Here is a 56,348-nt window from a genome sequence, read left to right on the forward strand (position 1 = left end):
GGCCCGATCCGACCCCGTCCGTCCGGGCCGCCGGGGCCGAGGAAGAAGCCGGCCGGCAACCGGAACTCGCCCTGCCGGTGCGACAGGGCGTACGCCTGCCAGCGCTGCCCGTCGGGGGTCACGTCCAGGGTCAACGGGATCGGGGTGAGCACCCCGCCCGGTGAGACGTACTCCCGCCAGGTGCCGGCGGTGACGAACTCCGGCACCGGCGGGCGGACGCTGGTCAGCAGCGGGGTCGGCAACAGCGGCAGCAGCGCCGCCGCGAAACCCACCAGCCACGCCCAGGCCGCCGTGCGGCCCGGCGGCGTCGTCCGCAACCGGTCGATCGTGTACGCCAGCAGCACCCCGATCACCGGGGCCACCACCAGGGCCAACCGGGACGGCAGGGCGGCGTTGACCACCGGCAGGTTGTCCAGCACCCCGAAGGGCAGCAGTTGACCGGTGCGTCGGCCGTTCCACTTCGCCAGCGGTCCCCAGGAGAGCACCGCGAAGACCACGGCGGTCACCCCGAGGGCGGTCAGCGTGGCCCGCCGGCCGGGGCTGGCCCGTCGCCACAGCCACCCGAAGCAGGCCACGGTGAGCAGCAACAGCGGTAGCCCGAAGAAGCTGTTCTCCTCGGTCGGATTGGGCGCCAGCGAGGTGTCCCAGCCCAGCGCGCCGGCCACCGACCGGCTCGGGTACGCCCCGAACGCGGCGATGTCCTCGGCGTGGATGACCGGGTCGAATCCGGTGCCGTGGAACCGCTGCGGCCCGGCGAAGTGCAACCACAGCGGGTACGCCAGCAGCACCCCGGCGACCAGCGCGGTCACCCCCAGCCCGCGCAGGAAGTCCGGCAGCGCGGCGCGGGCCTCGGCTCGTCGGGCCGGGTGCAACGCCCAGACGGCGAGGAAGACGGCGACCGCCAGCGCGGTGAAGAACAACCCCTCGGCGGCGATCGAGAAGGCCACCGCGACCAACACGCCGAGCACCAGCCCGCCCCGCCACCAGCGCCCCGGCCGACGCAACGCGAACACCGCCGACACCAGCAGCGGCACCAACCAGCCGGCGGTCCAGTTCAGGTGGGCGTTGGCGTGCGCGACCATGCCGGGGGAGAAGGCGATGAACAACGCCCCGACGCCCGCCGCGAGCCGACTGGCGATCAGGTGCCGGGAGAACAGCCAGTACCAGGCCAGCGCGGTGGCGACGAGGTTGAGGGTGAGGACGACCAGGAACGTCGCCGGTGGTCCGATCAGGTACGTCAGCGGCGCGAAGACCACCGCGTACACGGTGATCGAGGTGTTGACGGCGAGGTTCACCCCGTCCGGCACGTTGAGCAGATGGGTGAAGAGCGGATTCTCCCCGTGCGTGACCGCGTGCCCGCCGAAGGCGAGCAGCCACTCGAAGAGCGCCTGGTCGCTGGAGTTCACGGTGATCGCCCGCTGGTTCGGGTCGCGCCACAGCCCACTGGTCACCCAGACCGCCAACGCCACCGCGACGACCAGCACGATCAGGTCGGCCCGCCGACCCCGGGCGGCATCCGGTGCGGCGGTGGGCGGCTGGTCGGCGGCCAGGGTCGGGGAAGTCGGCACGGAGCGGACGTTACCAACCCGAACTGGACCGACCGGTCGGACCCGGGACCCCGACCGCCCCCGGTTGCGCCGGGCGACCGGCCACCGGGCCGACCTACCCGTAGCACCGGCCCGGCCGGTAGCCGGTCGGCGGCCGTCCGGGTCAGTCGTGCAGGGCGGCGTGCAGCGCGGCGGGCAGCTCGGGGTGGGTCCAGGGGAAACCGGCCCGGGTGAGCACGGCGGGCAGGACCCGGGTGCTGGTCAGCGCCTCCTGGGCGAAGCCGCCCAGGGCGACCTTCAGGGCGACCGCCGGGATCGGCACGATCGCCGGCCGGTGCAGTTGGCGGGCGAACTCCCGGGTGAACTCGGCGTTGGTGACCGGGTTCGGGCCGACCACGTTGACCGCGCCGGCGACCTCCCCGGCGGTCAGCAGGAACACCGTCGCGTCCAGCCAGTCCCGCAGCGAGATCCACGGCAGCCACTGCCGCCCGCTGCCGAGCCGGCCGGCGATGCCCAGCTTGAACGGCAGCAACTGCGGCTTGAGCAGCCCGCCGTCGCGGTGCAGCGGCAGACCGGTCCGTAGCCGCACCACCCGGACCCCGGCGTCCTCGGCCGGCCGGGTCGCCGCCTCCCAGACCCGGCACACGTCGGCGAGGAACCCGTCACCCGCCGGGGCGTCCTCCTCGACCACCCGGTCGCCGGTGTTGCCGTACCAGCCGACCGCCGAGGAGTTGAGCAGCACCCGGGGCCGGTCGGCCGCCGGCAACCCGGCGATCGTGACGGCGAGCGTGGTGGTGGTGTCGACCCGGCTGGACCGGATCACCCGGCGGTAGTCGTCGGTCCACCGCTTGTCGCCGACCCCGGCGCCGGCCAGGTTGACCACCGCGTCGACCCCGGCCACCACGGCCGGGTCGAGCTGCCCGGCGGTCGGGTCCCACCGCTGCTCGTCGGCGGTCCGCGGCGACCGCCGGACCAGCCGGGTGACCTGGTGCCCGTCGTCGGTGAGGCGTTCGACCAGCCGGGTGCCGAGGAAGCCGGACACGCCGGCCATCAGGATCCGCATACCCCCATCTTCGGGCACGAACCCCCGACCAGATGCGCCGACCACCCACCCCCCAACCCCACCCCCCGACCGCCCCGCCCCGGTGATCAAGAGGTTTGCGTCAAGGTTGATCTTCAACTTGCCCTAAACCTCTTGATCAACTGACCTAAAGCTCTTGATCACCGTGGGCGGGGCGGCGGTCGAACCGGGCGGGGTGGAGAGTCGGGGCGGGGGTGGGCGGGTAGGCGGGAGGACCGGGGCCGGGGAGGCGGCGGGGGCAGCGGACCCGTGGTGGGGGGAGTTACCGCAGGGCCGTGTCGCGGGCCGGGGCCGGGCGTAGGTCGGCCAGGAGACGCTCCACCTCGGCGAACGCGTCGGTCGGGAGCGGGCCGAGGGCGAGGGTGGCGAAGTTCTCCCGGGCCTGTGCCACCGTCCGGCAGCCGGGGATCGGCAGCGTACGGGGGCTGCGGGCCAGCAGCCAGCCCAGCGCGCCCTGGCTGAGGGTACGGCCGTCCGCGGTCAACGCCGCCCGGATCGCCGCCACCCGGGACGCCCACTCGGGCGTGGGCCGGCCGTCGCGGAACCAGACCAGCCACTCCGGCGCCCGGCCCCGGACGTCGTCCGCGCCCGGCGTGCGGGTGGCCCCGGTGAGCAGGCCCATCGCCAGTGGTCCCCGGTTGAGGCTGGCCAGGTCGAAGGCGTCGCAGACGGCGAGCATTTCCGGATTGTCGCTCAGCACCGACTCATCGTGTTCGACGGCGATGCAGTGCGGCCCCGCCCCGGCGAACACCCGTGCCGACTCCGGGTTGTCGGTGCTCCAGCCGTACCCCCGGATCTTGCCCTGGGTGACCAGGCCCTCCAGGGTGTCGACCAGGTCGAGCGCGGCGGACGCCGGCAGGTCGTTGAGGTGCAGCAGGTAGAGGTCGACGTGGTCGGTGCCGAGCCGGCGCAGCGACCCCTCCAGGCTGGCCACCGCGTACGTCGGACTGGCGTCCACGCCCAGCGCCCGCCGGGTCGCCTCGTCGGATCGGTTGCCGAACTTGGTGACGATCACCGCCTTGTCCCGCCGGCCGGCGAGCGCCCGGCCGAGCACCCGCTCGCTGTGCCCGGCCCCGTAGTTGCTGGCCGTGTCGAAGAGGTTGACGCCCAGGTCGAGGGCCTGGTGGATGGTGGCGACCGACTCGTCGTCGTCCACCTCACCCCAGCCGTACGGCTGGCCGTCGTCGCCCCACAGCGGGCCACCGATCGCCCAGCACCCCATGCCGATCGCGCCAACCTCGATTCCACTGCGGCCCAGAGTCCGTGTCGTCGTCATGCCGACCAGTTTTCAACCTGGAGTGCGCTCCAGGTCAAGCGGTAACATCCGGCCCATGTACCCGCCCTCGGAGGCCGCCCGGCGCAGCGGGTTCAGCCTCGACACCCTCCGCTACTACGAGAAGATCGGCCTGCTCAGCGGCGTCGGCCGCACCTCGGGTGGCCGTCGGGTCTTCACCGACGACGACCTGAGCTGGCTGGTGATCTTCCGCTGTCTGCGCGACACCGGCATGCCGATCGCCGAGATGTGCCGCTACGCCGAGCTGTCCCGCGAAGGCGAGCACACCGTCGCCGCCCGGCAGGAGCTGCTGGAACAGCACGCCGCCCGGGTCGAGGAACAGTTGACCCTGCTCCAGCGCCAGTACGCCCATCTGCGCGAGAAGATCCGCTTCTACCAGGGCCTCACCGGGGCGACCCCCGCCCCCTGAACGCCGGGCCACGCCGGTCACGCTCGGCTGGGTGCCGACCCGGCCGGGGCGAGGTCAGCCGGGCGCACCTGGTGGCCCGTCCGGTCGGCGTCCTCGCCGTCAGTGTCGGCGCAGTCCCGCCATGAGCAGGTCGAGCAGGCGACCGGCGAGGTCCCGTTGCTCCGGCCCCTGCGCCGCCAGTGACATCCCGCTCAGTCCGGCCAGCACGTCGCCCGGGTCGACGTCCGGGCGGATCGTGCCGGCGGTGACGCCGGCCGCCAGCAGCCGGGTCAGTGCCGCGACCAGCAGGTCCCGGCTCTGCGCGTACGGGTTGGTGCCGGCGGCGATCACCAGGCGCAGGGCGTCGGCCATGCCCCGTTTGGTGGCCAGGTAGTCGACGAAGCGGTCCATCCAGGCCCGGGTCGCCTCGGCGGGTGGCAGTCGGGTCAGCAGGTCGTCGGCGGCGGCGCAGAGCTTGGCCAGTTCGCTGCGGTAGGCGGCCTCGACCAGTGCCTCCCGGGTGGGGAAGTTCCGGTAGAGGGTGCCGATGCCGACCCCGGCGTCCCGGGCGATCGACTCCAGGGTCACCTCCGGCCCCTGTCGGGAGAACGCCCGCACGGCGGTGTCGAGCAGCCGCTGCCGGTTGCGCAGCGCGTCGGCGCGCAACGGCCGGGAACCACGCTCCGGCGCGTCGCCTCCTGAGCGGTTCTGCGACACGTCGCCTCCTGGTCTGGTGCAGTGGTGCCGACGGGTGGTGTCGGCGGCGGTCGGTCCGTTCGCGGGTCGGGTCCGTTCGCGGGTCGGGTGGCAAACGGAGGAACCTCCGGTTAAGCTCGGAGCCGTAGCGGAGGGCCCTCCACTTCTCATCGTACCGGTCGGGCCGCCCGGCCCACGCCGCACCGACAAGGACGGATCATGACCACCGACACGCCAGTCCACACCCCCTTCGACGCCCGGACCACCGCCCTGGAGGTGGTCCGCGACGTCGACCTCACCGGCCGCCGGGCCGTGGTGACCGGCGGCACCTCCGGCATCGGCGTGGAGACCGCCCGCGCCCTCGCCGCCGCCGGCGCCGACGTCACCCTGGCCGTACGGGACCTCGACGCCGGTCAGCGGGCGGCCCGGGACATCACCGCCAGCACCGGCAACGACCGGCTGCTGGTCGCCCCGCTCGACCTCGCCGACCAGGCGTCGGTGGCCGCCTTCGTGGCCAGCTGGGACGGGCCGCTGCACATGTTGGTGAACAACGCCGGCATCATGGCCTCGCCCGAGCGACGCACCCCCGAGGGTTGGGAGTTGCAGTTCGCCACCAACCATCTCGGCCACTTCGCCCTCGCCACCGGGCTGCACCGTGCCCTCGCCGCCGCCGAGGGGGCCCGCATCGTCTCGGTCAGCTCCGCCGGGCACCTGCGCTCCCCGGTGGTCTTCGACGACATCCACTTCCGGCAGCGCCCCTACGACCCGTGGGAGGCGTACGGGCAGTCGAAGACCGCGAACGTGCTCTTCGCCGTCGAGGCGACCCGGCGCTGGGCCGACGACGGCATCGTCAGCAACGCGCTGATGCCCGGCGCGATCCGCACCAACCTCCAGCGCTACGTCAGCGCCGAGGAACTGGAGCGGATGCGGGCCGCCAGCGGAGGCGGCGCGGCCAGCTGGAAGACCGTCGAGCAGGGTGCCGCCACCTCGGTGCTGGTCGCCACCTCGCCGCTGCTCGACGGGATCGGCGGCCGGTACTTCGAGGACTGCCAGCAGGCCGCCCCGAACCAGCCCGGCACCCGCACCGGCGTCGCCGCGTACGCCCTCGACCCGGCCGCCGCCGAGCGGCTCTGGACGGTCTCCGAGCAGACCCTGCGCGGCTGACCCGCCCGGTGAACGACGGCGGTGCCCCCGGTCGATCGACCGGGGGCACCGCCGTGGACGGGTGTTACAGGCCCAGCTCGGCCTCGAAGTTGCCGCCCTCCAGCCGCTCCTTGACCGCGACCAGGAAACGGGCCGCGTCGGCGCCGTCGATCAGCCGGTGGTCGTAGGACAGGGCCAGGTAGACCATCGACCGGACCGCGACGACCTCGCCGAGGTCCGGGTCGTTCACCACGACCGGACGCTTCACCACGGCACCGGTACCGAGCATCGCCGACTGCGGCGACGGCACGATCGGGGTGTCGAAGAGCGCCCCCCGGCTGCCGGTGTTGGTCAGCGTGAAGGTCGCTCCGGCGATCTCGTCCGGGCTGATCTTGTTGGTCCGGGTGCGCTCGGCCAGGTCGGCGACGCGCTTGGCGATGCCGCCCAGGTTGAGGTCACCGGCGTTGTGGATGACCGGCGTCAGCAGGCCCCGCTCGGTGTCCACCGCGATGCCGAGGTTCTCGGCGTCCGGGTAGGTGATGGTGCCCGCGTCGAGGTCCATCCGGGCGTTCACGATCGGGTACGTCTGCAGGGCCTCGATGGCGGCCAGCGCGAAGAACGGCAGGAACGACAGCTTCACGCCGTGCCGCTGCTGGAACGAGTCCTTCGCCTGCGCCCGCAGCCTGGCGATCCGGGTGACGTCCACCTCGATCACCGTGGTGAGCTGCGCCATCTCGTGCAGCGACTCCTGCAGGCGGTTGGCGATGGCCTTGCGGATGCGGGTCAGCTTCTCGGTGGTGCCCCGCTTGCCGCTCGGCTGCGGCTTCGCCGCCGGTGCGGCCGGGGTCGCCGCGGCAGCCGGCTGCGCGGCGGGGGCCGGCGTCGCCTTGGCGGCCTTGGCCTTCTCCGCCGCCTCCAGCACGTCCTGCTTGCGGATCCGGCCACCCACGCCGGTGCCGTTGACCGAGGCCAGGTCGACGCCGTGCTCGCCGGCCAGCTTGCGCACCAGCGGGGTCACGTAACCGGGGGTGTCACCGCCACCCTGGGCGGGCGCGGCCGGTGCCGCCGGCGCGGCCGGCTGGGCGGCCCGCTCGGCCTGCACCGGCTGGGCCGCCGACTCGGCCTCGGCGGCCGGCTCGTTGTATCCCGCCCCCTGGGTCGGCTCGGCGGCCTCGGGCTTCGGCTCGGCCTTGGGCTGCTCCGCCTTCGGGGCCGCCGCCTTCGGGGCGGGCTCCGGCTCGGGCTTCGACTCGGCCGGCGCGGCACCCGCCGCACCGATGATCGCCAGGTCCGCGCCGACGGCGGCGGTCTCGTCCTCGGGGACCTTGATCTCCAGGACGGTGCCGGCGACGGGCGACGGGATCTCGGTGTCGACCTTGTCGGTGGAGACCTCCAGCAGCGGCTCGTCGACCTCGACGGTCTCGCCCACCTGCTTGAGCCAGCGGGTGACCGTACCCTCGGTGACGCTCTCGCCCAGGGCCGGCATCTTCACCGGGGTGCCCTCGCCCGACGACGCCGGGGCGGCCTGCGCCGCCGGCTGCTCCTGGGCCGGCTGCTCCTGCTCCGGCTCCGGGCCGGTGCCCTCGGCGGCGGCCGTCGGCTCGGCGGCCGGCTCGGCCTGCTCCGGCTCGGCGGACCCGCCGTCGTCCGGCGATCCGGCCGACTCGCCCTCGCCGGAGATGACGGCCAGCTCGCTGCCCACCTCGGCGGTCTCGTCCTCGCCGACCACGATCCGGCTCAGCACCCCCGCGGCGGGGGAGGGGATCTCGGTGTCGACCTTGTCGGTGGAGACCTCCAGCAGCGGCTCGTCGACCTCGACGGTCTCGCCCTCCTGCTTGAGCCAGCGGGTGACGGTGCCCTCGGTGACGCTCTCGCCGAGCCGAGGCATGGTGACCGATACCGGCATGTTCTGAAACTCCTTCGTGGCCTGGTGCGATCCTCGCCCGCTTGCCGCCGGCGTCGCGGAATGAGTGTGGGTCAGGCGTGCGCGTGCAGCGGCTTGCCGGCCAGGGCCAGGTGCGCCTCGCCCAGCGCCTCGTTCTGGGTCGGGTGGGCGTGCACGAGCTGCGCCACCTCGGCCGGGTAGGCCTCCCAGTTGTAGATGAGCTGCGCCTCGCCGATCAGCTCACCGACCCGGGCACCGACCATGTGGACGCCGACCACCGGGCCGTCCTCGACCCGGACCAGCTTGACGAAACCGGCGGTCTTGAGGATCTGGCTCTTGCCGTTGCCGCCGAGGTTGTAGTTGTAGACCTTGACCTTGTCGCCGTACTGCTCCTTGGCCTTCGCCTCGGTCAGGCCCACCGACGCCAGCTCCGGGTCGGAGTAGGTCACGCGCGGGATGCCGACCTCGTCGATCACGGCCGGGTTGAGGCCGGCGATCTCCTCGGCGACGAAGATGCCCTGGGCGAAACCCCGGTGGGCGAGCTGGAGGCCGGGCACGATGTCGCCGACCGCGTAGACGTTCGGCACGCCGGTGCGCAGCCGCTCGTCGGTCAGCACGTACCCCCGGTCGAGCTTGACGCCCTGCTCGGCGTAGCCGAGATCGGCGGTGTTCGGGCCCCGGCCGACGGCGACCAGCAGCAGCTCGGCCTCGACGGTCTCGCCGCCGGCGATGGTCAGCTTGACGCCGTTCTCGGTCTTCTCGACCTTCTCGAACGGCTTGCCGACCTTGAAGTTGATCTTCCGCTTGCGGAACGCCCGCTCCAGCGCCTTGGACGACTCCTCGTCCTCGGCGGCCACCAGCCGGGGCAGCGCCTCGACGATGGTGACGTCCACCCCGAAGGACTTCCACACGCTGGCGAACTCGACGCCGATCACGCCGCCACCCAGCACGATCGCCGACGCCGGCACCCGGTCCAGGGTCAGCGCGTGGTCGCTGGTGATGATCCGCTCGCCGTCGACCTCCAGGCCGGGCAGGCTCCTCGCGTACGAGCCGGAGGCCAGCACCACGTTGCGGCCGGTGTACCGCTTGCCGTCCACCTCGACGACGTTCGGGCCGACCAGCTTGCCGGCACCCGCCACGAAGGTGATGTTCTTGTTGCCGCCGACCAGCCCCTGCAGGCCCTTGTAGAGGCGGGAGATCACCCCGTCCTTGTACGAGTTGACCCCGGCCATGTCGATGCCGACCAGCTCGGCCTTGACCCCGAACTGCGCCGACTCGCGGGTCTGGTCGGCGATCTCCGCCGCGTGCAGCAGCGCCTTGGTCGGGATGCAGCCGTTGTGCAGGCAGGTGCCGCCGAGCTTGCCCTTCTCGATCAGCGCGACGGAGAGATCAAGCTGGGCGGCACGCAGCGCCGCCGCGTAGCCGCCGCTGCCACCTCCGAGAATGACGATGTCGAAGGTTGCGTCGTTCGGCTCGCTCACGTCCAACTCCCTGGTCGCTTCGCTGCATCGGGGGGTCACGGCGGGGCGGTACGGGCAGACCCCACCTCGGTCATCTTGTCACTTGCCCGTCCGGGGCGCGTACCGAGGTGCCCAACGACACGTCCCCGACACGTACTCTTGTCACCGTCCGCGACGACGGACGGGGGAGAGGAGTAGCCCGGTGGCGCTGTTCCGGCGACGCAAACCGCCGACGCCGGCCAACCGTGACCGGCCGGCCGACCGGGCCGACCTGGATCACCTGGCCAACTTCGCCCGCACCCGCCGGGGGGTCGAGGCGTACCTCGAACCCCGCACCACGATGACCGAGACCACCGTCATCATGATCGCCGACGACGGCGAGTGGACCCGGCGACGCATCGACGGCCCGGACGGCGCCCGCCGCTTCGCGCACGCCCTGGGCATCCCGATCTACGACGTCCGGCTGATGGGCTACCCGCAGCGGATGCGCGACTACAACGAACGCCGCAAACGCCGCCCCGAGCGGTACTGACGGCGACCCCGGAGCCGACGATCCGGAAAACGCGGACGGGACGCCCGAGGGCGTCCCGTCGTGGTGTCGCGAATCCGTCAGCCGTTGGCGGCGACGTCCTCGACCAGGTGCAGCAGGGTACGCACCGGCACCCCGGTGCCACCCTTGGTCCAGTAGCCGGTCGGCTCACCCGAGTGGTAGCTCGGACCGGCGATGTCGATGTGCGCCCAGGCCACCTCGTCGGTGACGAACTCGCGCAGGAACACCCCGCCCTGGAGCATGTGACCGGCCCGGTCCATGCCCGCGTTGACCTGCGAGATGTCCGCCACGTCGGAATCCATGCCCTTGCGGACGTCGTCCGGCAGCGGCATCGGCCAGGCCGGCTCGCCGACCGTGTCACCGGCCACCTTGACCCGCTCGCACAGCTCGGGGGTGCCCATCACCCCGGCGATCCGCTTGCCCAGCGAGATCACCTGACCGCCGGTGAGGGTGGACGTCTCGAACAGGTAGTCGGTGCCGTCGGCGCAGGCGCGGGCCATCGCGTCGCCCAGGACCATCCGGCCCTCGGCGTCGGTGTTGAGCACCTCGACCCGCTTGCCGTTGAACATGGTGACCACGTCACCCGGCCGGTAGCTGGTGCCCGACGGCATGTTCTCCGCCATCGGCAGGTAACCGGTCACCGTCACGGCCGGCTTGAGCGCCGCGATCGCCAGCATCGCCGCCCCGACGGCCGCGGCGCCGGCCATGTCGGACTTCATCTCCCACATGCCCTGCGCCGGCTTGATCGAGATACCGCCGGTGTCGAACGTGATGCCCTTGCCGACCAACGCCACCCGCTTGCCGTTGGTCTCGCCCTGCGGGGTCCAGGTCAGCTTGACCAGCCGCGGCGGGGCCTCCGAGCCCTGCCCGACGGCGGTGATGCCGCCATACCCGCCGGCCCGCAGCTGCTCCTCGTCGAGCACCTCGACGTCGAGCCCGGCGGCACGGGCGGCGGTGGCGACCGCGTCGGCGAAGGCCGGCGGGCGCAACTCGTTCGGCGCGGTGTTGACCCAGTCCCGGCTGGTGCGCACCGCAGCGGCCACGGCGGTGGCCCGGTCGACCTCGGCCCGCGCGGTCGCGTCGGCGGCATCCGGCACGGCGATCAGCACCTCGGCCACCGGCTCCCGCCGGGACGGCTGCGGCTTGGTCTTGTAGCCGGCGAACCGGTAGCCGCCGAGCAGCGCCCCCTCGGCCACCGCGCGCAGCGCGGCCGGCGCGTCGGCGTCGTCGGGCAGCGGCAGGCTCAGCGCCACCCGGGGCGCACCGGCCAGCACCCGGACCGCCGCGCCGGCAGCCCGGCGCAGGGTCTCCGGGGCGGGGGCGGCACCGGTCGGCTCCGGACCCAACCCGACCGCCACGACCAGCGGGGCGGTGACGGTGCCCAGCGTGGCCAGCTTGATCACCTCACCCGGGCCACCGGTCGCGCCGAGCAGGGCCAGCGTCGCGGTCAGCTTGCCGTCGAAAGCGGCGGCGATGCTCTCCGCGCCGTCGGCGAGCAGCAGGGTGCCGGTCGGACCGCTCGTGGCGTCCGGGCCGGTGGTCTGGCTGTGCACGCCGATCACGATCGCGTCGACCGCGAGCTCGGCGGGGTCGGTGTCGACCAGGCTGAGGGTGGTGCTGGACGATGTCACTGAAGCTACTCCGGGCGGGCCGGGCCGGTCGCGTCGTCGCGTACCGGCGGTGATGGTCTCCGGCGGCAACCTACCCGCCGGAGCGCGGGTGCGTCCCGCCGAACTGCCGACGGGTCCCGCCGATGCTAACCAGCGGGACAGCCGGCGGTAAGTTGCCACCCATGACGGACGTGACCTCCGACGCCGCCGTGACCCGGCTGCGCCGTTCCCCGCTGCACGCGCGGCACACCGCGCTCGGTGCCAAGTTCGCCCCCTTCGGGGGCTGGGAGATGCCCCTGGAGTACGCCGGCGGCGGCGTGCTCAGGGAACACACGGCGGTCCGGACGGCGGTCGGGGTCTTCGACGTCTCACACCTGGGCAAGGCGCGGGTCACCGGCCCCGGCGCGGCCCGGTTCGTCAACTCCTGCCTGACCAACGACCTGGACCGGATCGGGGCGGGCAAGGCGCAGTACACGCTGTGCTGCGACGACGCCACCGGCGGGGTGGTCGACGACATCATCGCCTACCGGTACGCCGACGACCACGTCTTCCTCATCCCCAACGCGGCGAACACCGCCGAGGTGGTCCGCCGGCTGCGCGCCGCCGCCCCGGCCGACGTCGAGGTCACCGACGAGCACGACAGGTACGCCGTGCTGGCCGTGCAGGGCCCCCGCTCGGCCGAACTGCTCGACACCCTCGACCTGCCCACCGGCCACGACTACATGAGCTTCTCCCCGGCGACGCTGGCCGGTGCCGAACTGACCGTCTGCCGTACCGGTTACACCGGTGAGCTGGGCTACGAACTGGTGGTGCCGGCCGGGGACGCCGTCGCGGTCTGGGACGCGCTGTTCGCCGCCGGGGCGGCCTTCGACCTGCGGGCCTGTGGGCTGGGCGCCCGGGACACCCTGCGCACCGAGATGGGCTACCCGCTGCACGGACAGGACCTCTCCCTGGACATCACCCCCGTGCAGGCACGCTCCGGCTGGGCCGTGGGCTGGGACAAGCCGGCCTTCTGGGGCCGTGACGTACTGCGCGCCGAGAAGACCGCCGGCCCCCGCCGTACGCTGCGCGGCCTGGAGGCCGTCGACCGGGCCATCCCGCGCGCCGGCATGACCGTGTACGCCGATGACGCCCCGGTCGGCACGGTCACCAGCGGCACCTTCAGCCCCACCCGCAAGCAGGGCATCGCCCTGGCCCTGCTGGACACCGACCCGAAACTCGCCGACGGTGACCTCGTCGAGGTCGACATCCGGGGCCGCCGCGCCCAGATGCGGATCACCCGACCCCCCTTCGTCACCCCGTCCGTCCGCTGACCCCACCCGGCTTCGCCCCGGGCCCGGCTCACCCCGGCTCCGGTTCGCCCCGGCTCCGGTTCGCCCCGGTGATCAAGAGGTTTGCGTCACCCCGCCCCACCCGGTTGGCTTTTTCCTCTTGATCACCGCCTCGGCCACCCCGCCGGCGTCGGTGATCAAGAGGTTTGCGTCATCTCGGAGCGGATTTCTGACGCGAACCTCTTGATCACCGGGGCGAACCGGGGCGAGGGCGAACCGGGGTGGGGAGGGCGAGCCGAGTGCGGGAGCGAGCGCAGGGGAGTGCTGGGGGTGGGAGAGGGGCCGGGTCAGTGGGTGGGGTGGGGGCGTTCACCGGCGTCGAGGACGGCCTGGGTCCAGCCACCCTCGATGACGCCGGTGCCGTCCAGGACCGCCCAGTCGACGACCTCGGTGACCGCCACCTCGACCGGGGAGCCGATCCGCACGGCAGGGTCGGTGTTGGCGTCGCTGGCGCTGGCCCCGACGATCCGCTCCGGGGCGTCCCACGAGCTCACCCCGGCCCACACGTACTCGGGGCCGTCGTCGCCGGGCAGGCCGTACTTGACCACCAGTTGCGCCTCCGGGGGCAGCCCGTCGGCGAGGAACCGGGCCCGGATGTCGTCCAGCCCGGCGCGGGCGGTGGCGACGGCCCGGCTCATCGCGTCGCCGGAGCGGGCGTACCGGACGTCGGGCTCGATACCGGAGAAGAGGGTCGCGCAGGCCGCCGCGTAGTAGCGGCCGTCCGGGCCGGGGTGGCCGGGCGGCGGGCGCAGGCTCAGGAACGAGTCGGCGTCCGGGTCGGTCGCCGGGTCCAGCTCCAGCCGCAGCAGCACCGGGGCCGTCGCGCCGTGCTGCTCCGGATTGCCGTACGCCACCGCGATGTCGTGCCCGGTCACCGTGGCCAGCACCGGTAGCTGCACGAACGCCGGCACCTCCTCGCCGGCCAGCCCGTCGGTCCAGTCCCGCAGCAGCCGGCGGGCGGCACCGGTGAGCACCGCACCCCAGGCCCGGGTGAGATGGTCGGGCACCCCCTGGGTCTGCAACTCCAGCAGCCCGAAACGGCGCAGCCCCTTGGTGGTGAACCACAGCCCCTCGGTGTCCGAGGAGTACGGCACGAGCACCCAGTCGACCAGCCGGATGCGGCCCTGCGCGTCGGGCAGTGACCGCAACGCCGTCGCCGGGTCGAGGAACTGCAACCCGAACACGTCCACCACGTCACCGCCGACGGACTCGGCGACGGCGGCGGCCACCGCACGGGCCGCCCACTCGTGCGCCGGTGGCCAACCCGGCCGGTACTCGGCCTGCACCACCACCAGGTGACTGGCGGCGGCGAGCCGGCCCAACTGGGCCTCGGTGGCGCCGAACGCGGTGAGCAGGTCCGGCGGCAACTGCGGGAACTCGTCGATCGACCGGGTGTCCACCGACATCAGCGGGCTGTCCAGCATCTGCGTGGCCAGGCCGTACACCGGGTCGGCGAGGCGGCCGGCGAGACCCCGTACCGCCGTCTTCGGGCTCACCGGTGGCAACCCCGCCACCGGCACCAGGTAGGTCGCGCTGAGCGACTCCGGGACCGGTACGGGCAGGAAGTCGTCCGTGATGAGCAAGTCGTCCCCCGGAAGGCCGTGCCGGTGCTGTCGGGGCAAACGCTACCCGGCGCGCCGCGTCGTCCTCAGCCGGACAGCACCAAGCCCAGGTAGACCAGCGTGGTCACCACCTCCACGACGGCCCCCAGCACGTCGCCGGTGATGCCGCCGAACCGGCGTACCAGATGGCGCAGCAGACCGGTGGCGACGGCGAGGGCGGCCAGCACGACCAGCGGCCCCTGCCACGGCCGGCCCGGCACGGCCGGCACCGCCACCAGCGCGACAGCGACCGTGCCGACGACCGGCGCGAGCGGCCCGACCGTCCCGGCGACCAGCGCGCCCAGCCCGTCGGGGCGGGCGGCCGGCACCCCCCGGCGGCAGGCCAGGGTCACCCCGAGCCGGCCGGCGGCGGTGCCGGCCAGCGCCGCCGCGAGCGCCGCCGGCCAGGACCGCCCGGCCAACTCGGCCAGCGTCGCCGTCTGGACCAGCAGCACGACCACCAGCGCGACCACGCCGAACGGGCCGACGTCCGGCTTCTTCATGATCTCCAGTGCCGCCGTGCCCCGCCGGTAGGAGCCCAGCGCGTCCACGGTGTCGGCCAGCCCGTCCAGATGCAGCCCCCGGGTGAGCAGGGCCGCCGCCGCGACGGTCACCCCGGCGGCGACCAGGGGCGGGGCGAGCGCGGCCAGGCCGAGCAGCAGCGCGCCCAGCACCGCCCCGAGCAGCAGCCCGACCAGGGGCGCGAGCGCCATCGCGGTGCCCGCCGTCGCCCGGTCGATCCGCCCGGCCCGGACCGGGACGGTGGTGAGGGTGGTCAGCGCCAGCCGGAACCCGTCGCCGCGCCCCGACTCAGCCGGCACGCCGGCCGGACGGGTCGGGCTCCGGCCCGGCGTCGGCGGGGGCGGTGGTGGTCGGCCCCGGACCGGCCGGCGTCGGCTCGGCGAACTCCGGGGTGACGTCGTCCGCCCCGGCCCCGGCGGCGGCCGGCGCGGCATCGGAGTCGGCCGGGAGGTCGGTGCGAGCGAGGCCGGGGGCGGGGGCGGTTGGCGCGGTGGTGGCTGCGACATCGCCATCGGCCGGGGCGGTCGCGGCGTCGCCGGTCGGCGTGGTGTCGGTCGGCGTGGTGTCGGTGGGCTCGTCGTCGGGGCCGCCGTGGTACGGGTGCACGGGCAGCGACCCGGCCAGCGCCAGCACCGAGCGCAGCAGCGGCAGGGCGGCCAGCGCGTTCGCCCCCTCGCCCAGGTCGAGCCGCAGATCCAGCAGCGGGGTCAGGCCGAGCACGTCGGCGGCCAGCCGGACCGCCGGGTGACCGCCGTGGTCGACCAGCAGGCACCAGTGCCGGGCCTGGCCGGCCAGATCCCGGGCGACCATGCCGGCGGCCAGCCCGACCGGGCCGTCGAGCAGCACCGGCACCCGGCGGGCGGTCGCCCCGAGCAGCACCCCGCAGGCCACCGCCACGTCACCGCCGCCCAGCTCGGCCAGGATGTCCTTGGCACCGCGGGGGGAGCGGCGGGTGCGGTGCAGCGCGTCCCGGATGGTCGCGCACCGCACCATCCAGGCCGCGTCGTCGATCTCACCGTCGGCGGTGTGCACCCGGCCGAGCACCGTCGGGGCCTCCGCGCCGGCCGTCGCGACCAGCACCGCCGCGGCGGCGGCCTCCGCGCCCGCGCCGCACGCCCCCAGCACCAGCAGCCGTACGCCCGCCTCGGCGGCCTCCTCGGCCAGCCGCCAGCCGTAGCGCAGCGCCGACTCGACGGTGTCGGCGTCCAGCGCCGGCCCGTGTTCGATCGGCGCGGCCGGCGGGGCGTCCACCACCTGCAGGCCGGCCCCGTTCTCGGCGGCCAGCCGGGCCAGCGTCCCCCGACCGGCGCGGGCCTGCCGGGCCAGCCGGGTCGACTCGCCGACCGGGGCCCCGGCCGCCACGCCCCCGGTGTGGTCGCCGTGCAGCAGCAGCACCCGCACGTCCGTCCACGGCGTCGGGGTGGAGGTGCCCTGGGTGGCGGCGGCGAACTCGACCACCCGTTCCAGCACGCCCAGGCCGGCGCCCGGCAGGTCCAGGGTGCCGAGCCGCTGCACCGCCTGCGGGCCGGCGTACTCGTCGGGCATCGGCAGTTCCATGCCGGGCTGGATGACCAGCCCGGTGGCGATCACCGGCAGCGCCATGGTCGACGTGGTCCAGGTCGTGCCGGTCGCGGTCGGCGGGGCCGGCGGCACGGTGGGGGTGAGCACCTCCGGCAGCGGCCCGTCGGCCGGCAGCGTCGCTGCGGCCGGGGCGACGCCGTCCACCCCGTCGACCGGGACGGCGCGGGCGGGTACGTCGACCGGCGGGACCGGTGCGGACGGCTTCAACCAGACCGGCTGGCCGGCGACCACCAGGGCGACCGCGTCGCAGGCGTCCGCGACGGCCCGGTTGGCGGCGCCCAGCGCGTCGGCGAACGCCCGCCCCAGCGGGGTGGTCGGCACCAGCGACAGCCCCACCTCCGGGCTGACCAGCACGATCCGCGCCTCGCTGGCGCGCACCGCGTCGGCCAGTTCGGTGATGGTGGCGACGTCGTCGGCGGGCTGGTGGGCCGGGTCGAGCAGCACGGTCACCCAACCGCCCAGGTCGTCCACGAGCATCGTCTCGTTCGGCCCGGCCGAGGCGAGCACGTCGGCCAACCGGCGCGGGTCGTCGGCGGTCTCCTCGGTGGTCCAGCTGCCCGGTCGACGGGCCCGGTGGGCGGCCAGCCGGGTGGCCCACTCGGTGTCCTCCGGGTCGGCGGCGGCCGCGGTCGCCACGTAGCGCACCGTCGGCGCGTCGGCCACCAGGGACTCGGCGAACTCCGACTTGCCCGAACGGATACCGCCGAGCACCAGGACCGTGTTCCACCCCTCAACGGACATGCCCGTACCTTAAGGCCGCCCGACCCGGCCCCGCCCGCCGGCCCGGACCCGTCACGCTGCGCGGAACCCGGCAGCCCGGGGGCGTGCGTCGGGTGCGCCGCGGTGCCGGCCGACTACGCTTGCGGGGATCCGTCCCCCGGGGACGGTTGAGCGGCGAGGGGAGACGCGGCATGGCGTGGAGCTGGCGGTACGAGGGCACGGACGGCGCAGCGGTCGACGGGCCGGCCGAGACGTTCAGCAGCCAGGCGGACGCCGAGTCCTGGATCGGCCAGACCTGGCGGGAGCTCGCGTCGTCAGGCGTCACCGCGGTCACGCTCGTCGAGGACGACCGGGTGGACTACCGGATGAGCCTGCTGCCGACGGCGGAGTGATGGCCGGCGACCGCCCGGGGGGCGAGCCGCTGGTGCTCGGCGTGCCCCGGGCGGCGTTCCGGCCCAGTCCGGTCTTCCTGGCCCTGGTCGCGCTCTTCGTCACCAGTGGCGTGCTGACCTGGAACGGGGTCGGCAACGTCCGGTTCGACGTGTTCCTCTTCGTCGTCTCCGGCTGGCTGGTCTCGCTCTGCCTGCACGAGTACGCGCACGCCGTGGTCGCCTACCGGGCCGGCGACCGGGACATCGCCCACCGGGGCTACCTGACGTTGAACCCGCTGAAATACACCCACCCGCTGCTGTCGATCGTGCTGCCGGTGGTGGTGGTGCTGCTCGGCGGCATCGGCCTGCCCGGCGGGGCGGTCTGGGTGGACCGGCACGCCATCCCGGGCCGGCTGCGGCACACCCTGGTCAGCCTCGCCGGCCCGGCCACCAACGTGCTGTTCACCCTGCTGCTGGTGGTGGTGCTGCGGGTGGGCATCGACGCGGGCGGCCCGGTCGAGTTCTGGGCCGGGGTGGCGCTGCTGGGGTTCCTCCAGCTCACCGCGAGCGTGCTGAACCTGCTGCCGGTGCCCGGCCTGGACGGCGGCAACATGATCCAGCCGTGGCTCGGCCCGCAGTACCGCCGGATGTACGACCTCTTCGCGCCGTTCGGGTTCATCCTGCTGTTCGCGCTGCTGTGGAACCCGCGCATCGGCGGCTGGTTCTTCAGCGCCGTGTTCTGGCTCAGCGACCTGCTGGGGCTGCCGCCGTGGCTCTACGGCACCGCGCTGTCCCTGATCCGCTTCTGGCAGAGCTGACCGCACCCCACCCCGGACCGACCGGGGGTGGGGTGCGGCCGGTGCCGGTCAGGGCCGCTTGGCCGGGCTCTCCGTCTTGGCCGGGTCCCGCTCGGTGACCGGGGCGACGATCTCGTCGATGGCCTTGAGCAGGTCGGCCTCCAGGGTCACCCCGGCCGCCTTGACGTTGTCGTGCACCTGGTCGGGGCGGGACGCGCCGATGATCGCCGAGGCGACGTTGCGGTTCTGGAGCACCCAGGCGACGGCGAGCTGTGGCATGGTCAGCCCGGCCTGCTCGGCGAGCGGCTTGAGCTGCTGCACCCGGGTCAGCACCTCGTCGCCCAGCCACTGGGCGATGAAGTTGGCCCCGGACTTCTCGTCGGTGGCCCGGGAACCGGCCGGCGGCGGCTGGCCCGGCAGGTACTTGCCGGACAGCACGCCCTGCGCCATCGGCGACCAGACGATCTGGGAGATGCCCAGCTCCTCGCTGGCGGGCACCACCTCGGCCTCGATGACCCGCCACAGCATCGAGTACTGCGGCTGGTTGGACACCAGCGGGATGCGCAGTTCCCGGGCGAGGGCGTGCGCCTCGCGCAGCTGCGACGCCTTCCACTCCGACACGCCGATGTAGTGCGCCTTGCCGGCGCGTACGACGTCGGCGAACGCCTCCATCGTCTCCTCCAGCGGCGTGCTGTAGTCGTACCGGTGGGCCTGGTAGAGGTCCACGTGGTCGGTCTGGAGGCGACGCAGCGAGCCGTCGATCGACTCCATGATGTGCTTGCGGGACAGCCCCCGGTCGTTGCGGCCGGGACCGGTCGGCCAGTAGACCTTCGTGAAGATCTCCAGCCCCTCCCGGCGCTCCCCGGCCAGCGCCTTGCCGAGCACCGTCTCGGCCCGCGTACCGGCGTAGACGTCGGCGGTGTCGAAGGTGGTGATGCCGGTGTCCAGGGCGGCCCGGACACACGCCAGCGCCGCCTCCTCCTCGACCTGCGAACCGTGGGTGATCCAGTTGCCGTACGAGATCTCACTGACCATGAGGCCCGAGCGGCCAAGGTGTCGGAATTCCATGCTCCGACCCTAGCCCCGTCCGGTGCGCCGCACCCGTCGGCGCAGCCGGTGTCAGAGCACCGGGTGGGTGTCGGCGAGCAGCCGTTCGATCTCCGCCACCACCGTGTCCCAGTCGGGGTGCACCGGCGGGATCAGCGGCTCACCCCGCCGGTCCAACGCCCCCCAGTGGTTCATCCCGTCGCCGACCAGGAACGCCACCGGGTGCACCACCAGCGCCGGGTGCACCGGCCGGACCAGCACGGCGCCGGTGCGGTCGAGCACCCCCCGCCGGCCGGCCAGCTCCACCACGGCCAGCCCCTCGTCGGTGAACCCGTCGAGCCGGCGGCCGTCGGACAGCGTCGTGTCGATCCCGTGGTAGCGCGGCGGGACGACCAGCCGCCCGTGCCGGTCCACCGCCCCCCAGCCGCCCCGGCGTACCGCCGCCACCCCGGCCCGGAACGGCCTGACCTCCTCGAACCCCGCCGGCACCACCACCGTCCCGTCCGGTTCGATGGCCGACCAGTCGGCGTCGCCGCCCTGCGACACCCAGGCCAGGCCGTCGGAGAAGGCCAGCACCCGGGCGTACGCGGGACCGAGCAGGGTGCCGCCGGTCTCGTCGATCAGCTCCCACCCGGTCTGGTCGGGGCGGCGTACCCAGGCCATCCGCTCGTGGAACGGCTGCGCCTCGACGTACCGGTAGTCGACGACGAGGTCGCCGTCGGTGTCGGCGTACCCCCAGCGACCCTGGCCGTCGTGGGTGGGGCGCGGGGACCGGCGGCCGTGCCGCACCTCGTCCCGACTACGCGGGTACGGCCCGAAGCCGCCCCCGGCGGCTGCGCGGGCGTGCACCGCGTCCAGGCACACCGCGATCCGCCCGGTCAGCTCCGGGTCGTCGGCCCGGCGCAGGTCCAGGGCCCGTTCGAAGTGTCCACACGCCTCGATCAACCGACCCTGGTCGTAGCAGGACCGGCCGGCGTGCTCGTGCAGCGCCGAACGCAGCCGGTCCGGCAGCTCGGTCGAGTTGGCCTCGGTGAACAGCCGGTCGGCCTCGGTGAACTCACCCTTCCACCGCAGCGCCTCGGCCAGCCGTGCCCGGGCCAACGCGGTACGCCGCAGCTCCCCTGTCGCCTCGGCGTAGGTCAACGCGAGCCGGCCGTCGGCCACCGCGTCGTCCAGGTCGTCGACCAGCCGGGACAGCACCGCCCGCAGGCTGAGCAGCCGGGCGCGGGCCCGGTTGTCCAGGGCCGAGGCGAGCTTCTCGGTCAACCGGCGGCGGATGATCCGTAGCTCCGCCGGGTCGTCGACCACCTCGCGCAGGGTCTCCGGGTCCAGCCGCCACCGGTAGCCGGCGAGGACCTGCTCCGGGTCGGCCTGCCGGGGCGTCGCGGCGTCCCGGGATTCGGCCGGGGTGCCCGCGGTCGGGCCCGCCGCAGCGGCCCGTTCGGTGGTGTCGGCCCGGTCCTCGGTCGTCGCCGGGTCGGTGCCGGTGGCCCGGTCCGGTGGTTTCGGCCGGTCCTCGGTGGTGACCGGGTTCGCGGAAACGGCCCGGCCCGGCGACGGGGGCGGTCCGGGCGGGTCGCCGACCGTCGTCGTGGCCGTCGGGTCGGTGTCGTGGTGGATCCCGCCGTCGACGGACCCCACCGTGCCGTCGGTCATGACGCCGCCCGCTGCGGTGTCGGTCGGTGCCAGGTCGACCGGATCGGTGTCGACCGGATCGGTGTCGGTCGGGGTGGTGTCGGGCAGGGCGGTGTGGGCGAGGGCCATGTCGACCGGATCGGTGCCGGGCAGGACGGTGCCGGGCAGGACGGTGCCGGGCAGGACGGTGCCGGGCAGGACGGTGCCGGTGCTGCCGGTGACGGGTGCGGGGGGCACCGGGACGGCGTGGTCGGGGACTGCCACCGGGACGGCGTGGTCGCCGGCCGGGTCGGGGCCGGCGGGGGTCACCGGAGCGGCGTGCCGCGTCGGGCCGGCGTCGACGTCCACCGTGCCGGACCGGTCCTGCGGGGTGTCCCCGCCGGGCACGGCCAGCAACGCGGCCGGGTCCGTGGTCGCGGGAGGACCACTCAGGGCGCTCCGGAAGGTGCCGCCTGGGGGATCGGAGGCGTCGGGGCCCGTCGGGCGGGGACGCCCGGCACCGGGTGGCCCGGCAGCGGCTCCGCCCTCGGCCGGGCCGTCCCCGGTGTGCGTCCCGGCGTCGGCGGGGATGGTCGACCGGCCCGGGTCGCCGGTGGCGGCCGGTGGCACCGGGCCCGGGTCGGCGGGCTGCGACGGTGGTGCCGGCGACCGGGGTACGGGCACGTCGGGGCCACCCGTCGAGGCCCCGTCGGACGCGGCCGGACGGCCGACCGTGGACGGGCCCGGCGGGCTGCCGCCCGTAGGGCGGGCGGCAGGCGTCGTACTGTCCGTCGGGGTGGTCGGCGTGGGGGTCGACCGGCCGGGCCGGAACCAGGCCGCCGAGCCGCCCGACGGGGTCGGGGCGGCGTCGACCGGACGGTCGGTGCCGCCGGTCTCCGGTGCCGGCGGAACGTAGCGGCGCGGCCGGTCGGGGGTGATCTCCAGGGCGGGCCGGTCGGCGGTGGGTGTCGCCGGGGGGCGACCGGCGGCACCCGGGTCGGTGGGCCCGTCGGCTCCCAGGCCGGCGACGGGTGCCGTCGGGGGGCGGGCGGCCGGGCCCGGGTCGGTGGGCCCGTCGGGTCCGGTGCCGGTGGCGGGCGGTGCCGGAGGGCGGCCGGCGGGCCGGTCGACCGGTGGCGTGTGCTCCGGTGGCCGGCGGAACTCGATGTTCAACCGGGCGGCCGGCGGCGCGGAGACCGGGGTGGCCTGGTCCGGGGCGGGCAGGGGCGGCGGGCCGGCGGCGTGGCGCTTGCGGATGGGCAGCTCGGTGGGGGCGTCCGGCGGCAGGGTGGTCTGCCGGGCGGCCGTCGGGGCCGGCCTGTCGGGGCCACCTGGCCGGGTGCCGGCCGACGGTGGCGCAGGCCCGGGTCGGGGGCCCCACGGGCCGGTCGCGGGTGGGCCCGCAGTGGTCGTGCCGGGCGGCGACGACACCGGGGCCGGTGACACCGGCAGCCCGGAGACCGGTGCTCCGGACACCGGGTGGCCGGGCGGTGGGTCCAGGGGCGGCGAACCGGCGTCCGGACGTCCCGGGGTCGCCGCACCGGGGCGACGGTCGCCGGGGAACCCCGCAGTGGTCCGGGCCGCCGGACGGTCCCCGTGTCGGGTGGGCGGCTCGGCCGGATGCCGTGGGGGGTACGCCGGCCGGTCGTCGCGGCCGTGGTCCGGTTCCCTCGTCGGGCGGGGGTCGGTGCCGGTACGACCCCACGGCTCGCGGGACGGCTCGTCCTGCGGACGCAGGTCGGGGTACGCCAGGTGGCGGGCCGCCGGCTCGTACGGCTGCGCCGGTCGGCGCTCGTCGTGGCCACGCGGATGCTGCCACCGCTCCTCGGGGATGGCCGACGTCGTCGACCGGCTGTCGTGGCGTGGCGGGCGGCCGGGCGGGGTGTCGTCGAGCGGGCGGGCCGGCGGGGCGTCGTGGGGTGCGCGCTGCCACCGGTCCGGGTGTCCGGGGGCGGCGGGCCGTCGGTCGGGGTCCCGCCGCGGCGGGTCGTCCTCCCGGAACCGGGTCGGCAGGTCCCCGCCGGGTGCGGGCCCGGCCGGGTACGGGTCGTACCGGTCGGCGGCGCGGCGGTGCGGCTCGTCGTCGACCCGGCGGCGGTCGGCGGCGGGGCGTTCGCTGGTGGTGCGCCGCCTCGGCAGGCCCTCGCCGGGTTCGCGCGGCCAGTCCGGTTCGGTGGACCGGTCGGGGCGGGCGTGGGGCGGCTCGTGCCGGGGCGCGGGGGACACGGGCGGGCGGCCGGGGGACACGGGCGCGCTCCGCTCCTGCCGGGGCGGGCTGTCGTACCTGTCGGTGTCGGCCCGGTCGCGGTGCCAACCGGTGGGTGCCGGTTCGGCGTCGCCCCGCCGACGGTCCGACCAGCTGATCCGGTCGGCCTGCCGGTCGTCGTACCGCTCGGGTGCGGGCTGCCGGCGTTCCCGCTGCCAGATCGGCCCGTCCGCCGGCCGCCGGTACGCCTCGTCGGCGGGCCGCCGGTACGCGTCGTCGGCGGGCTCCCGGTAGGTCTGGTCGGCCAGCCGGCGGTACGGGTCGTGGTCGCCGCGCCGCTCGGGATCGTCCCGACGGGGCGGCTCGTCAGCCAGGTCGGACCAGGACCGGCCGAGGTACGTGCCGTCGGAGCGGGTCGGGGCGAGCGGGGGCACCTCGGCGCGGCCGGAGGCGGTGACCCGTCCCCGGGGGTCGGCGTACTGGGAGCCGAGGTCGCCGGGATAACGCTGGCCGGGGAACTGCGGATGCCACTCGCCGGTCGGCTCGATCACCCAGGACGGTTCCTCCGGGGCGTCCCAGCGGTCGGACCAGCCGCCCGTCACCTGGTGGCTCCGGCTCCACGCGTGCGGCGCGGCCCGATGCCCGGCTCGCGTCGCTCGCTCACGGCGGTGTCACCTCGTTGCAAATTGTCGTGCAGGGCGCCCCGGGATGCCGGTAAAGTCCCCCGTCCGGCATGGCGGGGCTGCGGAAGGAGGGTAACGGCGTGGGCTCGGTCACCGCCACTGCGGCACCGTCCACGAGCGCAAACGTTACCCGATGGTTCCGGACATTCGGGGCCATATCCCGGGCCGGTTTCCGGCGCTACTCCACCTACCGGCAGGCGGCCCTGGCCGGGGCCGTGACCAACACCGTGTTCGGCTTCCTGCACTGCGCGGTGCTGCTGGCCGCCGCCGGTGCCGGGAGCGTCGGCGGGTACGACAAGGCCCAGCTCGCCACGTTCGTGTGGGCGGGTCAGGGGCTGATCGCCGTGGTGCTGCTCTGGGGCTGGACCGACCTGGCCGACCGGATCCGTACCGGCGACGTGGCCGCCGACCTGCTCCGCCCGGTGCACCCGGTGACCAGCTATCTCGCCACCGACCTGGGCCGGGCCGGGTACGCCGCACTGGCCCGGCTGCTTCCGCCGGTCCTGGTGGGGCCGCTGTTCTTCGACGTCTACCTGCCGTCGCGGTGGCCGACGGTCGGGCTCTTCGTGGTGTCGGTGGTGACCGCCGTGGTGCTCTGTTTCGGCTGCCGGTTCCTGGTCAACGCCGCCGCCTACTGGTGGCAGGACGCCCGGGGCCCGGTGCTGCTGTGGACCCTCGGTTCGGGGGTGCTGGCCGGGCTCTACTTCCCGCTGCGTTTCCTGCCCGACTGGCTGCAACTGGTGCTGTGGTGCGGCACGCCGTTCCCGAGCCTGCTGCAGACCCCGCTCGACGTGCTGGTGGAGCGGGACCCGCCGGCCGTCCAGGTCGGCCTGGTCGCGCTCCAGGTCGGCTGGGCGGTGCTGGTGCTGGCGGCCTGCCGGCTGGTGCAGCGGCGGGCCGAACGTCGCCTGGTGGTGCAGGGTGGTTGAGTCACGGGCCGGCGGGACGTTCGGGGCGTACCTGGCGTTGGCGGGGGCGCAGGCCCGCGCGCAGACCACCTACCGGGCGTCGTTCCTGCTCGACCTGGTGGGCAACGTCGGGGCCACCGTGTTCGACGTGGTGGCCGTCCTGGTGATCTACGGGGTGACCCGGGAGCTGGGCGGGTTCACGCTGCGCGAGACGCTGGTGATGGTGGGGCTGTCCTCCAGCGCCTTCGCGGTGGCGGACCTGCTGGTCGGCAACATCGAGCGGCTGCCCACCCACGTGCGGACCGGCCTGTTCGACGCGGTGCTGCTGCGCCCGCTCGGCGCGCTGCCCCAGCTGCTGCTGATGAACCTGCCGCTGCGCAAGGTGTCCCGGGGCCTGTTCGGGGTGGGTGTGCTGGTGGTGGCGTTGACCTCGGCCGGGATCGACTGGACGCCGGCCCGGGTGGCGTTGGCGGTGCTCGCCCCGCTGGCCGGGGTGGTGTTCTTCGGGTCGCTCTTCGTGGCCACCGCCACCGTGTCGTTCTGGTGGGTCGACTCCGGCGAGCTGGCCAACTCGGTCACCTACGGCGGGCGGGACTTCACCACGTACCCGGTGACCGTCTTCGACGGGTGGTTCCGGGCCGCCTTCGCGTACGGCCTGGGGTTCGCCTTCGTCAGTTACCAGCCGGCGCTGGCGCTGCTGGGCCGCGCCGACCCGCTGGGCCTGCCGTCGTGGGCCGGCTGGGCGGCGCCGGGGGTGGCGCTGGTCGCCGTCGCGGTCGCGGCGGCGGCCTGGCGCACCGGCATCCGCCACTACCGGAGTACGGGGTCATGAGCGTCATCGAGCTGGACGGGCTGCGCAAGGAGTTCACGGTACGGGTGAAGGCGGGCCGGCTGCGTCGACAGAGGCGGACCGTCACCGCCGTGGACGGCATCGACCTGCGGGTGGAGCGGGGCGAGCTGCTCGGCTACATCGGCCCGAACGGGGCGGGCAAGTCGACCACCCTGAAGATGCTCACCGGGGTGCTGAGCCCGTCGGCGGGTCAGGCCCGGGTGTGCGGGCTGCGCCCGGTCGCCGACCGGACCCGGCTGGCGCTGCGGATCGGGGTGGTCTTCGGCCAGCGGTCCCAGCTCTGGTGGGACCTGCCGCTGGCCGACTCGTTCGACCTGCTGCGGCACCTCTACCGGGTGCCGGCCGCCGCGCACGCCGCCCGGCTGCGCCGCTGCCGTGACCTGCTCGACCTGGACGACTTCCTGACCACCCCGGTCCGCCAGCTCTCGCTGGGGCAGCGGATGCGCGGCGAGTTGACCGCCGCGCTGCTGCACGACCCGCAGGTGCTCTTCCTCGACGAACCGACGATCGGGTTGGACGTGGTGAGCAAGCAGGCGGTGCGGGGGTTCCTCGCCGAGCTGGGCCGGGCCGGCGACACCACGCTGGTCCTCACCACCCACGACCTCGCCGACATCGAGCGGCTCTGCGCCCGGCTGGTGGTGGTCGACCACGGCCGGGTGGTGCACGACGGGTCCATCGCCGCCCTGCACGCCCGGTACGGCTCCCGTCGGCTCGTCGTCGCCGACCTGGACGCCCCGCTGGCGGTCCCGCCGCAGCCGGCGGGGGCGGCGCTGCACCGGGTCGAGGCGGACGGACACCGGCTGGTCTACGCCCTGGAGTCGGCGGGGGTGGCGGAGGTGATCTCCGCGTTGGCCGGGGTGGCCGCGCTGCGGGACCTCTCGATCGTCGAACCGGACATCGAGGACGTGGTGGCCCGGCTCTACCGCAGCCCGGCCCCCGACCCGCGTCGCCCGGCCTGACCGGGTCCTCTCCCGCTCCGCCGTCCGGTCCCGCCGGACGCGACGAGGCCCGCCGGACGCGACGACGGCCCCGCCACCGGGCGGGGCCGTCGGGAGACGTCGGTCAGATCGGGTCGCCGATGTTCACCCGGGGGGCCGGCGCGCGCATCCGGCGGAAGGTGATCGACCGCATGATCGCGTAGAGGTAGAGCGACCCCATCCGCTCGCCGCTGTTGGGGTGGCGCTCCCGCACCAGCTTCTTGATCCGCCGGGAGATCAGCACCGAGTCGATCACCACGCCGAGCGCGAGCGCGCCCCACACCACGTTGGAGGCGAGCCGGATCGCCTGCGGCATCGCCGCGTTCGACCCGATCAGCACGATCAACGCGCCGCCGAAGAACCAGGTGCCGATGGTCCGCCGGGAGTCGACCACGTTACGGGCCAGCAGCCGTTCCGGCCCCCGGTCCCGGGGGCCGCCCTCGCGGCGGAACTCGGCGGCGGCCTCGGTGCGCGCCTTGCGGCGCTGCTCCCGGGCCTCCTCCTTGGTCAGCGGCCGGGTCGGGCCGGCCGGCCGGCGACCGGCGACCGGCCGTTTCGGGGTTTCGACGCCCAGTTCCTTCTTGCTCGGGGTGTAGCCCCGGGGGCGCGCGGCGGGTGGCTCCTCGGTCACCACCGGGGCGGTGGCGGAGGAGTCGGAGTCGGCGGACTTGCGGCGAAACAGCGACGGCACGAGGTGAAGGGTAGCCATACGACGGCGCCCGGTGCACATCACGGTGCACCGGGCGCTCGGTGGAGCGGGTCGGCCGGGCCGACGGGCAGCGGTCGGACCGGCCGCGGAACGCGTGTGGTTACGGCCGCTCGACGTGCGCGCCGAGGTTGGCCAGCTTGGCCTCGAAGTCCTCGTAGCCCCGGTTGATCAGGTCGACGCCGTACACCCGGGAGGTGCCCTCGGCGGCGAGTGCCGCGATCAGGTGGCTGAACCCGGCCCGCAGGTCCGGGATGACCAGGTCGGCGGCGTGCAGCTTGCTCGGCCCGGCGATCACCGCGGAGTGCTTGAAGTTGCGCCTGCCGAACCGGCACGGGGTGCCGCCGAGGCAGTCCCGGTAGACCTGGATGTTGGCACCCATGGAGTTCAGCGCCTCGGTGTAGCCCAGCCGCTGCTCGTAGACCGTCTCGTGGACGATCGACAGGCCCCGGGCCTGGGTCAGCGCCACCACGAGGGGCTGCTGCCAGTCGGTCATGAACCCGGGGTGCACGTCGGTCTCCAGCGCCACCGCGTTCAGCTCGCCGCCCGGGTGCCAGAAGCGGATGCCGCCCTCCTGGCCCGGGTCGCCGAGCTTCGGCGGGCGGGCGTCGGTGACCTCGTACTCGCCGCCGACGGAGCGGAAGATGTTGAGGAAGGTCATCATGTCGGCCTGCTGCGCGCCGAGCACCTCGACGTGGCCCCGCGTGGCCAGCGCCGCCGCCGCCCAGCTCGCCGCCTCGATCCGGTCCGGGATCGGCCGGTGGGTGTAGCCGTGCAGCTTCTTGACGCCCTGGATCTCGATCACCCGGTCGGTGTGCACCTTGATGATCGCGCCCATCTTCTGCAGGATGCAGATCAGGTCGATGATCTCGGGCTCGACGGCGGCGTTGCGCAGCTCGGTGACGCCCTCGGCCATCACCGCGGTCAGCAGCACCTGCTCGGTCGCGCCGACGCTCGGGTACGGCAGGGCGAACTTGGTGCCGTGCAGCCCGTTCGGCGCGGACAGGTGCAGACCCTCGGGGGTCTTGTCGACCGTCGCGCCGAACTCGCGCAGCGCCTGCAGGTGGAAGTCGATCGGGCGGGGGCCGATGTGGCAGCCGCCCAGGTCGGGGATGAAGGCGTGGCCGAGGCGGTGCAGCAGCGGGCCGCAGAACAGGATCGGGATCCGGCTGGATCCGGCGTGCACGTTGATCTGGTCGGTGCTGGCGCTCTCGACGTTGGACGGGTCGAAGACCAACTCGCCGTCCTCGACGCCGTCGGTCACCTTCACCCCGTGCAGGCCGAGCAGCCCGCGGACCACCTCGACGTCACGGATCTTGGGAACGTCGAAGAGCCTGCTGGGCGAGTCGCCCAGCAGGGCCGCGACCATCGCCTTGGAGACCAGGTTCTTCGCGCCGCGCACGCGGATCCGCCCTTCGAGCGGAGTACCTCCGTGTACGACCAGGACGTCGTCCGTCAACGCAAACCTCCAGCGCGTCGGGTGGTGCGGGGTGAGTCGATGGTGGGGCATGCTGTCCAGCTGTCCGGTACGAGCTGTGCAGCTACCCGGAACGGGGCCGGCCCAAAACGGTCCCCGTGGTACGTCGCCCCGGCAGCATAGCCCTCCGTGACGAATTGGGAATTGGTCACCGCACCGGTACGGGAACGAACCGGGGATTCCGGCACGTTTCCGTACCTCGACGGTGACTTCGGGTAATCAGGTGGTGGCCGGCGGCGGGGTGTCGGCACCCGGCAACGCGAGCATCTGGTCCAGCGCCACCCGGGCGTGGTGCGCGGTGTCCGGATCGACGGTGATCTGATTGACGACCCGGCCGGCGACCAGCTCCTCCAGCGCCCAGACCAGGTGCGGCAGGTCGATCCGGTTCATCGTGGAGCAGTAGCAGACCGCCTTGTCCAGGAACATGATCTGCTTGTCCGGGTGGGCCAGCGCCAGCCGGCGGACCAGGTTCAGCTCGGTGCCGACCGCCCACGCCGACCCGGCCGGGGCCGCCTCGATCGCCTTGATGATGTACTCCGTGGAGCCGACCTGGTCGGCGGCGGTGACCACCTCGTGCCGGCACTCCGGGTGCACCAGCACGGTGACCCCGGGCACCCGGGCCCGGACGTCCTGCACGCTGTCCAGGGTGAACCGGCCGTGCACCGAGCAGTGCCCCCGCCACAGGATCATCTTCGCGTCGCGGACCTGCTCGGCGGTGAGCCCGCCGTTCGGCTTGTGCGGGTCGTAGAGCACGCAGTCGTCGAGCGAGTAGCCCAGCTCCAGCACCGCGGTGTTGCGGCCCAGGTGCTGGTCGGGCAGGAACAGCACCTTCGAACCCTGGGCGTAGGCCCAGTCCAGCGCCCGCTTGGCGTTCGACGAGGTGCAGACCACCCCGCCGTTACGGCCGACGAAACCCTTGATGTCCGCCGAGGAGTTCATGTACGTCACCGGGACGGTGTCCGCCGCGACACCCAGGTCGGTCAGCACCTCCCAGGCCCGCTCGACCTGCGACAGCACCGCCATGTCGGCCATCGAGCAGCCGGCGGCCAGGTCGGGCAGGATCACCCGCTGCGCGTCGGTGGTGAGGATGTCCGCGCTCTCGGCCATGAAGTGCACGCCGCAGAAGACGATGTACTCCGCGTCGGGCCGGGCCGCGGCCTCCCGCGCCAGCTTGAACGAGTCGCCGGTGACGTCGGCGAACTGGATCACCTCGTCGCGCTGGTAGTGGTGGCCGAGGACGAACACCTTCGTGCCCAGCGCGGCCTTCGCCGCCGTCGCCCGGGCCACCAGGTCCGGGTCGCTCGGCGCCGGCAGGTCTCCCGGACACTCCACGCCACGCTCGGTGGCGGGGTCGCTGCCACGGCCGAGGAGCAGCAGCGCGGTCGCCGTGTTGGAGGGTTCCACCCAGGTCGAAGTCACGTCCTCATGGTCCCACAACGGGCCGTTCGCACGACCGCTGCCGGTGTGGGCTGCCACACTGCTGTGCGCCGATGTGGCCTGCCACACTCGGGGGCATGCGCGTGCTGCTCTGCCCGGACAAGTTCGCCGGCACCATCGAGGCCCCCGAGGTGGCGGCGGCCGTCGCCGCCGGTTGGCGCGAGGTGGCCGACGCGGACGAGCTGCTGATCCGTCCCCTCGCCGACGGCGGGCCGGGCTTCGTCACGGTGCTCGCGGGCGCGCTCGACGGCCGCCGGGTGCCGGTGCCGACCGTCGACCCGCTGGGCCGGCCCGTCTCTGGTGAGATCCTGCTCACCGCCGACGGCGTCGGCTACCTGGAGAGCGCCCAGGCGTGCGGGCTGCACCTGCTGTCCGCCGCCGAACGCGACCCGAAGGCCACCACCTCGTACGGCCTCGGCGCGCTGGTCGCCGCCGCCGTCGAGCACGGGGCCCGCACGGTGGTGGTCGGGCTGGGCGGTTCCGGCACCAACGACGGCGGAGCCGGCCTGTTCGCCGCGCTCGGCGCGACCCCGCTCGACGACGCCGGCCGGGCCCTGCCGTACGGCGGGGCGGCGCTGACCGCCGTCGCGGCCCTCGACGGCGTCCCCCGGCTGCGCGGCGCGACCCTGGTCGCCGCCACCGACGTGGACAACCCGCTGCTCGGCCTGCACGGCGCGAGCAGCGTCTACGGCCCGCAGAAGGGCGCCGACCGGGCCGACGTGCTGCTGCTCGACGCCGCGTTGGAGCGCTGGGCGGCGGTGCTGGAACGGGACCTGCCCGGCTGCCCGCCCGGCCTGGGCACGCTGCCCGGGGGCGGTGCGGCCGGCGGCCTCGGCGCGGCGATCCTCGCCCTCGGTGGGCGCTGCGAATCCGGCATCGACCTGGTCGGCCGGGCGATCGGGCTGGAGGCCGCGCTTGACGACTGCGATCTGGTGATCACCGGAGAGGGTTCGTTCGACCACCAGTCGCTGCGCGGCAAGGTGGTCGCCGGGGTGGCGGGCGCGGCCCGCGACCGGGGGGTGCCCTGCGTGGTGCTGGCGGGGCGGGTGAGCACCGGCCGACGGGAGGCCGCCTCCGCCGGGGTGACCGAGGCGTACAGCCTGGTGGAGCACTTCGGCGGCGAGGAACGCGGCGGGCTGGCGGCGGCGATGGGCCGGCCCGCCGAGGGGCTGCGGGCGCTCGGCGCGCGGCTGGCCCGGCAGTGGAGCCGCTGAGCTGCCGGGGCGGATCCGGCCGGTTCCGGGGGCGGCCGGCGGGCGGCGATCGCGCCGCCCGGGTGGACGCCGCCGGGGCGGCGTACGATCGGAGCTGGACCACACCGGGAATCACTGGGCGACACGTGCTGTTGGCCAGGGTGTCCGGACCCATACCGCGCAGGGAGATTTCCACGTGACCACGCCAGCGCAGACCGACCCGACCGAGGCCCAGGCCCCCACTTCCGTCGTCCTCACCGACGTCGCGGCGCAGAAGGTCAAGGCCCTGATCGAGCAGGAGGGCCGCGACGACCTGCGGCTGCGGGTCGCGGTGCAGCCGGGTGGCTGCTCCGGCCTGCGGTACCAGCTCTTCTTCGACGAGCGTTCGCTCGACGGTGACGTCGTCACCGACTTCGACGGGGTCGAGGTCGTCGTCGACCGGATGAGCGCCCCCTACCTCGCCGGGGCGACCATCGACTTCGCCGACCGGATCGACGCCCAGGGCTTCACCATCGACAACCCGAACGCGGGCAGCTCCTGCGCCTGCGGCGACTCGTTCAGCTGAGTCCAGGTCCGTCCGAGGGGGCCGTCCCGCGCCGGGACGGCCCCCTCGTCGTCCCGCCCGGACCGGTAGGCTGACCCGCGCCCTGCTCCCGACCCCGAGGGTTGACATGAAGATCGCCGTGACCGGCTCGATCGCGACCGACCACCTGATGAGCTTCCCGGGTCGCTTCGCCGACCAGCTCATCGCCGACCAGCTGCACAAGGTGTCGCTCTCCTTCCTGGTGGACGACCTGGTGCTGCGGCGGGGCGGGGTGGCCGCCAACATCGCCTTCGGCATGGGGCAGCTGGGGCTGCGTCCGGTCCTGCTCGGCGCGGTCGGTGCCGACTTCGCCGACTACCGCTCCTGGCTGGAGCGGCACGGCGTGGACTGTGACTCGGTGCACGTCAGTGAGGTGGCGCACACCGCCCGCTTCGTCTGCACCACCGACACCGACATGTGCCAGATCGCCTCGTTCTACGCCGGCGCGATGAGCGAGGCCCGCAACATCGAGCTGGGCCCCGTCGCGGACCGGCTCGGCGGCCTCGACCTGGTCCTGGTCAGCGCCAACGACCCGGAGGCGATGATCCGGCACTCGGCCGAGTGCCGGGACCGGGGCTACCCCTTCGTCGCCGACCCGTCCCAGCAGCTCGCCCGGATGGACGGCGACGACGTGGTCTCGCTGATCGACGACGCCGAGTACCTGATGACCAACGACTACGAGAAGTCGCTGTTGCAGAGCAAGGCCGGCCTGACCGACGCCCAGCTCCTGGAGCGGGTGAAGGTGCGGGTCACGACCCTCGGCAAGGACGGCGTCGAGATCGCCACCCGGGACGCTGAGCCGTTCCGGGTGCCGATCGCCCGGGAGATCCGGGCCGTCGACCCGACCGGTGTCGGCGACGGTTTCCGGGCCGGTTTCTTCGCCGCCCTGTCCTGGGGGCTCGGCCTGGAACGCGCCGCCCAGGTCGGTTCGCTGCTGGCCACCCTGGTGCTGGAGACCGTCGGCACCCAGGAGTACGAGGTGCGCCGCGACCTGTTCGTCAAGCGGTTGGCCGACTCGTACGGTGACGCCGCCGCCGAGGACGTGCGGCAGCACCTGGTGCCATGACGCAGATGCTTGTCGTGTTCGCCGGCCTGCCGGGGGTGGGTAAGAGCACCCTCGCCGGGCAGGTCGGCGTGGCGCTGGGCGCGACAGTGCTGGCGGTCGACCCGATCGAGCGGGCGCTGGCCCGGCACGGGCTGACCGGCCCCGGGGCGGGCCAGGCCGGCTACGACGCGCTGGCCGGGCTGGTCGAGGTGCAGCTGGGGCTGGGCGCGAGCGTGGTGGTCGACGCGGCCAACCCCGCAGCCGGCACCCGGGAGCTCTGGTTCGAGCTGTCCGAACGCGCCGGGGTGCCGCTGCGGCTGATCGAGGTGTACTGCGGCGACGAGGCGGAACTGCGCCGCCGGGTCGAGGCCCGGCACACGGCCGACCCGCTCGCCCCGACCTGGGAGCAGACCCGGCAGCGCGGCACGGGGTACGAACCGCTGATCGGCCCCCGCCTGGTGGTCGACACCACCATCCCGATCGACCCGCTCCCGGCGATCCTCCGCTACCTCACCTGATCCCGGCCCTCCTGGCGGTCCCGGTCCGGGCACCTGGCGGTCCCGGTCCGGGCACCTGGCGTGCGGCCGGTTCGGCTGGCGGCCGGTTTCGGGGAAGGCGGCCCGAGCCGGGCGGGGTCAGCCGGCCTGACCGGGGGAGCGGGTCGGGGTGGCGGCGACGAACGCCGCCCACTGACGGGCGGGGAAGATCAGCACCGGGCCGGACCGGTCCTTGCTGTCCCGCACCGCCACCCCGTCGGGCAGGACGGCGCACTCGACGCAGTCGCCGTTGTTGGTGCTGCGGCTGCTGGTGAACCAGCGGGCGGTGGTGGGGTCGGGGGTGCGCACGGTGGCCTCCGGGGGGTCAGGCCGCGCCGGCCAACTCCCTGATCAGCGCGCGTGACTCGGCGGGCGAGAGGGCGACCTGGCGCAGGTTGTCTGCCACCATGCTATAGGTGCGGACCCCGTCCGGGTCCTGCACGTACATCGCCCCGTCCAGTACCTCGGTGTAGGCGATCGGGCGGACGTTGGCGAAGTCCAGCAGGACGAATTTGCCGATCGCACCGGCGGCGTGCGGGCCGTCCTCGGGGCGGAGCACCTGCACGGTGACGTTCGGCAGCTCGGACATGGTGGCCAGGTGGGCGAGCTGGGCCCGTCGGGTCTCGTCGCCGTTGACCCGTAGCCGCAGCGCCGCCTCGCCGATCACCGCGTGCAGGGTGAGCGGGTCGTCGTCGGTGAGCCGCCGGGCCCGGGTCTGCCGGAACGACACGAAGCGCTCGGCGTGGTCGGGGCGGACGAACCCGGTGCCCAGGGTCAGCGCCTGGGCGTACTCCTCGGTCTGGAGCAGACCGGGGATGACCATCGACTCGAAAACGAACGCCCCGTCGGCCAGCCCTTCCAGCCCGACGTACGTCTTGAACCAGTCCGGCATCACCGCGGCCCAGGGTGCCCACCAGGTCTTGGCGTCGGAGCGGCCGGCCAGCGTGGTCAGCCGGTCGATCGCGGGCTGGTCGGCCCCGCAGGCGCGGAGCACGGCCGCGATGTCCTCGGGAAACTGCTGGTAACGGCCGGTCTCCATGTGGCCGAGCTTCGGCTTGCCGATGCCGGTGCTGGCCGACAGCTCGGTCAGCGTCATCGGTGCCTCGCGGCGGTACCGACCCAGCTCGGCACCGATCAGCCAACGCAGCGCCGAAGGATCTGTTCGCCTGCCCATGTATCGCCTCCACCACGTGTACCGACGAGAACATCATGCCGTCGAGTCTTCCGAAGAGCAAGGATAGAAGCTATACGTATAGCAACGACTCTTGGAGGTGCTCATGCCTGACCCCGCGCCGCTCGGCACGCCCGAGGAGTCCCACCTGATGCTCGTCGACCTCGCGAACGAGTTCGCCCCACGCCGGTTCGCGCTCTGCGAGGAGTACGGCGACCGCCTCGACGGCGCGGTCTTCGCCTGGGGCCTGGCCTTCCCCGACAGCGCCCTGCTGCGCCACGACGGGAGAACGTCGACCGGGCACTTCGCCACCGCCGAGAGCGCGTTGCGCCTCTTCGCCCGCACCGGCCGCCGCCTCCACCTGATCTGGATCGACACCCCCACCCCCACCCCCACCCCCACCCCCACCCCCACCACCCCCGCTTCTGTCGATCATGGAGTTGTGGTGCCTTCGAACCAGCAGTAATGCCGCAGATCGGCCACCACAACTCCATGATCGACGGAGTGGGTGGGGCGGGGGAGGGCGAGAGGGGTGGGTGGGGTGGGGTTAGTGGGTGCGGCGTACTTCGTAGCCTGGGCCCTCGGGGAGGGTGGTGACGAACTCGTGGGCGCGCATGCGGCACCAGGCGGGGATGTCGACGGCGGCGGCTGGGTCGTCGGCGAGGACCCGTAGCACCGCGCCGACGGGCAGCTCGGGTAGCCGGCGGGCCAGCGCGATCACCGGCAGCGGGCAGCGCTGCCCCCGACAGTCCAGCACCTCCACCGGCCCGGCCCCGTCGTTGCTGGCCCCGGTCGGGCGATCGATGGGGGTGGACCCGTCGTCGCCCGTCCTGGTCGGCGGGCGGGTCGGGTCGGGCGGGGTGGTCACCGGCCCGTCGCCGTCCGGCCCGGTGGGGAGGTCGTCCGGCCCGGTCACAGGCCCACCACGCCGGCGTCGGCGCGCAGGTCGGCGACGATCCCGGGCAGCTCGGCGAGGAACCGCTCGACGTCCGCCCCGGTGGTCTCCCGGTGCAGCGAGACCCGGACGTTGCCGTGCGACAGCACCCCCATCGCCTCCAGCACGTGCGACGGGCGCAGCGTCGAGGAGGTGCAGGAGGAACCGGAGGAGACGGCGAAGCCGCGCCGGTCCAGCGCGTGCAGCAGCACCTCGCCGTCGACGTACAGGCAGGAGAACGTCACCAGGTGGGGGAGCCGGTCGACCGGGTCGCCGACCACCTCCACGTCCGGCACCTCGGCGGCGACCCGGGACCGGATCAGGTCCACCAGGGGCGTCAGCCTCGCCGCCTCGGCCGCCGCGTCGGCGGCCGCCGCGCGCAGGCTCGCCGCCGCCGCCACCACGGCCGGCAGGTTCACCACCCCGGGGGTACGCCCGAACTCCCGTTCGTCGGCCGGCCACGGCGACTCCCAGCGGGTGCCCTTGCGGACCACCAGCAGCCCGACCCCGGGCGGACCGCCCCACTTGTGCGCGCTGGCGGTCAGCACCGACCAGCCGGCGGGCACCGGCACCCGGCCGACGAGCTGGGCCGCGTCGACGTACAGCGGCACCCCGGCGGCGGTGCAGGACTCGGCGGCCACGGCGACCGGCTGCACGGTGCCCACCTCGTGGCTGGCCCCGATCAACGCCGCCAGCGCCACCCCGGGGGAGTGCACCGTCGCCGACCAGGCATCCAGGTCGAGCCGGCCGAGCCGGTCCACCGGTACGGAGGTGGCGGTCCCACCGGCCGCGACGTGCCGCTGCGCGGCGTGCAGCACCGCCGAGTGTTCGATCGCCGAGTGCACCAGCGTCGCCCCGGTCCGCTGCCGGCCGACCAGGCCACCGAGCACGGCGGAGTGCGCGGCGTGCGTACCGCTGGGGGTGAAGGAGACCTCGTCGGGGCGGACGCCGAGGGTGGCGGCGGTGGCCTCGCGGGCGGCGTCGAGGAGCTGGCCGGCGCGGCGGGCCCGGCTGTAGAGGCGGGCGGGGTCGGCCCAGCCGTCGTCGAGGGCGGCCAGCAGCGCCTGCCGGGCGACCGGGTGCAGCGGCGCGGCGGTGGCCGCGTCCAGGTAGACCGGGTGGGCACTCACGACCGCAGACGCTATCGCGTCGGGGACGGAGGCACCCCCCGATGGGGGCGGACACTGACCCCAAGACCGTCGAGCCCGCCATGGTCGAGTAATCTGCGACCGTCGGTGACGCCTTTGCCGTCGGTGCTGATGGAAAGCCCCACCGCGGCGCGCTAGGGAGGCAGGACCAGGTGGTCGCAAGGAGTTCGGAGGTACGGCCGTCGGCCGTACGGCACGGTGCTTCCCCCGGAGCCGGTGTGCGTCGGCGGCGTGGTGCTGGCCGGCTCGCCGGGCTCGGTCTCGGCGGAGCTGCGCTGCTGGTTCTGCTCACCGGGTGTGACGTCGGCCGCTCGGTCGACGGCTTCGGCTGGCCGCAGGGCGGCATCACCCCCGAGTCGCACCGGATGTACGACCTGTGGATCGCCTCCTGCATCGCCGCCCTGGCGGTCGGTGTCTTCGTCTGGGGCCTGATCTTCTGGTGCGTCGTGCGTTACCGCAAGCGCGGCAACGAGCTGCCGGTGCAGACCCGCTACAACCTGCCGATGGAGTTCCTCTACACCATCGCGCCGATCCTGATCGTCTCCGTGCTGTTCTACTACACGGCCGTGGTGCAGACCGACGTGGTGCGCACGACGAAGAACCCCGACGTCACCGTCGAGGTCGTCGCCTTCAAGTGGAACTGGCAGTTCAACTACCGCGACGGCCAGGGCACCGAGGCCAACACCGTGGCGTCGGTGCTGGGCACCAGCGAGGTCATCCCGGTGCTGGTGCTGCCGACCAACCGGTCCATCCGGTTCGAGGAGACCAGCCGCGACGTCATCCACTCCTTCTGGGTGCCGGAGCTGCTGTTCAAGCGGGACGTGATGCCCGGCAAGATCCGTAACGTGTTCGAGGTCTCCAAGCTGGAGTCCGAGGGCGCGTACGTGGGCCGCTGCGCCGAGCTGTGCGGCAGCTACCACGCCTTCATGAACTTCGAGCTGCGGGTGGTCTCGCCGGAGGCGTACGACCAGTTCCTCGCGGCCAAGCGGGACGGCAAGTCGACGCAGGAGGCGCTGACCGCCATCGGCCAGGATCCGTACGCGACGACCACGCAGCCGTTCGACACCCGTCGTACGAAGGACAACTTCAACCCGGACGACGCGTCCGCGAGCGCGGGAAACTGAGGTATCCGGCATGAAGACCGAGTGGCGTATCTTCCTGATCATCGCCGTGTTCCTGCTCGGCGCGACGGCCCTCTACGGCGCGTGGACCTACGGCGACGGCGGCCAGGTCGAGTGGGTCGGCACGGTGGCCCTGCTGCTGTCCTTCCTGCTCTGCGCGATGTGCGGCGGCTTCTTCTGGTTCGTCTCCCGCCGTATCGACCTGCGCCCGGAGGACCGGCCGGACGGTGAGATCGCCGACGGCGCGGGCGAGATCGGCTTCTTCAGCCCCGGCAGCTACTGGCCGTTCGGGCTGGCGCTGGCCGCCGCGGTCGCCGGTCTGGGCCTGGTGTTCTGGCAGTTCTGGCTGCTCGGGCTGGGCCTGGTGATGGTCATCTTCGCCGCCTGCGGCCTGCTCTTCGAGTACTACTCCGGCACCCGGCGCACCGCCGAGCACTGACCTGACGACGACGGGCCCGCCGCTCCCTACCCGGGAGGCGGGCCCGTCGTCGTCAGGTGATCGACTCCGGCGCGCCGAAGTCGCGGTATCCCGGCGGGCCTGATGCCGCTGTTTCGGCCCGGTTGGGTGGATCAGGCCGGCTCGGGCCAGACGGGTCCCTGGTCGGTCCAGGTGACGCCCCGGTTGCGGCAGAGGCAGAAGGGGTGACCGACGGGGTCGGTGTAGACCCGCCATCCGTAGCCGTCGGGGCCGACGAAGTCCTGCGCCAGCGTCGCGCCGAGGGTCAGGACGCGACGCTGCTCGGCCTCGATGTCGTCGACTTCGAAGTCGAGGTGGAACTGTTTGGGGTGCGCGCCGTCGGGCCACTGCGGGGCGCGGTAGTCCGCCACCCTGATGAAGGCCAGCTCGATCTCGCCGAACCGGATGCCGGCCCACTCCTCGTCGCTGCCCGCCTTGACCGGGCGACCCGTCACCGCGGCATAGAAGTCCGCCAGCTTTATCGTGTCCGGGCAGTCGATGATGAAATCCGTGAGTCGGAGCATCAGGTGATCCTGCCATGCCGCCCAGCGGGCGGGAGCCCGCGACGGGACCGGGAGCCGCAGGGGTCAGGCCGCGTGACGACCGGCCGACGGGCGGCGGCGACGGTCGGCCAGGCGGGTGGGCTGGAAGGCGAAGGTCGCGATCAGCACCGCCGCCCCGCAGCCGGTGCAGGCCAGCTCGGGGCAGTCGACGCCGTGACCGTCGGGGCACGGCGGTGTCTCGAACGGCTGAACGCCCTCGCAGGTGTCGCAGTAGAGCTCGCGGTCCGACACGGGCGTCTCCTCTCGCTCCGGAAGCCGCCGATGGCCATCGCCGCCATCACCGGAAACGGAAAACTACTCCGATGTAGTTTCCCACGCCCCTCCGACAGTTCCCCGCCACCCCACCAGCCCGTCACCTCGACGTTCCGCGCGTCACGCCGCCCGCCCGCGTCACGCGGGCAGGGTGCACCCCGCGTGACGCGCCGACCGGGCCGGCCGGTCCACCGTTGCGGAGGCGGTCGGGAGTCAGCGGGACGGGAGAGGGTCAGAGGGACCGGGCGACGTCGACCCAGCGTTCCAGGACGGCCGCCGCCGCCCCCGAGTCGACGGACTCGGCGGCCCGGGCCATGCCGGCGCGGACCGCCTCGGTGAGGTCACCGTCCAGCGGGGTCTGGGTGGCCAGCGCGACGGCCGCGTTGACCAGGACCGCGTCGCGGACCGGACCGGTCTCGCCGGCCAGCAGTCGCCGGGCCACGGCGGCGTTGTGCGCCGCGTCGCCGCCCCGCAGGTCGGCCAGGGTGGACCGGGGTACCCCGAGGTCGGCCGCGTCCAGCAGCGCCTCCCGTACGGTGCCGTGCTGGGCCACCCAGACCCGGGTCGGCGCGGCGGTGGTGAACTCGTCCAGGCCGTCCTCGCCGCGCATCACGATCACCGAGTCGCCCCGGCCGGCGAAAACCTCGGCCATCACCGGGGCCATCCGGGCGTCGAAGCAGCCGACCGCCCCGGCGTGCGGCCGGGCCGGGTTGGTCAGCGGGCCGAGGAAGTTGAACGCGGTCGGCACGCCGATCTCCCGCCGGACCGGGCCGGCGTGACGCATCCCGGGGTGGAACCGGGCCGCGAAGCAGAAGGCGATGCCCGCCTCGGCCACGCACCGGGCCACCTGCTCCGGGCCGAGATCCAGCGGTACGCCGAAGAACTCCAGCAGGTCGGCGGTGCCGCACAGGGACGAGGCGGCCCGGTTGCCGTGTTTGACCACCCGGACCCCGGCCCCGGCCACCACCAACGCGGTCATCGTCGAGATGTTGACCGTGTGGGCGAGGTCACCGCCGGTGCCCACCACGTCGACCGCGGTGCGCCGCAGTTCCTCCGGCAGCGTCACCGGCACCGCGTTGCCGAGCATCGCCTCGACCAGGCCGGCCAGCTCGGCCGGGGTCTCGCCCTTCGCCCGCAGCGCGACCGCGAACCCGGCGATCTGCGCCGGTACGGCGGCACCGGCCATGATCTCGTTCATCGCCCAGGCGGTGTCGGCGGTGGACAGCTCGTCGCCACGCAGCAGCGCGTTGAGCAGGTGCGGCCAGGTCCGATCGCCCATGGTGGGCCTCCCGAGCGGGCGTGGGTGCGGGTGGACGGGTGCGCCCGTCACCCCGGGCGCCTGGGCGCCGCCGAGTGTCTGCGACTCAGGCGGCGGCGTGCGTACGCAGCAGCTCGGCGACCGTGGTGCCGGTGGTCACCGGGTCGAGCGGGTGCATCAGCACGCCGTCGACCTGCGCGTACGAGGCGAGCCATCGGTCGGCGGCCCGGGCGATGACCACGCACGTGGGCGGTGCGTCGTCCCGGTCGTCCTTGATCTGGCGGGCGATGCCGATGCCGCCGCCGGGGCTGGCTTCGCCGTCGAGCAGCATCAGGTCGATCTCGTAGTCGTCGACCAGCCGGACGCAGCCGAAGTAGTCGGACGCCTCGACGAACTCGATCTGGATGCCCGGCGCGGGACGGGTGCCGACGGCCAGCCGCATCCGGTCGCGGACCTGCTGGTCGTCGCTGTAGAGCAGGACGGTGCAGAGACGCTCGCTCATGCCGACACTCCGCTTCGCTCCGTGCCGTGATGAGGCACCGTCGCACTGAGCCTGACTCGCTCGCTGCGCTCACTCATGGGCTGTACTCCTCGTTGCTGCCCGTTGATCGTACCGGGCGGTGTGGCGTACCCGACATCCCGCCTGCCGGCCCCCGGCGGACCGGGTGTCCCGGCAGCTCAGGACGGGGTTCCGGGGGCCGTGGCGGGGGTGGCGGGCGGACCTGCGGGGGCGGTGGTCACGGCGTCGGAGGCGGGGACAGCGGTGGCCGCGGCGGCGCGGTCGCGGGCCTCCTGCCGGTCCAGTTCGCGGTCCACCCGGCGGGCCTCCCGCTCGGACTGCTTGATCCACTGCACCACCAGCACGGCGATCATCGTCACGCTGACGAACTCGCCACCGGCCCACAGGATGCCGCCGGCGACCACCTGGTCGTTCCACGGGTCCGACCAGGCCAGGCCCAGCGAGGGGTACCAGTCGCCGCCGAACAGCGTGGTGCTCTGCATGATGGTGAGCCCGAGCACGGTGTGGAACGGCACCGACAGCAGCATCAGCAGCGCCCGCGCCGGGTACGGCCAGCGGCCGGGCAGCGGGTCGAGCCCGAGCAGCGGCCAGAAGAACACGCAGCCGGTCATGATGAAGTGCGCGTGCACCAGCTCGTGCGCCCAGGCGTGTTCGAGGGTGTAGCGGTACAGGTCGGTGAAGTAGAGCGCGAACGGGTTGACCACGAAGATGGCGAACGCCACCAGCGGGAAGCCGTAGATCCGGGCGATCCGGCTGTGCACGACCGCCAGCAGCCGCTTGCGCGGGCCGACCGGCAGGGTGCGCAGCGCCAGGGTGACCGGCGCACCCAGGGCCAGGAAGATCGGGGAGATCATCGACAGCACCATGTGCTGCACCATGTGCACCGAGAGCAGGGCGGTGTCGTAGGCGTGCAGGCCGCTGACCGTGACCGCGGCGATGCCGCCCAGCCCCGGCCCGAGGAAGCAGACGGTACGGATGACCGGCCAGCGGTCGCCGCGCAGCCGTAGCCGGTGCACCCCGTAGAGGTAGAGGCCGGCGGCGAGGACCAGGCCCAGGGCGAGCCAGCTGTCCAGCCGGGTCTCGGTGAAGACCCGGGTGATGTCGAACGGCGGCGGTACCTCGACGCCGCCCGCCGCGAGGCTGATGGGCGGGGCCGTCGAGGTGGCGGCGAAGATCGAATCGACGTGCAGCACGCTTTTCAGGCTAGGCCAGGCGAACCGGACCGCCACGATCGGGCCATCCCTCACCCGGGTTTGGCCCCCCGCTGATCGCCCGCCCCGGTCAAGGGCAATAATGACCGCGTGACTGCGGCCCCAGCCATTGACAAGAGCCGGATCCACTCTCTGACGCGGCCCAACATGGTCAGCGTCGGGACGATCGTGTGGCTCTCCAGCGAACTCATGTTCTTCGCGGCGCTGTTCGCGATGTACTTCTCGATCCGCGCGGCGGCGCCGGAGCAGTGGGAGAAGCACACCGAGGTCCTCAACATCCCCTATGCGACCACCTTCACGGTGATCCTGGTGCTGTCCTCGGTGACCTGCCAGCTCGGTGTGTTCGCGGCCGAGAAGGGTGACGTGCACGCCCTGCGGCGCTGGTTCACTGTCACCTTCGTGATGGGCCTGATCTTCGTGCTCGGCCAGGCGAACGAGTACCTGACCCTGGTGCACGAGGGCGTGAAGATCAACGAAGACGGTTACGGGTCGATGTTCTACCTGACCACCGGCTTCCACGGCCTGCACGTGACCGGCGGTCTCATCGCCTTCATCATCTTCATGATCCGCACCACCATGGGCCGGTTCACCCCGGCCCAGGCCACGTCGGCGATCGTCGTGTCGTACTACTGGCACTTCGTCGACGTCGTGTGGATCGGGCTGTACGGCATGATCTACTGGCTTCAGTGATCTTGGCGTGTCACGTTCCGCGCCGCTGCTCCGTCCCCTGAGACAAGGTCCAACCGGTTAAGGACACAGGTCATGACTTCTGACAACGACCGCCGACGCGGTCTGCTCGCGCGCCTGCGCGGGCGGCCCGCGGCGCGCAGCAGGGGCCGCCGCCGGCTGGGCGCGGCGTTCCGGCTGATCGCCGCGTTGACGCTGGCCGGCGGCGCCTACACCGTCTTCGCCCCGGGCGTGCAGGCGCAGGAAAACCCGCCGCTGACCGGTGCCGCAGCCGAGGGCCGGGCGCTGTTCGACGTGAGCTGCGTGACCTGCCACGGCCGCAACGCCCAGGGCGTCGAGGGTCGGGGCCCGAGCCTGATCGGGGTCGGTGCCGCGTCGGTCGAGTTCCAGGTCGGCAGCGGTCGGATGCCGATGGCCCGGCAGGAGGCGCAGGCCATGCGCAAGCCGCCGGTCTTCACCGACGAGCAGGTGCGTCAGCTCGGTCAGTACATCCAGGAGCTCGGCGGGGGCCCGCAGGTCCCGCAGGGCAACCTCCGCGAGGGGGCCAACCTGGCCACCGGTGGCGAGCTGTTCCGGATCAACTGCTCGCAGTGCCACGCGTTCGGCGGTGGCGGCGGCGCGCTCTCCTCCGGCAAGTACGCCCCGAGCCTGAACCCGGCCAGCGACGCGCAGATCTACGCCGCGATGCTCAGCGGCCCGCAGAACATGCCGGTGTTCGGCGACAACCAGATCACCCCGGAGCAGAAGGCGGACATCATCGCCTACATCCAGGAGACCCTGAAGGCCGACCAGGACCAGGGCGGCTTCAACCTCGGCCGGTACGGCCCCTCCACCGAGGGCCTGGCGATCTTCCTGGTGGGCATCGTCGCGCTGGTCTTCGCGAGCCTGTGGATTGCGGGCAAGTCGTGACCGGGCGGATCGTCAACACCATTGCCGTGGTGCCGTGCGTCGGCACCGCCCGTAGCGAGGTGACGGCATGAGCACCACGACCGAGCAGCACGCCCCGCAGGACCGGGAGCCGCTCGACGTCCACGACCCCCGGCTCTCCCGGTTCGACATCGTCACCGAGGGTGCCCGCCGGGACGACATCGAGATCGTCCACTACGAGGAGCAGGTCGTCCCGGGCAGCAAGGCCGAGCGCCGGCTGACCCGTACGGTCGCGGCGATGTTCCTGCTCACCGGCCTGGCAGCCACCGCGTTCCTGGTGGTCTACATCTGGTGGCCCTGGGAGTACGAGCCGGGTCGCGGTGGCGACAAGTGGTACACCCCGCTGCTCGGCCTCACCCTGGGCGTCGCCCTGCTCGGCATCGGCTTCGGCATCCTCACCTGGGGCAAGAAGCTGCTGCCCAAGGAGGTCTCGATCCAGGACCGGCACGACGGTCCCGGGTCGGCGGAGGACCGGAAGATCACCGGCGAGACCATGCTCTACCTCGCCGACGAGATGGGGGTACGGCGTCGTCCGCTGCTCGGCGTCTCGCTGGTCGCCGGCCTGCTGCCGGTCGGCGCGGTCGCCGCGGCCCCGCTGGTCGGCGGGCTGATCTCCAACCCGCACAAGAACAACCAGATGTTCACCACCGGCTTCGCCCCGCAGGACGGCAAGAAGATCCGGCTGGTCCGCGAGGACGGCCGGCCGATCCGCCCGGCCGACGTCAGCGCCGGCGGCCAGCTCACCGTGTTCCCGGGCATCGAGCACGGGGTGAGCAACAAGCACGCCGACTCGCCGACCCTGCTGATCCACCTGCGGGAGACCGACGCGGAGAAGTCCCGGCAGGCCAACTCGCGGGTCGGCCACGGTGACTACATGTGGGGCAACTACGCGGCGTACTCCAAGATCTGCACCCACGCCGGTTGCCCGGCGAGCCTGTACGAGCAGCAGACCAACCGGCTGCTCTGCCCGTGTCACCAGAGCCAGTTCCTGATCACCGACAACGCCCGGCCGGTCTTCGGCCCGGCGAGCCGGCGGCTGCCCCAGCTGCCGATCGAGGTGGACGAGGAAGGCTTCTTCGTGGCGAAGTCCGACTACACCGAAACCGTCGGCCCCGACTTCTGGGAGCGGCCATGAAGCGCCGAAAGTTTGACGTAGCAGCGGTGCCGGGCAAGGCCGCCGGGGGAGTGGACGACCGCTTCCAGGTCGCCACCCCGCTGCGCAAGCTGCTGAACAAGGTCTTCCCGGACCACTGGTCGTTCCTGCTCGGCGAGATCGCGCTCTTCTCGTTCGTCGTGCTGCTGCTCACCGGGGTCTTCCTGACCTTCTTCTACGAGCCGGCGATGACCGAGGTGGTCTACAACGGCAGCTACGCCCCGCTGCGGGGCACCCCGATGTCCGCCGCGTACGCCTCCAGCCTGGACATCTCGTTCGATGTCCGGGGTGGCCTGATCATGCGGCAGATGCACCACTGGTCCGCGCTGCTGTTCATGGCCGCGATCGTGGTGCACATGATGCGGGTCTTCTTCACCGGCGCGTTCCGCAAGCCGCGGGAGACCAACTGGATCATCGGCTCGCTGCTGTTCTGGGTCGGCTTCCTGGCCGGCTTCACCGGCTACTCGCTGCCGGACGACGGCCTGTCCGGCACCGGCCTGCGGATCGCCTCCGGCATCATGCTGTCGATCCCGGTGATCGGCTCCTGGGTCACCTCGTCGGTCTTCGGCGGCGAGTTCCCCGGTGAGATCATCATCAGCCGGTTCTTCATCGCCCACGTGCTGCTCATCCCGGGCCTGCTGGTCGCGCTGATCAGCGCCCACCTGGGCCTGGTGTTCAAGCAGAAGCACACCCAGTGGCCCGGCCCCGGCCGGACCAACGACAACGTGGTCGGCGAGCGGATGTTCCCGCGCTACGCGCTCAAGCAGGGCGGCTTCTTCATGGTCGTCTTCGGCGTGATCGCGCTGATGGGCGGCCTGTTCCAGATCAACCCGATCTGGTACTTCGGCCCGTACGAGGCGTGGGTGGTCTCGGCCGCGAGCCAGCCCGACTGGTACGTCATGTTCCTCGACGGTTCGACCCGCCTGATGCCCGCCTGGGAGATCAACATCCCGATCGGCAACGGGTACGTCATCCCGCCGCTGTTCTGGCCGACGGTCGTGCTGCCCGGCATCCTGGTCGGTCTCTCCACGCTCTACCCGTTCGTGGAGGCGCGGCAGCTCAAGGACTACCGGCACCACAACCTGCTGCAACGCCCCCGGGACGTGCCGGCCCGGACCGCGGTGGGCGCGATGGCCGTCGCCTTCTACATCGTGCTGACCCTCTCCGGGGCCAACGACGTGATCGCCGACAAGTTCCACATCAGCCTGAACGCGATGACCTGGGCGGGCCGGATCGGCCTGCTGTTCGTCCCGCCGCTGGCGTACTACGTCACGTACCGGATCTGCCTCGGTCTCCAGCAGCACGACCGGGAGGTGCTGGCCCACGGCGTGGAGACCGGCATCATCAGGCGGCTGCCCGACGGCCGGTTCGAGGAGGTCCACCAGCCGCTCAGCGCCGGTGACGGCCACGGGCACGGCGAACTGGACTACGTCGGCTGGGTGGTGCCGAAGAAGATGAACCGGCTCGGGGCGCTCGGCCCGGCGATCCGGGGCTTCTTCTACCCGATCGAGAAGCCGGTCGAGGCACCGGTCTCGCCGGGGCATCCGCCGGTGGAACCCCGCCCCGAGCGGGAGGAGATCGGCAGCGGGGATTCCCGCCGCTGACCTGCCCGTACCACTGCGCCGAAGCGCCCGCCGGAGTCCTCGGCGGGCGCTTCGTCCGTTCCGGCGGCTGCCCGCCCGGCGGTCGGTGGTGGCGTGACCGGCCACCAACGGGTGGAAAGCACAGGAATAACCCGCGCCAGCCGGGTATCCGTGCGGTCCAACGAAAACGGGGAGGGAACATGGTGGGTATCAAACGCCTGGGACTGCTGGCCACGCTGGTGGTGGTCGGCCTGGCTCCCGCGGCTGCCGCGCAGGCCGCCGCGCAGCCGTCGGCGCAGGACACCCAGTATCTGCAGGCGGTGCACCAGGTCAACCTGGCGGAGATCGTCACCGGCAACCTGGCCCAGAAGAAGGGGCAGAACGAGCAGGTCAAGCAGCTGGGGCAGCAGTTCGTCACCGATCACACCCAGCTCGACCAGACGGTGAAGAGCACCGCCCAGCAGCTGAACGTGACCCTGCCGAACGCGCCGACGGCCGACCAGCAGAAGGTGATCGACAAGCTCAACGGTCTCAACGGCGCCGCGTTCGACAAGGCCTGGGTGACCGCTGAGCTGGCCGGTCACGTGCAGGCCATCCAGGCCACCCAGACCGAGATCTCGCAGGGCTCCGAGCAGTCGGTGGTCCAGCTCGCGCAGGACGCGCTGCCGGTGTTGCAGGCGCACTACGACGCGCTGGTCGCCCTGGCCCAGGAGTTGGGCGTTCCGGTCCCGCAGACCAGCGCCAGCGGCACCGCGAGCCCCGGCAACGGCACGCCGGCTCCGGGCGGCACGACCGAGTCCCCGGCCCCGGGCGGCACCACGGAGTCGCCGGAACCGGGTGGCACCACCGAGACGCCGGTGCCGGGTAACAGCTGACGTCCCGTACCACCTGACGGTGGCCGGCCCCCGACGGGGCCGGCCACCGTCGCCTGTCGGGCGTCGGTCAGTCGGCGCTGGCCAGGCCGATCGCGAACGCCTCCTCCAGGTCGTGCTGGGAGTAGGCGCGGAAGGCGATGTGCGACTCGGTGTTGAGCACCCCGGGGACCTTGGAGATGCTGCCGGCGATGACCTTGGCGATCTGCTCGAACTCCCGGACCCGGACGATGGCGATCAGGTCGACGTGCCCGGCCACCGAGTAGACCTCGCTGACCCCGGGCAGGTTGGCCAGGTTCTCGGCCACCTCGGGGATCGAGTCGGTGGCGCAGTCGATCAGGACGATCGCGGTGATCACTTGACGATTCTCCGTTCGTCGTGCCCGGCGCGACGCCGGCCTGGTGTCGTCGACCATGCTAGTGCCGCACGACGTCGGTCAGAGCAGCATGGTGCGGGGGTCGGCGGCCATGGCGCGCAGCCAGCCGGCCGCCTCGGCCGCTCCCGGGCAGCGGGCGGTGTCCAGCGCGGCGGCCAGGGCGTACATCTCGGGCGGCGGGATGAGCAGGCTCTCCCTGCTGCGCAGCCCCAGCTTGACCGTGCCGGTGTCGGTGGTGACGGTGAGCACCGGGGTCCGGGTGACCGCTCCGGTGGCGACCAGCGAACCGTCGCTGGAGACGCCCGTGTGCGCGACGGCCGCCGCGTGCAACGACACCGACCGGGCGGCTTGCAGATCGACGCTCCTCGTCGTCAGCCCGACCACGGTGAGCCGGGTGCCCTCCAGCCAGGCACCGGCGCGCACGATGCTGGTCACCAGCAGGCCGACCAGGAGCATGACCAGCGCGGCCGACAGCAGCGCGACGAGCGCCGGCACCGCCGGGTTGCCGTCACCGGCCGCCGCGTTCAGGCCGGTGCCGAGGAACGCGCCGACACAACCGCAGGCGACCGTCAGGATGACACCCAGCACCAGCAACGAGACGACCCGGCCGGTACGGCCCGATTGGTAGCCGACCGACAGGGGGATTCGGGGCGCGGAGGGCTGCATGCCGGTGATTCTGACACCGGTGATCAACCTTTGCCTGGTGAGGCGGCCACGGTGAGCCCGTCGTCGGCCCGGATCGCGTCGCACAGCCGTTCGCCCGGGGCGACCGTCGCGCCGGGCCAGACCACCACGCGTTCCACGTCACCGCGTACCACCGCACCCGCGCCGACCACCGCGTGCCGGGCGTGGCCGGTGACGGTGGCGTCCGGGGCGACCAGCGTGCCGTCGCCTGCGGCGTGCAGGTTGGCCGCCAGGTAGTCGGCGGGCGTGCCGGTGTCGAAGAACGTGCCCGGGTACGGCACCACGGTCAGCTCACCGGCCGCCTCCGCCGGCCGCCACACCGTGCGGACCAGGTCACCGAAGCTGGCCGGCAGCTCCCGCACCCGGTGCCAGGGCAACAGCGAGAAACCGGTGAAGACGTGCCCGTCGAAGGTGCCGGGGGCGTGCGGGTCGGGTGCCGGCCGCCCCAGCAGGCGTACGGACCGGAAGTCCCAGCCGGCCAGCAACGCCGCGACGTCCGGGCCGGGGTCGACACCCGGATCGGCCAGGTACGCGTCGGCGTTGCCGACCAGCACTCCCCGGCCGGCGATCCAGTCCCGCAGGTTGCCCAACCCGCCGGCGGTGCCCAACGGGTCACCCGGCTCCACCGACAGGTGTGCCCGGTCGCCGACGTGCGTCACCACCTGGTCGGCCAGGTAACAGGCGTTCACCGCGACCCGGTCCGGCCCGGTCAGGCCCAGGCCGGCGAGCCGGTGCAGGGCCCGGTCCAGCAGCGGCACGTTACCGACCGGGCAGAGCGCCTTGGGTACCCGGGCGGTCAGCGGACGCAGCCGGGTGCCCTCACCGGCGGCCAGCACCACCGCGCACAGGCCGTCCGGGGCGGTCACGTCGTCGGCCGGCCGGCCTGCGGCCCGATGCCGTAGTGGCCGAGCAGGTTGGCGGTGGCCCGGCTGAGCCGGGGCAGGTCGTCCAGCGGGTGCCAGGCCGCCTCGAAGACCTCCGCGCCGTCCACCTTCAGGGTGGTGGTGTCGGCGGGCACCTCCGCCTCGAAGACCATGTCCACCCAGCCCCGGGTGTGCACCACGGCGTTCGGCACGGCCGGGCGGAGCTGCTCCGGGGCGAGCCGGACGCCGGATTCCTCGTACAGCTCGCGGGCCGCGCCGACGACCGGGGCCTCACCGCGCTGGAGCAGGCCGGCGGGCAGCGTCCAGCTGTGCCCGGGGGGCTGGCGCAGCAGCAGGAGCCGGCCGGCCCCGGCGGCCCCGCTGTCCCGGACCAGGGCCACCGCGCCGACGACGTACTTCGGGCCGGCGAGCCGGACCAGGCGGCGACGCACCGAGACCGGCAGCCGGTAGAAGACCTTGTACGCGACGGCCCGGCCGGTGGCGCGGGAACGGAGGATCATGGCCTCCAGGCTAGGCCGTCGGCGCGGCGTGGTGGGGTGCGGGGCGACCGGTCACCCGGCCAGGGCTCACTGTCGATGGTCGACCAGGTCGATGAGCTGGCGGACCACGGTGTCCGGTTCGACGGCCCGGTCGAAGACCGCGACCAGCAGGGTCTCCAGGTCGGGATAGCCGAGTTCCTCCGACAGCCGCAGCAGCGGCAGGTCGCTGGCCAGGCCCCGGTCGTGCTTGCGCAGCGCCAGGCCGATGGTGGCCCGCCCGAGGCGGACCTTGTCGGCGATGGAGATGCCGGGCTCGGTGTGCTCGGTGAACCAGCGGCTGATCTGCATCTGCGCGTGCGGCGACTTGACGAAGTCGAGCCACTCGCGGCGGGGGCCCCGGGGAGCGACGTCAGCCTCGAGGCCGCTCTCGACGCTGCTCTCCGAGTAGATCTCCACCACGTCGCCCTCGTCCAGTTCGGACGCCAGCGGGGCGAGCCGGCCGTTGATCCGCGCGGCGAGGCAGTGGTCGCCCCGCTCGGTGCCCAGCTCGTAGGCCAGGTCGACCGGGGTGGCCCCGGCCGGGAGCACCACCTGCCGACCGTCGGCGACCACCTGGATCTGCGCCTCGGCCAGGTCGCACCGCAGCGACTGGAGGAACTGGGCCGGGTCGGGGGCCTCCTGCTCCCAGTCGAGCACCCGACGCAGCCAGGAGAGCTGGTCGGTGTTGCTGGCTCCGGTGGCGGCCCCGGGGAAGCGGAAGTCGGCGGCCACGCCGTACTCGGCGCAGCGGTGCATCTCCCGGGTGCGGATCAGCACCTCGACGGTGCGGTCCTGCGGGCCGCAGACGCTGGTGTGCAGGGAGCGGTAGAGGTTGTTCTTGGGGGAGGCGATGAAGTCCTTGAACCGGCCGGGGACCGGCCGCCAGCGGCCGTGCACCGCGCCGAGGGCGGCGTAACAGTCGGTCGCCGGGCCGTCCACCACGATCACGATCCGGGGCAGGTCGTACGGCTGGGCGTGCCCGCCGGCCACGGTGTCCTTCCAGATCGAGTAGAGGTGCCGGGGCCGGGCGCTCACCTCGGCGTCGACCCGGCTGCGCCGCAGCGCCACCTTGGCCTGGGCCACCACGTCGTCGAGGTAGGCGTCCCAGCCGGGCCGGTCGTGCACGTGGCGGGCCAGCCGGGCGTGCTCGTCGGGTTCCAGGTGCAGCAGCACCACGTCGTCCAGGTCACGCTTGAGGGTCTGGATGCCGAGCCGGTCGCAGAGCGGGACCAGGACCTCCTGGGTCTTGCGGGCGATCCGCTCCCGGGAGGCGGCCGAGCGGACCCCGAGGGTACGCATGTTGTGCAGCCGGTCGGCCAGCTTGATGATCAGCACCCGGACGTCCTTGCCGGCCGCGATGATCATCTTGCGGATCGTCTCCGCCTCGGCGGCCTTGCCGTAGAACGCCTTGTCGAACTTCGTCACCCCGTCGACCAGGTGCGCCACCTCGTGGCCGAAGTCCTCGCTGAGCGCCTGGAGGGTGTAGCGGGTGTCCTCCACCGTGTCGTGCAGCAGCGCCGCGACCAGGGTGGTGGTGTCCATCCCGAGGTCGGCGCAGATCTGGGCGACCGCCAGCGGGTGGGTGATGTACGGCTCGCCGCTCTTGCGGAACTGCCCGCGGTGCATGTTCTCGGCGATCGTGTACGCCCGGCGCAGCACCGAGGCGTCCGCGCTCGAATGGATGCCCCGGTGGGTACGCACCAACTGGGTCACCGGGTCGGCATCGTTGGCCGGCCAACTCAACAGGGACCGTAGCCGACGGGCCAGGGGAAGCTCACCCGGCTGGGCCGGGAGCGCACCCCCCAGGGCGGCGCCGTGTCCGGCGTCGACGTCCACGAGGGACACCTCCTCACCCCGGCTCCTCGGTCACCGTCGCCGGCAACCGGAAGCAGGCCCACGAAACGGGCAGGACTGCACTCCCTTAACAGACTAAGCGAGGCGGGGTCGTCCGATCGGACACTTGCTCATGAGCGTTCGGTCGAGAGTTGGTGGGACCCCCCGCCCTCGGCCTTCGCCAGCAGGTCACGGAACCGGCCCGCGCCGGCCACCGGGGACGACCAAACGGAGGTCATCTCCACCAGCCGGGTCTCCGGTCGTTCCAACCAGGACAGGATGCGCTCGGTCTCCTCGGCGGTGGCCCGGGGCACCGGCCCGTGCCCGCCCGGCTCCACCGTCTCGGCGGTCGCCCGGATCGCGGTGATCGTCGGTCGGGGATGGACGCCCGGCGGGGACACCCCGGCCCCGGCGAGCCGCCCGTGCCGGACCAGCGCCAGCTCCCAGCCGCCCCCGGCGGCGGGCCGGGCGGCGGCCACCTCGGCGATCCGGGTCAACCCCGCCAGCCGCTGCATCCGGACGGTGGCCCGCAGCACCGCCGCCAGCCGGGAACGCACCACCGCCGCCTCCTCGTAGCGCTGCGCGGCGGCCAGCGCCTCGATCCGGGCCAGCAGGGCGTCCACCACCACCTGCGGGTCGCTGGTGGTGGCGGTGCGGAACGGGGCGACCGCGCGGTCGTCGTACTCCTGCGGGGTGATCCGGTGCTCGCAGGGTGCCGGGCAGCGGCCCAGCTCGGCCAGCGCGCAGGCCGGCGTGACGGTGCGCAGCGACAGCCGGTGGGTGCACTGGCGCAGCGGCACCGCGTCGTGGAACCCGGCGGCGGCCAGCTCGGCGGCCCGGGTCGAGCGGAACGGGCCGAGGAAGGCGGTGTCGCCGGGGGCCAGGCCGCGCACCACCGACAACCGGGGGTACGGCCCGCCGGTCAGCTTGAGCCACACCATCCGTTCCGGATACTTCGACCGCCTGTTGTACGGCGGCGCGTGCGCGGCGATCAGCCGCAGCTCGCGGACCTCCGCCTCCAGCGGGTGGGCGCACGGGACCGCCTCCACCCGCTCGGCGGCGGCCAGCATCTCCGACATCCGGGCCCGCTTCTCGGCGGCGGTGAAGTAGCTGCGGACCCGGGTGGCGATGTCGCCCGACGTGCCGACGTAGAGCGGCCGGTCGTCGGCGGCCCGGAAGATGTAGACCCCGGGCCCCTTGGGCAGGCCGTCGGCGAGGTGCCGCTTGCGCCGCTGGGTGGGGCTGACCGCGCGGGTGAACTCGATCGCCTCGCCGACGGTGTCGACCCGGTGCCCACCGAGCCGGGCGATCAGCCCGTGCAGCACGTCCACGGTGGCCTTGGCGTCGTCGAGCGCGCGGTGGGTGGGCTGGGTGGCGGTGCGGAAGTAGGCGGCCAGGGTGCCCAGCTTGCGGTTGGGCACCTCGTCGCGGCTGAGCACCCGCCGGGCCAGCGCCGCCGTGTCCAGCACCCGGGGGTTGGGCCAGCGGTAACCGTGCTTGGCGCAGGCGGCCTTGAGGAACCCCACGTCGTACGGCGCGTTGTGGGCCACCAGCACGGCGTCGGTGATGAACTCCAGGAAGCTCGGCAGCACCTGCTCGACCGGCGGGGCGGGCACCAGCATGGCCTGGGTGATGCCGGTCAGCACGGTGATGAACGGCGGGATCGGCACCCCCGGGTTGACCAGGGTGGCGAGCACCCCCAGCTCCTCTCCGCCGCGCACCTTGACCGCGCCGATCTCGGTGATCCCCCCGCCGTCGGGCGAGCCGCCGGTGGTCTCCAGGTCGACCACCACGAACGTCGTCGCGTACAGCGGCAGGGCCGGATCGACGCCACCGGCCGACCGGTCCAGACCGGCCAGGGTCTGCTGGACGTACTCCCCAGGTGCCACGGGCGGCAGGCTAACCGTTCGGTGCGACACTCCCGTCACCGCAGCCCCAGGGGCCCCTGGCGGCGTAGGATGAGAGATCGGCTCACTCATCCGGCGGTGGGCCCGGTCGCGGTGGGAGACTTGCCCCATGCCCCTCACCGACCCGCACGACGACCACCTCCCGCTGGAGGGGTCGTCCACCGCCGCGCCCGGGGCCGGCGGGGACCTGGGTGCGGGGGCGCCCGAGCCGGCCCGGCCCGATCCCGACGTCCTGCCCGACGCCGTCCCGACCGGGGGCGACCCGGTGCCGGCGACCGGTGCCGGGGCGGCCGGATCCGACGCGGACCCGCCCGGCGACGGTGCAGCCGACACGGACGCCGCCGAGGCGACGCCGCCGGAACCGGAGCCCGTCCTGCCCGAGCCGGTCCGGCAGCGGATCGTGGCGCTGACCGCCGCCGTCCTGCCCGGCCTGCCCGCCGACGAGGTGCCGGTGCCGCTGCGCCGGGTGGCCAAGTTCGCCCCCAACCGGCGGGCCCGGCTCGGTGGCTCGGTGATCGCCGCCCAGCTCACCGCCGACCCGCTGTTCCGGCAGCGGGTCACCGCCCGGGTGCTGACCGACGCCGGTGACCTCGGTGCGGCAGTGGTCGAGGGCACCGCGCCGGCCGCCGCCGACCCGGTCGAGGTGGCCGCCCTGGCCTATCTGGTCCGCCCCCGGGGCTGGCGGGAGCTGATCGACGCCAGCGGCGCGGCGGTCCGCGCCGAGGCGGACAGCGCGGTCGTCGCCGAGCTGGTCCGGGAGGCCGAGCAGCGGGCCACCCGCGCCGAGCACGACCGGGCGGTGGCCCGGGTGGAGGCGGAGAAGCTCCGCGACGAGTTGGCCCGGGTCCGCGAGGAACTGGGTCAGCTCCGGGAGGAGAGCCGCCAGCTCCAGCGCAGCCTGCGGGAGACCCAGGTCCGGGAGCGCCGGGCCAACGAGCTGCTCGCCACCGAACGCGGCCGGGCCGCCCGGGCCGCCGCCGACAGCGACGCCGAGCTGCGCCGGGCGCGGGCCCGACTGGCCGAGGCCGAGGCGGCGGCGGGGGTGGCCAAGGCCAGCGCGAAGGAGGCCCGCTCGGTCGACGACGCCCGGCTGTGGCTGCTGCTGGAGACGATCGGTCAGGCCGCCGTGGGGCTGCGCCGGGAGTTGGCTCTGGACCCGGTGGACAAGCTCCCCGCCGACTTCGTGGCCGACGCCTTCACCGACGCCCCGGTCACCACCCAGGGCGGGCCGGCCGCCCGCGCCCGGGACACCGACGACCCGGCCCGGCTGGACCAGCTGCTCGCCCTGCCCCGCGCCCACCTGGTGGTGGACGGCTACAACGTCACCAAGCGCGGGTTCGGGGAGATGTCCCTGGAGCAGCAGCGCAAGCGGTTGATCACCGGGCTCGGCGGGATCGCCGCGCAGACCGGCGACGAGGTGACCGTGGTCTTCGACGGGGCGGAGCGGATGCACGGCCTGCCGCCCACCCCGCGCGGGGTGCGGGTGCTCTTCTCCCGCAAGGGTGAGACCGCCGACGAGCTGATCCGCCGGCTGGTCCGGGCCGAACCGCCAGGCCGCCCGGTGGTCGTGGTCTCCTCCGACCGGGAGGTCGCCGACGGGGTACGCCGGCACGGGGCGTACCCACTGGGGGCCGACTCGCTGCTGCGCCGGCTGGCCCGCTCCTGAACCGGGCGGATCGCGGCGGTCCCGTGCCGACCGGCAGCCGCAGCACCGCGGCGCGCGGCGGTGGTCAGGTCGTCGGGGACGGGCTGAGCACCGCGCAGGCGGCCAACGCCTCGCGGGTCTTCGGGTCGCTGTCGACGAGCCGGTCCGGATCCTGGCCCCGGTCGGTGAGGCAGGTGCGGTAGGCGGTGGACCGCCCGTCGTCCGAGCCAGCCGGACGTGCGCCCGGTGCGCCGGATGCGCCGGGGCCGCCCGGCCGGCCGCTGGGCTGCACCGACGCACACGCCTGCTGCGCCTTCTGCCAGGTCTGTTCGTCGACCCCCTCGGGTCGGCCGCCGCCCGGGAAGCCGCGCCGCGCGCCCCGCGACGGGTCGGCGCTGCCGGTCGGGAAGCCCGACGGTCGGGCGGTCGGGCGGTCGGTCGGGCGGTCGGTCGGGAAGCCCGACGGCAGGCCGGACGGGCGTGCGCCGCCGGGGCCGCGGGACGGGCCCATCGTCGGCAGCGCCACACCGTTGTTCCGCAGGCACTCCTGGTAGGCCGCGAAGGAGTTCCCGGTCCCACCCGCGTCACCCGGCCCGTCGTCGTCGGACCCACCGCCGCAGGCGGCCAGCAGCAACGTGGCCGAGGCGGCGGCGGTCATCACGGTCGCCAACCGACGGAACCTCTTGGTCAACGGCACGGGCCCTCCTCAGGCTTCATCCGGTAGCTGCTCAGCGAACCCGTCGTACCTCGTCGGCGGCTCGGACCCGGCTCGGAGTTCCCTCGGAGCGCGACCCGGGGCACCTGC

The 56,348-nt window shown here is 73.7% G+C and carries 53 protein-coding genes (1 of these 53 only partly in view); 22 read left to right on the top strand and 31 right to left on the bottom strand.

Annotated features, from left to right (window positions below):
* From ACN267_RS01320 to ACN267_RS01330, 3 genes are all read right to left on the bottom strand, one after another.
* Positions 1-1,568, bottom strand: partial view of a DUF2079 domain-containing protein gene (locus ACN267_RS01320; protein ID WP_421487736.1) — the 5' portion only. Its footprint begins 256 nt before the window's first position; only the first 1,568 of its 1,824 coding nucleotides appear in the window; it begins with the start codon at positions 1,566-1,568; the stop codon falls past the left edge of the window.
* Positions 1,569-1,710: 142 nt separating this feature from the next.
* Complete coding sequence (locus ACN267_RS01325; RefSeq protein ID WP_281895377.1) at positions 1,711-2,610, bottom strand: TIGR01777 family oxidoreductase; 900 nt, start codon at positions 2,608-2,610, stop codon at positions 1,711-1,713.
* 280 nt (positions 2,611-2,890) lie between these two features.
* Positions 2,891-3,904, bottom strand: coding sequence for an aldo/keto reductase (locus tag ACN267_RS01330; protein WP_281895379.1), 1,014 nt, complete (start codon positions 3,902-3,904; stop codon positions 2,891-2,893).
* 55 nt (positions 3,905-3,959) lie between these two features.
* Here ACN267_RS01330 and ACN267_RS01335 point away from each other — a divergent pair, with 55 nt between their 5' ends.
* Positions 3,960-4,331, top strand: a complete 372-nt coding sequence (locus ACN267_RS01335) for a MerR family transcriptional regulator (RefSeq protein ID WP_204959377.1) — start codon at positions 3,960-3,962, stop codon at positions 4,329-4,331.
* A gap of 99 nt (positions 4,332-4,430) precedes the next feature.
* On the opposite strand, the gene ACN267_RS01340 is transcribed toward ACN267_RS01335, so the two are convergent.
* Positions 4,431-5,027: a TetR/AcrR family transcriptional regulator gene (locus ACN267_RS01340; RefSeq protein WP_421487737.1), complete on the bottom strand. Its 597-nt coding sequence runs from the start codon at positions 5,025-5,027 to the stop codon at positions 4,431-4,433.
* Between the two features lie 198 nt (positions 5,028-5,225).
* Here ACN267_RS01340 and ACN267_RS01345 point away from each other — a divergent pair, with 198 nt between their 5' ends.
* Positions 5,226-6,170, top strand: coding sequence for an SDR family NAD(P)-dependent oxidoreductase (locus ACN267_RS01345; RefSeq protein ID WP_421487738.1), 945 nt, complete (start codon positions 5,226-5,228; stop codon positions 6,168-6,170).
* A 64-nt stretch (positions 6,171-6,234) separates the two neighbouring features.
* Here ACN267_RS01345 and sucB read toward each other — a convergent pair whose 3' ends face one another.
* Both sucB and lpdA read right to left on the bottom strand, forming a co-directional pair.
* The gene (gene sucB, locus ACN267_RS01350) at positions 6,235-8,055 is read right to left on the bottom strand and encodes a 2-oxoglutarate dehydrogenase, E2 component, dihydrolipoamide succinyltransferase (protein WP_204959375.1); all 1,821 of its coding nucleotides are present in this window, start codon (positions 8,053-8,055) and stop codon (positions 6,235-6,237) included.
* 71 nt (positions 8,056-8,126) lie between these two features.
* The gene (gene lpdA / locus ACN267_RS01355) at positions 8,127-9,554 is read right to left on the bottom strand and encodes a dihydrolipoyl dehydrogenase (RefSeq protein WP_204959374.1); all 1,428 of its coding nucleotides are present in this window, start codon (positions 9,552-9,554) and stop codon (positions 8,127-8,129) included.
* Positions 9,555-9,696: 142 nt separating this feature from the next.
* On the opposite strand from lpdA, the gene ACN267_RS01360 reads away from it, so the two are divergent.
* A complete protein-coding gene (locus ACN267_RS01360; RefSeq protein ID WP_145921071.1) occupies positions 9,697-10,026 on the top strand; it encodes a hypothetical protein in 330 nt (109 codons plus the stop codon).
* Between the two features lie 77 nt (positions 10,027-10,103).
* Here the strand turns inward: ACN267_RS01360 and ACN267_RS01365 are convergent, their stop codons facing one another.
* A complete protein-coding gene (locus tag ACN267_RS01365) occupies positions 10,104-11,675 on the bottom strand; it encodes a leucyl aminopeptidase (protein ID WP_204959373.1) in 1,572 nt (523 codons plus the stop codon).
* 161 nt (positions 11,676-11,836) lie between these two features.
* Here ACN267_RS01365 and gcvT point away from each other — a divergent pair, with 161 nt between their 5' ends.
* Positions 11,837-12,967 (top strand): glycine cleavage system aminomethyltransferase GcvT, encoded by a 1,131-nt coding sequence (gcvT, locus tag ACN267_RS01370; protein ID WP_204959372.1) that lies wholly within the window; start codon positions 11,837-11,839, stop codon positions 12,965-12,967.
* 305 nt (positions 12,968-13,272) lie between these two features.
* Here the strand turns inward: gcvT and ACN267_RS01375 are convergent, their stop codons facing one another.
* The 3 genes from ACN267_RS01375 to ACN267_RS01385 all read right to left on the bottom strand — a co-directional run bounded on the left by ACN267_RS01375 (position 13,273) and on the right by ACN267_RS01385 (position 17,430).
* Positions 13,273-14,568: a DUF2314 domain-containing protein gene (locus ACN267_RS01375; protein WP_204959371.1), complete on the bottom strand. Its 1,296-nt coding sequence runs from the start codon at positions 14,566-14,568 to the stop codon at positions 13,273-13,275.
* A 65-nt stretch (positions 14,569-14,633) separates the two neighbouring features.
* Positions 14,634-15,407, bottom strand: a complete 774-nt coding sequence (gene cobS, locus ACN267_RS01380; RefSeq protein WP_421487739.1) for an adenosylcobinamide-GDP ribazoletransferase — start codon at positions 15,405-15,407, stop codon at positions 14,634-14,636.
* A complete protein-coding gene (locus tag ACN267_RS01385) occupies positions 15,397-17,430 on the bottom strand; it encodes a bifunctional adenosylcobinamide kinase/adenosylcobinamide-phosphate guanylyltransferase (protein WP_421487740.1) in 2,034 nt (677 codons plus the stop codon). The genes cobS and ACN267_RS01385 overlap by 11 nt, the downstream gene beginning before the upstream one ends.
* Positions 17,431-17,600: 170 nt before the next feature.
* On the opposite strand from ACN267_RS01385, the gene ACN267_RS01390 reads away from it, so the two are divergent.
* Together ACN267_RS01390 and ACN267_RS01395 are read left to right on the top strand one after the other, a co-directional pair.
* Complete coding sequence (locus ACN267_RS01390) at positions 17,601-17,801, top strand: hypothetical protein (RefSeq protein ID WP_088644650.1); 201 nt, start codon at positions 17,601-17,603, stop codon at positions 17,799-17,801.
* Positions 17,801-18,598: a site-2 protease family protein gene (locus ACN267_RS01395; RefSeq protein ID WP_204959369.1), complete on the top strand. Its 798-nt coding sequence runs from the start codon at positions 17,801-17,803 to the stop codon at positions 18,596-18,598. The genes ACN267_RS01390 and ACN267_RS01395 overlap by 1 nt, the downstream gene beginning before the upstream one ends.
* 48 nt (positions 18,599-18,646) lie before the next feature.
* Here the strand turns inward: ACN267_RS01395 and ACN267_RS01400 are convergent, their stop codons facing one another.
* Both ACN267_RS01400 and ACN267_RS01405 read right to left on the bottom strand, forming a co-directional pair.
* A complete protein-coding gene (locus tag ACN267_RS01400) occupies positions 18,647-19,645 on the bottom strand; it encodes an aldo/keto reductase family protein (RefSeq protein WP_204959368.1) in 999 nt (332 codons plus the stop codon).
* A 51-nt stretch (positions 19,646-19,696) separates the two neighbouring features.
* A complete protein-coding gene (locus ACN267_RS01405) occupies positions 19,697-24,046 on the bottom strand; it encodes a WG repeat-containing protein (RefSeq protein WP_421487741.1) in 4,350 nt (1,449 codons plus the stop codon).
* A 161-nt stretch (positions 24,047-24,207) separates the two neighbouring features.
* Here ACN267_RS01405 and ACN267_RS01410 point away from each other — a divergent pair, with 161 nt between their 5' ends.
* Genes ACN267_RS01410 through ACN267_RS01420 form a run of 3 tightly spaced genes read left to right on the top strand, consistent with a single transcriptional unit; the run spans position 24,208 to position 26,844 of the window.
* The gene (locus tag ACN267_RS01410; RefSeq protein WP_204959367.1) at positions 24,208-25,056 is read left to right on the top strand and encodes an ABC transporter permease; all 849 of its coding nucleotides are present in this window, start codon (positions 24,208-24,210) and stop codon (positions 25,054-25,056) included.
* A complete protein-coding gene (locus ACN267_RS01415) occupies positions 25,049-25,867 on the top strand; it encodes an ABC transporter permease (protein ID WP_204959366.1) in 819 nt (272 codons plus the stop codon). Before ACN267_RS01410 ends, ACN267_RS01415 begins: the two co-directional genes overlap by 8 nt.
* Positions 25,864-26,844 (top strand): ABC transporter ATP-binding protein, encoded by a 981-nt coding sequence (locus ACN267_RS01420; protein WP_281895403.1) that lies wholly within the window; start codon positions 25,864-25,866, stop codon positions 26,842-26,844. The genes ACN267_RS01415 and ACN267_RS01420 overlap by 4 nt, the downstream gene beginning before the upstream one ends.
* 103 nt (positions 26,845-26,947) lie before the next feature.
* Here ACN267_RS01420 and ACN267_RS01425 read toward each other — a convergent pair whose 3' ends face one another.
* The 3 genes from ACN267_RS01425 to nadA all read right to left on the bottom strand — a co-directional run bounded on the left by ACN267_RS01425 (position 26,948) and on the right by nadA (position 30,464).
* Positions 26,948-27,553, bottom strand: a complete 606-nt coding sequence (locus tag ACN267_RS01425; RefSeq protein ID WP_281895406.1) for a DUF3043 domain-containing protein — start codon at positions 27,551-27,553, stop codon at positions 26,948-26,950.
* A 118-nt stretch (positions 27,554-27,671) separates the two neighbouring features.
* Positions 27,672-29,027, bottom strand: coding sequence for a UDP-N-acetylglucosamine 1-carboxyvinyltransferase (gene murA, locus ACN267_RS01430; protein WP_204959363.1), 1,356 nt, complete (start codon positions 29,025-29,027; stop codon positions 27,672-27,674).
* Positions 29,028-29,264: 237 nt separating this feature from the next.
* A complete protein-coding gene (nadA, locus tag ACN267_RS01435) occupies positions 29,265-30,464 on the bottom strand; it encodes a quinolinate synthase NadA (protein ID WP_204959362.1) in 1,200 nt (399 codons plus the stop codon).
* A 71-nt stretch (positions 30,465-30,535) separates the two neighbouring features.
* Here nadA and ACN267_RS01440 point away from each other — a divergent pair, with 71 nt between their 5' ends.
* From ACN267_RS01440 to ACN267_RS01455, 4 genes are all read left to right on the top strand, one after another.
* Positions 30,536-31,696: a glycerate kinase gene (locus tag ACN267_RS01440; RefSeq protein ID WP_204959361.1), complete on the top strand. Its 1,161-nt coding sequence runs from the start codon at positions 30,536-30,538 to the stop codon at positions 31,694-31,696.
* Positions 31,697-31,871: 175 nt separating this feature from the next.
* Positions 31,872-32,240, top strand: coding sequence for an iron-sulfur cluster insertion protein ErpA (erpA, locus tag ACN267_RS01445; RefSeq protein ID WP_204959360.1), 369 nt, complete (start codon positions 31,872-31,874; stop codon positions 32,238-32,240).
* 106 nt (positions 32,241-32,346) lie between these two features.
* Complete coding sequence (locus tag ACN267_RS01450; RefSeq protein WP_421487742.1) at positions 32,347-33,324, top strand: carbohydrate kinase family protein; 978 nt, start codon at positions 32,347-32,349, stop codon at positions 33,322-33,324.
* Positions 33,325-33,329: 5 nt separating this feature from the next.
* Positions 33,330-33,821: an AAA family ATPase gene (locus ACN267_RS01455; protein WP_421487743.1), complete on the top strand. Its 492-nt coding sequence runs from the start codon at positions 33,330-33,332 to the stop codon at positions 33,819-33,821.
* Between the two features lie 117 nt (positions 33,822-33,938).
* Here the strand turns inward: ACN267_RS01455 and ACN267_RS01460 are convergent, their stop codons facing one another.
* Together ACN267_RS01460 and ACN267_RS01465 are read right to left on the bottom strand one after the other, a co-directional pair.
* On the bottom strand, positions 33,939-34,148 hold the full coding sequence (locus ACN267_RS01460; RefSeq protein WP_421487744.1) for a DUF397 domain-containing protein: 210 nt from the start codon (positions 34,146-34,148) through the stop codon (positions 33,939-33,941).
* Between the two features lie 16 nt (positions 34,149-34,164).
* Positions 34,165-35,013, bottom strand: a complete 849-nt coding sequence (locus ACN267_RS01465; RefSeq protein ID WP_363792291.1) for a helix-turn-helix domain-containing protein — start codon at positions 35,011-35,013, stop codon at positions 34,165-34,167.
* Positions 35,014-35,116: 103 nt separating this feature from the next.
* Here ACN267_RS01465 and ACN267_RS01470 point away from each other — a divergent pair, with 103 nt between their 5' ends.
* Positions 35,117-35,476, top strand: a complete 360-nt coding sequence (locus ACN267_RS01470) for a hypothetical protein (protein ID WP_421487745.1) — start codon at positions 35,117-35,119, stop codon at positions 35,474-35,476.
* An 81-nt stretch (positions 35,477-35,557) separates the two neighbouring features.
* On the opposite strand, the gene ACN267_RS01475 is transcribed toward ACN267_RS01470, so the two are convergent.
* Both ACN267_RS01475 and ACN267_RS01480 read right to left on the bottom strand, forming a co-directional pair.
* Positions 35,558-35,773: a sulfurtransferase TusA family protein gene (locus ACN267_RS01475; protein ID WP_421490366.1), complete on the bottom strand. Its 216-nt coding sequence runs from the start codon at positions 35,771-35,773 to the stop codon at positions 35,558-35,560.
* A gap of 149 nt (positions 35,774-35,922) precedes the next feature.
* Positions 35,923-37,074, bottom strand: a complete 1,152-nt coding sequence (locus tag ACN267_RS01480; protein WP_421487746.1) for a cysteine desulfurase family protein — start codon at positions 37,072-37,074, stop codon at positions 35,923-35,925.
* Positions 37,075-37,244: 170 nt separating this feature from the next.
* On the opposite strand from ACN267_RS01480, the gene coxB reads away from it, so the two are divergent.
* Both coxB and ACN267_RS01490 read left to right on the top strand, forming a co-directional pair.
* Positions 37,245-38,216 (top strand): cytochrome c oxidase subunit II, encoded by a 972-nt coding sequence (gene coxB / locus ACN267_RS01485; RefSeq protein ID WP_421487747.1) that lies wholly within the window; start codon positions 37,245-37,247, stop codon positions 38,214-38,216.
* A 10-nt stretch (positions 38,217-38,226) separates the two neighbouring features.
* Positions 38,227-38,652 (top strand): cytochrome c oxidase subunit 4, encoded by a 426-nt coding sequence (locus ACN267_RS01490; RefSeq protein WP_204927841.1) that lies wholly within the window; start codon positions 38,227-38,229, stop codon positions 38,650-38,652.
* Between the two features lie 131 nt (positions 38,653-38,783).
* Here the strand turns inward: ACN267_RS01490 and ACN267_RS01495 are convergent, their stop codons facing one another.
* From ACN267_RS01495 to ACN267_RS01515, 5 genes are all read right to left on the bottom strand, one after another.
* Complete coding sequence (locus ACN267_RS01495) at positions 38,784-39,194, bottom strand: VOC family protein (protein ID WP_204959352.1); 411 nt, start codon at positions 39,192-39,194, stop codon at positions 38,784-38,786.
* A 63-nt stretch (positions 39,195-39,257) separates the two neighbouring features.
* On the bottom strand, positions 39,258-39,464 hold the full coding sequence (locus tag ACN267_RS01500; RefSeq protein ID WP_204959351.1) for a hypothetical protein: 207 nt from the start codon (positions 39,462-39,464) through the stop codon (positions 39,258-39,260).
* A gap of 253 nt (positions 39,465-39,717) precedes the next feature.
* Positions 39,718-40,764 (bottom strand): anthranilate phosphoribosyltransferase, encoded by a 1,047-nt coding sequence (trpD, locus tag ACN267_RS01505; RefSeq protein WP_421487748.1) that lies wholly within the window; start codon positions 40,762-40,764, stop codon positions 39,718-39,720.
* Positions 40,765-40,849: 85 nt separating this feature from the next.
* A complete protein-coding gene (locus tag ACN267_RS01510) occupies positions 40,850-41,245 on the bottom strand; it encodes a hypothetical protein (RefSeq protein ID WP_204959349.1) in 396 nt (131 codons plus the stop codon).
* Between the two features lie 176 nt (positions 41,246-41,421).
* Complete coding sequence (locus ACN267_RS01515) at positions 41,422-42,456, bottom strand: cytochrome c oxidase assembly protein (protein ID WP_204959348.1); 1,035 nt, start codon at positions 42,454-42,456, stop codon at positions 41,422-41,424.
* A gap of 108 nt (positions 42,457-42,564) precedes the next feature.
* Between ACN267_RS01515 and ACN267_RS01520 the strand changes: the two genes are divergently transcribed.
* From ACN267_RS01520 to ACN267_RS01540, 5 genes are all read left to right on the top strand, one after another.
* Positions 42,565-43,164: a cytochrome c oxidase subunit 3 gene (locus ACN267_RS01520; protein WP_204959347.1), complete on the top strand. Its 600-nt coding sequence runs from the start codon at positions 42,565-42,567 to the stop codon at positions 43,162-43,164.
* 72 nt (positions 43,165-43,236) lie between these two features.
* Positions 43,237-44,070, top strand: a complete 834-nt coding sequence (locus ACN267_RS01525; protein WP_204959346.1) for a cytochrome c — start codon at positions 43,237-43,239, stop codon at positions 44,068-44,070.
* 67 nt (positions 44,071-44,137) lie between these two features.
* Entirely contained in the window at positions 44,138-45,223 is a 1,086-nt protein-coding gene (locus tag ACN267_RS01530) for a ubiquinol-cytochrome c reductase iron-sulfur subunit (RefSeq protein WP_204959345.1), read from the top strand.
* A complete protein-coding gene (locus ACN267_RS01535; RefSeq protein WP_204959344.1) occupies positions 45,220-46,845 on the top strand; it encodes a cytochrome b in 1,626 nt (541 codons plus the stop codon). The genes ACN267_RS01530 and ACN267_RS01535 overlap by 4 nt, the downstream gene beginning before the upstream one ends.
* A gap of 179 nt (positions 46,846-47,024) precedes the next feature.
* Positions 47,025-47,699 (top strand): DUF4142 domain-containing protein, encoded by a 675-nt coding sequence (locus tag ACN267_RS01540; RefSeq protein WP_204959343.1) that lies wholly within the window; start codon positions 47,025-47,027, stop codon positions 47,697-47,699.
* A 67-nt stretch (positions 47,700-47,766) separates the two neighbouring features.
* Here the strand turns inward: ACN267_RS01540 and ACN267_RS01545 are convergent, their stop codons facing one another.
* The 6 genes from ACN267_RS01545 to ACN267_RS01570 all read right to left on the bottom strand — a co-directional run bounded on the left by ACN267_RS01545 (position 47,767) and on the right by ACN267_RS01570 (position 53,880).
* Positions 47,767-48,054: an Lrp/AsnC family transcriptional regulator gene (locus tag ACN267_RS01545; protein WP_088644676.1), complete on the bottom strand. Its 288-nt coding sequence runs from the start codon at positions 48,052-48,054 to the stop codon at positions 47,767-47,769.
* 78 nt (positions 48,055-48,132) lie between these two features.
* Complete coding sequence (locus ACN267_RS01550) at positions 48,133-48,738, bottom strand: hypothetical protein (RefSeq protein WP_421487749.1); 606 nt, start codon at positions 48,736-48,738, stop codon at positions 48,133-48,135.
* Positions 48,739-48,761: 23 nt separating this feature from the next.
* Positions 48,762-49,622: a sugar phosphate nucleotidyltransferase gene (locus ACN267_RS01555; protein WP_204959341.1), complete on the bottom strand. Its 861-nt coding sequence runs from the start codon at positions 49,620-49,622 to the stop codon at positions 48,762-48,764.
* Entirely contained in the window at positions 49,619-50,140 is a 522-nt protein-coding gene (locus ACN267_RS01560; protein ID WP_281895436.1) for an NUDIX hydrolase, read from the bottom strand. The genes ACN267_RS01555 and ACN267_RS01560 overlap by 4 nt, the downstream gene beginning before the upstream one ends.
* A 66-nt stretch (positions 50,141-50,206) precedes the next feature.
* Positions 50,207-51,994, bottom strand: a complete 1,788-nt coding sequence (locus ACN267_RS01565) for a RelA/SpoT family protein (RefSeq protein WP_204959645.1) — start codon at positions 51,992-51,994, stop codon at positions 50,207-50,209.
* A 128-nt stretch (positions 51,995-52,122) separates the two neighbouring features.
* On the bottom strand, positions 52,123-53,880 hold the full coding sequence (locus ACN267_RS01570; protein ID WP_281895439.1) for a DEDD exonuclease domain-containing protein: 1,758 nt from the start codon (positions 53,878-53,880) through the stop codon (positions 52,123-52,125).
* A 127-nt stretch (positions 53,881-54,007) separates the two neighbouring features.
* On the opposite strand from ACN267_RS01570, the gene ACN267_RS01575 reads away from it, so the two are divergent.
* Positions 54,008-55,564: an NYN domain-containing protein gene (locus ACN267_RS01575; protein ID WP_421487750.1), complete on the top strand. Its 1,557-nt coding sequence runs from the start codon at positions 54,008-54,010 to the stop codon at positions 55,562-55,564.
* Between the two features lie 64 nt (positions 55,565-55,628).
* On the opposite strand, the gene ACN267_RS01580 is transcribed toward ACN267_RS01575, so the two are convergent.
* A complete protein-coding gene (locus tag ACN267_RS01580; RefSeq protein WP_281895445.1) occupies positions 55,629-56,240 on the bottom strand; it encodes a hypothetical protein in 612 nt (203 codons plus the stop codon).
* Positions 56,241-56,348 lie beyond the last annotated feature (108 nt).

The organism is Micromonospora sp. WMMD734 (genome assembly GCF_049178975.1).
In the GTDB taxonomy this organism is placed as follows: Bacteria; Actinomycetota; Actinomycetes; order Mycobacteriales; family Micromonosporaceae; genus Micromonospora; species Micromonospora wenchangensis.

Bases quoted from the DNA above. Each gene is read 5' to 3' on its own strand.
- ACN267_RS01325 (WP_281895377.1), bottom strand. From the start codon at position 2,610: ATGCGGATCCTGATGGCCGGCGTGTCCGGCTTCCTCGGCACCCGGCTG.
- ACN267_RS01330 (WP_281895379.1), bottom strand. From the start codon at position 3,904: ATGACGACGACACGGACTCTGGGCCGCAGTGGAATCGAGGTTGGCGCG.
- ACN267_RS01335 (WP_204959377.1), top strand. From the start codon at position 3,960: ATGTACCCGCCCTCGGAGGCCGCCCGGCGCAGCGGGTTCAGCCTCGAC.
- ACN267_RS01345 (WP_421487738.1), top strand. From the start codon at position 5,226: ATGACCACCGACACGCCAGTCCACACCCCCTTCGACGCCCGGACCACC.
- sucB (WP_204959375.1), bottom strand. From the start codon at position 8,055: ATGCCGGTATCGGTCACCATGCCTCGGCTCGGCGAGAGCGTCACCGAG.
- gcvT (WP_204959372.1), top strand. From the start codon at position 11,837: ATGACGGACGTGACCTCCGACGCCGCCGTGACCCGGCTGCGCCGTTCC.
- ACN267_RS01385 (WP_421487740.1), bottom strand. From the start codon at position 17,430: ATGTCCGTTGAGGGGTGGAACACGGTCCTGGTGCTCGGCGGTATCCGT.
- ACN267_RS01390 (WP_088644650.1), top strand. From the start codon at position 17,601: ATGGCGTGGAGCTGGCGGTACGAGGGCACGGACGGCGCAGCGGTCGAC.
- ACN267_RS01395 (WP_204959369.1), top strand. From the start codon at position 17,801: ATGGCCGGCGACCGCCCGGGGGGCGAGCCGCTGGTGCTCGGCGTGCCC.
- ACN267_RS01400 (WP_204959368.1), bottom strand. From the start codon at position 19,645: ATGGAATTCCGACACCTTGGCCGCTCGGGCCTCATGGTCAGTGAGATC.
- ACN267_RS01420 (WP_281895403.1), top strand. From the start codon at position 25,864: ATGAGCGTCATCGAGCTGGACGGGCTGCGCAAGGAGTTCACGGTACGG.
- ACN267_RS01440 (WP_204959361.1), top strand. From the start codon at position 30,536: ATGTGGCCTGCCACACTCGGGGGCATGCGCGTGCTGCTCTGCCCGGAC.
- ACN267_RS01450 (WP_421487742.1), top strand. From the start codon at position 32,347: ATGAAGATCGCCGTGACCGGCTCGATCGCGACCGACCACCTGATGAGC.
- ACN267_RS01455 (WP_421487743.1), top strand. From the start codon at position 33,330: ATGCTTGTCGTGTTCGCCGGCCTGCCGGGGGTGGGTAAGAGCACCCTC.
- ACN267_RS01465 (WP_363792291.1), bottom strand. From the start codon at position 35,013: ATGGGCAGGCGAACAGATCCTTCGGCGCTGCGTTGGCTGATCGGTGCC.
- ACN267_RS01470 (WP_421487745.1), top strand. From the start codon at position 35,117: ATGCCTGACCCCGCGCCGCTCGGCACGCCCGAGGAGTCCCACCTGATG.
- ACN267_RS01490 (WP_204927841.1), top strand. From the start codon at position 38,227: ATGAAGACCGAGTGGCGTATCTTCCTGATCATCGCCGTGTTCCTGCTC.
- ACN267_RS01495 (WP_204959352.1), bottom strand. From the start codon at position 39,194: ATGCTCCGACTCACGGATTTCATCATCGACTGCCCGGACACGATAAAG.
- trpD (WP_421487748.1), bottom strand. From the start codon at position 40,764: ATGGGCGATCGGACCTGGCCGCACCTGCTCAACGCGCTGCTGCGTGGC.
- ACN267_RS01510 (WP_204959349.1), bottom strand. From the start codon at position 41,245: ATGAGCGAGCGTCTCTGCACCGTCCTGCTCTACAGCGACGACCAGCAG.
- ACN267_RS01525 (WP_204959346.1), top strand. From the start codon at position 43,237: ATGACTTCTGACAACGACCGCCGACGCGGTCTGCTCGCGCGCCTGCGC.
- ACN267_RS01530 (WP_204959345.1), top strand. From the start codon at position 44,138: ATGAGCACCACGACCGAGCAGCACGCCCCGCAGGACCGGGAGCCGCTC.
- ACN267_RS01535 (WP_204959344.1), top strand. From the start codon at position 45,220: ATGAAGCGCCGAAAGTTTGACGTAGCAGCGGTGCCGGGCAAGGCCGCC.
- ACN267_RS01540 (WP_204959343.1), top strand. From the start codon at position 47,025: ATGGTGGGTATCAAACGCCTGGGACTGCTGGCCACGCTGGTGGTGGTC.
- ACN267_RS01550 (WP_421487749.1), bottom strand. From the start codon at position 48,738: ATGCAGCCCTCCGCGCCCCGAATCCCCCTGTCGGTCGGCTACCAATCG.
- ACN267_RS01560 (WP_281895436.1), bottom strand. From the start codon at position 50,140: ATGATCCTCCGTTCCCGCGCCACCGGCCGGGCCGTCGCGTACAAGGTC.
- ACN267_RS01575 (WP_421487750.1), top strand. From the start codon at position 54,008: ATGCCCCTCACCGACCCGCACGACGACCACCTCCCGCTGGAGGGGTCG.